Source organism: Rhizobium acaciae (genome assembly GCF_025941625.1).
In the GTDB taxonomy this organism is placed as follows: Bacteria; Pseudomonadota; Alphaproteobacteria; order Rhizobiales; family Rhizobiaceae; genus Rhizobium; species Rhizobium acaciae.
The window spans coordinates 57121-113591 of record NZ_JAPCZO010000002.1; the positions used below are offsets into that span (position 1 = coordinate 57121).

Here is a 56471-nt window from a genome sequence, read left to right on the forward strand (position 1 = left end):
GTTCGCGTTCGTGCATGGGGCTCCTCCTTCGATCGTTTATTTCGCACATATGACAATGTGTCAATCAAAAACGATCATAAATTTTCATATTGCGCTGCACAATAATCGAATTTGATCGTTTTCGATTGACAACCTCGGTTTTGATGAGCGATACCGTCTGCGAAAAGGCGCGCGAACTTTGCGCTCCGATGATGATTTCATATGGGAGGATGACATGGCGGCGAACGTCCGGCTTCTGGAAAACCGGTGGGATGATGCTTATGCGGCAGGCCTCGATGAGCCTGGCAAGCTGCTCTATCGCTCCAACCTGCTCGGCGCCGACAAGCGCATCACCAATTATGGCGGCGGCAACACTTCGGCGAAGGTGATGGAAATCGATCCGCTGACCGGCGGCAAGGTGAAGGTGCTTTGGGTCAAGGGCTCGGGCGGCGATGTCGGCACGATCAAGCTCGACGGTTTCGCGACGCTCTACCAGGACAAGCTGGAATCGCTGAAGGGCATCTACAAGGGTGTCGAGGACGAGGACCGCATGGTCGGCTTCCTGCCGCACTGCACCTTCAACCTGAATGCCCGTGCCGCCTCGATCGACACGCCGCTGCACGGTTTCGTGCCTTTTACTCATGTCGACCACATGCATCCTGACGCGATCATCGCCATTGCCGCGTCGAAGAATTCGAAGGAATTGACGCAGCAGATCTTCGGCGACGCGATCGGCTGGCTGCCCTGGCGCCGTCCGGGCTTCCAGCTCGGCCTCGATCTCGGCGCTTTCGTTGCCGCAAACCCGAATGCCAAGGGCGTCGTGCTCGAAAGCCACGGCCTCTTCACCTGGGCGAACGATGCCAAGGCCTGCTACGAACTGACGCTCGATATCATCAACAAGGCGATTGTCTGGTTTGCCGAAAAGACCGAGGGAAAGACGATTTTCGGCGGCGCGGTCACGCAGAGCTTGGCCGTTGCCGAACGCCGCGCCATCGCCGCCCGGCTGATGCCGGAGATCCGCGGTCGCATCGGCAAGCAGGAGCGCAAGCTCGGACATTTCGACGATCAGGACGCCGTGCTCGAATTCGTCAATTCCAGCGATTTGCGTCCGCTCGGCGCGCTCGGCACCAGCTGCCCTGATCATTTCCTGCGCACGAAGATCCGCCCGCTGATCGTCGATTTCGACCCGGCCAAGCCGGATGTCGACGCGATCGTCGCCGGTCTCGACAAGGCGCTGGTGGACTACCGCGCCGACTACGCCCGCTATTATAACGACTGCAAGCATGACAATTCGCCTGCCATGCGCGACGCCAATCCCGTCATTTTCCTGGTGCCCGGCGTCGGCATGCTGTCCTTTGCCCGCGACAAGGCGACGGCCCGCATCGCCAGCGAATTCTACGTCAACGCCATCAACGTCATGCGCGGCGCCTCGACGGTCTCCGAATATCAGGGCCTGCCGGAGCAGGAAGCCTTCGATATCGAATATTGGCTGCTCGAAGAGGCCAAGCTGCAGCGCATGCCGAAGCCGAAGAGCCTTGCCGGCCGCGTCGCCTTCGTCACCGGCGGCGCCGGCGGCATCGGCCGGGCGACGGCCGCACGCCTCGTCGGCGAAGGCGCCTGTGTGGTGCTTGCCGATATCGACCAGGCAGCACTCGAGGGCACCGAAGCCGATTTCGTCAAGAAGTTCGGCGCTGACGCCGTGCGCAGCGTCCGGCTCGACGTCACCAAGGAAGATGCGGTGATCGCCTCCTTCGCGGAAGCCTGCGTCGAATTCGGCGGCATCGATATCCTCGTCTCGAATGCCGGCATTGCCTCCTCCGCGCCGATCGAATTGACCGAGCTGGCGACGTGGAACCGCAATATCGATATTCTCGCGACCGGCTATTTCCTCGTCTCGCGTGAAGCTTTCCGCCTGTTCCGCCGTCAGGCGCTCGGCGGCAACGTCATCTTCGTCGCGTCGAAAAACGGTCTGGCCGCCTCGCCGAATGCATCTGCCTATTGCACCGCAAAGGCTGCCGAAATCCATCTTGCCCGCTGCCTGGCGCTGGAAGGCGCGGATGCCGGCATCCGCGTCAATACCGTCAATCCGGATGCTGTCCTGCGCGGTTCGAAGATCTGGAGCGGCGAATGGCGCGAGCAGCGCGCCGCCTCTTCCAAGATCGAGGTGGACGATCTCGAGGAACATTACCGCAAGCGTTCGATGCTGAAACTCAACGTGTTTCCGGAAGACATCGCCGAGGCGATCTATTTCCTCGCATCGGACCTTTCGGCAAAATCGACCGGCAACATCATCAACGTCGATGCCGGCAACGTGCAGAGTTTTACGCGCTAGCGCAATTCCAGCAACAGTGTGCAGCGGTTTTGCATCCGGAACGCGTAAAGCAAACGGATAGAGCTATTTCCGGAGGATCACCCATATTGCGTGGATGATCCCCGGCACATAGCCGCAGAGTGTCAGCAATATATTGAGCCAGAAATGCAGGCCGATCCCGACCTGCAAGAATACGCCGAGGGGCGGCAGGATGATCGCAAGAAGAATGCGGACAACGTCCATCGTAGCTCCTTCGTTTGAAGACATGTAAGCGTTTGAACGCGAACCGTGCCCTATGGTTCGTGACCAGGGAGGAATAGATGACAGATTCCAGGATTGCGCCAGATCTGGTCGCGACTGATAACGACAAGCGGGCAACCGCGTTGAAGGCCGATTACGAGGCACTGGGCGCGACGCTTGCCCGTCGCGGCGTCGATATCGAGGCGGTCACCCGGAAGGTTGCGGAATTCTTCGTTGCCGTTCCCTCCTGGGGCGTCGGCACCGGCGGCACGCGTTTTGCCCGTTTCCCCGGCACCGGCGAACCGCGCGGCATCTTCGACAAGCTCGACGATTGCGCCGTCATCAACCAGCTGACGCAGGCGACCCCGAACGTCTCGCTGCATATTCCCTGGGACAAGGCGGATGCCAGCGAATTGAAAGCCAAGGGCGACGCGCTCGGCCTCGGCTTCGATGCGATGAATTCGAACACCTTTTCCGATGCGCCCGGCCAGGCCCATTCCTACAAATACGGCTCGCTCAGCCACACCGATGCGGCGACGCGGGCGCAGGCGGTCGAGCACAATCTCGAATGCATCGAGATCGGCAAGGCGCTCGGCTCCAAGGCGCTGACGGTCTGGATCGGCGACGGCTCGAACTTCCCCGGCCAGAGCCATTTCACCAAGGCTTTCGAGCGTTACCTTGCCTCGATGGCGGATATTTACAAAGCGCTGCCCGACGATTGGAAGCTGTTTTCCGAGCACAAGATGTACGAGCCGGCCTTCTATTCGACCATCGTGCAGGATTGGGGCACCAACTATCTGATCGCCCAGACGCTCGGCCCCAAGGCCTATTGCCTCGTCGATCTCGGCCACCACGCGCCGAACACCAATATCGAGATGATCGTCGCTCGGCTCATCCAGTTCGGCAAGCTTGGCGGTTTCCACTTCAACGATTCGAAATATGGCGATGACGATCTCGACGCTGGCGCGATCGATCCCTACCGGCTGTTCCTCGTCTTCAACGAACTGGTTGACGCCGAGCAGCGCGGCGTCAACGATTTCAACCCGGCCCATATGATCGACCAGTCGCACAATGTCACCGACCCGATCGAAAGCCTGATCAACAGCGCCAACGAAATCCGCCGCGCCTATGCGCAGGCACTGCTCGTCGACCGCAAGGCGCTCTCCGGCTACCAGGACGACAACGACGCGTTGATGGCGTCGGAAACGCTGAAGCGCGCCTATCGTGCCGATGTCGAGCCGATTCTGGCTGAAGCCCGCCGCAGGGCCGGCGGCGCGATCGACCCGATCGCCGTCTACCGCGCCAGCGGTTATCGCAGACAAGTGGCGGCCGAGCGTCCGGCCTCCGCAGCCGGTGGCGGCGGCATCATCTGAACGAGCGATTGTTTCGCGTGGCCTGAAGCCATGCTGATGAGGGATGAGGGTTGCCGGCAGCGCAGGGGTGACGCGCTGCCGGCAACCTCGCCGTTTACGGCTTCCAGGCCCCGGCGATCTGGCGGGTGGCGATGTTCAGCCGGTTCCAGACATTGATATTGGCGATGGCGATGACGAGTGCCGCAAGGCTCCTGCCGTCATAGTGCCGGGTCGCTTCGTCCCAGATATCATCCGGCACCGGATCGGCGCGGTCGCTGACGCGGGTAACCGCCTCGGTCAGCGCAAGGGCTGCCCGCTCGGCATCGCTGAAATAGGGCGAGTCGCGCCAGGCGCCGATGGCGAAGAGCCGTTCGTCGGTTTCGCCGAGCTTCTTTGCGATGCGGGGATGCCCGTCGACACAGACGCTGCAGCCGTTGATCTGGCTGGCGCGCAGATTGACGAGTTCGAGCAGCTTGGGCGAAAGGCCGGTTTCGGCCGGCACCTTGCTGAGATCAGCCAGCGCCTGCATGGCCGCGGGAAGGACGAGGGCGGGATTTCCCATTCTCTCCTGCATGATATGTCTCCTTATACGTTTCGTGTTCGACGCTCCGCCGGCGCTGTCACATCGGCCGGGTTTCATGCGTCATGGCCTTGACGGAACGCAGCGGAGGAATGTGACAAATGGACGAGAAGAAATGGCTGACTGAAGAATTCGAGGCGAACAGAGCGCATCTGCGGGCCGCGGCCTATCGCATGCTCGGCTCGCGCAGCGAGGCGGAGGACGCCGTTCAGGAGGCCTGGCTGCGGCTGAGCCGCACCGATACGACAGGGGTCGGCAATCTCGGCGGCTGGCTGACGACGGTTGTGGCGCGCATCTGCCTCGACATGCTGCGCGCCCGCAAGACCCGGCGCGAGGAGCCGCTGGAGGCGCCCATCCATGCCGGGATCGCCGATCCGGCGAACGATCCCGAGCGCGAAGCCGCCTTTGCCGATTCGGTCGGTCTGGCGCTGCTGGTCGTGCTGCAGACGCTGGCGCCCGCTGAACGTGTCGCCTTCGTGCTGCACGATATGTTCGACCTGCCCTTCGACGAGATCGCGCCGATCATCGGTCGTTCGTCCGGCGCCACCCGCCAGCTCGCAAGCCGCGCCCGCCGCCGGGTGCAGGGGGTGGACGAAGCGCCTGATGTCGATTTCGGCCGCAAGCGGACGATCGCCGAGGCCTTTCTGACCGCCTCGCGCAACGGCGATCTGGAGGGATTGATCGCGGTGCTTGCTCCTGACGTCGTCTTCCGGCCGGATGCGACGGCCGCCCGCTTCGGCACAATAGGCGAAATGCGCGGCGCAGCTTACGTGGCCGAAGCCTTCAAGGGTCGGGCGCAGGCAGCCGAAATCGCCATCGTCGGCGGTGAGCTCGGATTCGTCGTGGAGATCCAGGGCCAGCTCCGCGTCGTCGTGGCGCTGACGATCGCCGATGGCAGGATCGCCGCGATCGATGCCATCGCCGATCCGGATCACCTGGAACAGCTCGACTATTCGATCCTTCGGGATTGAAAATAAACGCGAATTTATCGGATCTTCGAGATAGGCGCGCTTCGCAAGGAGCGCGCCGCTGCCATTTTCTGAGCGGTGTCGGCCGCGTCATTTTTCTTGACAGCGGCATCCTCGGCCTTATTCTATTATAAAGATTTATATAGCATAACTATGGAATTTCAGACGGATGACCGAGGAGCGATCCCGGTCCGAGACTTCGAAAGGAATGCATGTCATGTCCGGCGACCAGGCGAAGAAGCCGCTTCTCCTCACCAATGTCAAACCGATGGCTTTCGGTTCTGGTCCATCTGAGGGGGCAACCGACATTCTCGTCAATGCCGACGGCAGGATCGCCGAGATCGGTCCGTCGCTTTCCGTTTCGCAGGATGTGACGCGCGTCGACGGCAAGGGCGCCTTCATTTCGCCGGGCTGGGTCGATCTGCACGTGCATATCTGGCACGGCGGCACCGATATTTCCATCCGCCCGTCCGAATGCGGCCTCGAGCGCGGCGTCACCACGCTGGTCGATGCCGGCTCGGCCGGTGAGGCGAATTTCCATGGCTTCCGGGAATATATCATCGAGCCCTCGCGCGAACGCATCAAGGCCTTCCTCAATCTCGGCTCGATCGGCCTCGTCGCCTGCAACCGCGTCGCGGAATTGCGGGATATCCGCGATATCGATCTCGACCGCATTCTCGAAGTCTATGCCGCAAACAGCGAACACATCGTCGGCATCAAGGTGCGCGCCAGCCATGTCATCACCGGATCCTGGGGCGTCACCCCGGTCAAGCTCGGCAAGAAGATCGCCAAGATCTTGAACGTGCCGATGATGGTGCATGTCGGCGAGCCGCCGGCGCTCTATGACGAGGTGCTGGAGATCCTAGGCCCCGGCGACGTCGTCACGCACTGCTTCAACGGCAAGGCCGGGTCGAGCATCATGGAAGACGAGGACCTCTTCAACCTGGCCGAGCGCTGCGCCTCCGAGGGCATCCGTCTCGACATCGGCCATGGCGGCGCCTCCTTCTCCTTCAAGGTCGCCGAGGCGGCAATCGCACGCGGGCTTCTGCCGTTCTCGATCTCGACCGATCTCCACGGCCATTCGATGAACTTCCCGGTCTGGGACCTGGCGACGACGATGTCGAAACTTCTCAGCGTCGGCATGCCTTTCGACAAGGTGGTGGAAGCCGTCACCCACGCGCCGGCATCCGTCATCAAGCTGTCGATGGAGAACCGGCTTTCGGTCGGTTCGCAAGCGGAGTTCACTATTTTCGACCTGGTCGATTCCGATCTCGAGGCGACGGATTCCAACGGCGACGTTTCGGTCCTTAGCAAGCTGTTCGAGCCGCGCTATGCGGTAATGGGCGCCGATGCTTTCGCCGCCAGCCGCTATGTGCCGCGGGCGCGCAAGCTGGTGCGCCACAGCCACGGCTATTCCTACAGGTAGGATCCGCTGAAGGGCGCAATGCTCAGCGGTTGCGCCAGCCCATCAGCTTTTCGATCCGTTCCGCTGAACTGCGCACGTGGGCCGTATAGTGGTTCTCGTCGGAAAACGCCTTCTGTTCCGGCAGCACGATGGAAATGGTGGCGATGCACTGGCCGTCGCGATCGCAGATCGGCGAGGCGATGCAGGCGACCGCATAATCCGATTCTCCTGCCTGGATCGACAGCCGCGCTTCGAAGGCCTTGCCGGCGGCTTCCGACAGCGTGCCCGGATCGATCTCGGCGCGGCCGGTCGGCGATGAGCGGGCACAGCGCTTGAACAGTTCGATGCGCTCCTCCTCGGCAAGGTGGCCGACGAGCAGGCGGCCGGAGGCCGTCCAGTTCAGCGGCACCCTTGTGCCGACGCGGGACGCCACCTGAAAATGGCTCGGGCCGTCGGCCATGGCCAGTACCAGCATATAGTCGCCATCGCGGCCGCAGACTTGCACGGTTTCGCCGGCTTGGCGGCAGAGATCGTGCATTTCGTGGGTGGCGATGCTCATGAAATCCAGCGACCTGGCATAGGCAAGGCCGTAATGGTAGAGCCGCGCGCCGAGCCAGATCGAGCCGTCGGCCTGGCGCGTCAGCATGTTCTTCTCGACGAGATCGTCGACGATGACGTAAACGGTCGACAGCGGCGCCTTCACCGCCTTGGCGATCGCATAGACGCCGGCGGGCGATCCGGTCTCGTAAAGATGATCGATCACCTGAAGGGCCCGGTCGATGCCACTGACACGCGCGCGGCGTGCCCCCTTGCCACCGGCCTCGCCGGCAACGCCCTCATCTTCGGAGTAAACTGCAGATGATGTCTTTCCGTCCAATTGCACGCACCCCATGAAAAACTGCGATCGTGTTACATTACTATGGCATAGCCGTCGCCGTGGCAAATCGCAACATCTTGTAGGTTGATCGTGGGCGGATGCGACGGCGGGCATCGTGGTCAGGGGGCGACTGCTCGGCAAGAACTCCATCATGAACTTGGAACAACAAGCCTTAGTCTGAGTTTGGCCCCCTGAAACCCAGGAGGTCACGATGCCAAATTATCCCACACCGCCTTTCCCATCCCAGAAACAACCAATGCCAGGTTTTACCGCGCAGATGGACCCCGTTCCCGACCATGGCGAAAAGAGCTATCGCGGTTCCGAGAGGCTGAAGGGCAAGCGGGCGATCATCACCGGCGGCGATAGCGGCATTGGCCGAGCGGTGGCAATCGCCTATGCCAGGGAAGGTGCCGATCTGGTGCTTTCCTATCTAGACGAGGACGAGGATGCCGATGAGACGAAACGGCTGGTCGAGCAGGCCGGACGCAAGGCTATCCTTGTCAGCGGTGACATCCAGGATCCCGCCCACTGCAGGCAGATCGTCGAGACGGCGGTCAAGGAGCTCGGTGGTATCGACATTCTCGTCAACAACGCCGCGCATCAGGCGAGCTTCAAGAGCATCGACGAGATCAGCGACGAGGAGTGGGAACTGACCTTCAAGGTCAATATCCATTCGATGTTCTACCTGAGCAAGGCAGCCGTCGCCCACATGAAGCCCGGCAGCGCCATCATCAACACGGCCTCGATCAATTCGGACAATCCGAACCCGACGCTGCTTGCCTATGCGACGACCAAGGGCGCGATCCAGAATTTCACCGCCGGCCTTGCCCAGCTTCTGGCCGAGAAAGGCATTCGCGCCAATGCGGTGGCGCCTGGGCCAATCTGGACGCCGCTCATCCCATCGACACTGCCTGAAGAAAGCGTCAGCAATTTCGGCAAGCAGGTGCCGATGAAACGGCCGGGCCAGCCGGCGGAGCTTGCGACAGCCTACGTGATGCTGGCCGATCCCTTGTCGAGCTATGTCTCCGGCACGACAATCGCGGTGACCGGCGGCAAACCGATCCTCTAAAGCGCTTAATTCCGTTGGACGCTTTTGCGCGACATGCTTTAAAGCGGCAAGGGCCGCCGTCTGGTTGTGACGGCAGCCCTTGACGGGGGCAGGGAGAGATCCCCAAGCTGTTTAGGCGGCTTCTTCAGCCGAAGCAGGGCATTGCCGGCAGATTGGCGCGGCTTGCGAGTGCTCCGATCATATTGCCCACCGATGTCGAGCGCGGTTCGCGTTTGCGGGCGGCCGTCTCCAGGAGTTGCTTGAAGTCTTCAAGCTTTACGCCGTCGGCGCGCAACACCATGGCGATCAGGGGGTCGCGAAGGGCTTCGGATATCGTCAGGTCATCTCTGGTCTTTGTCATGGTTGTCCTCCTTTCGTGGGCGGTCGCCCGTGTTCCACTTTCCGCTGCCATGCCCTCGGCATTGACTTTCGCGTTTTGTGGTGTTACCGGTAAGTAACAATGCATTTGTTACCGATCGGTCACATTGATGTCAAGGACTACGTCCGCAAAAAAATCAGAAACTTCGAATGAAATCCCCGCTGCCGTCCCAGAAGATCGTATCCCGCCGCGGGAGCGTATCGTCTCGACCGCCTCGGAGCTTTTCCGCGAGCGCGGCATTCGCGGCATCGGCGTCGATGCCATTGCCGACGCGGCTCTGACCAACAAGATGACGCTCTACCGGCATTTCGGCTCGAAGGACGAGCTCGTCTGCGAGACGCTTCGCCGCGCCTCCGAAAAGGCGGGTGCCATCTGGCGTGATCTGGAATCGGCCTATCCCGACAATCCGCGCGCCCAGCTGGACGCCTGGGTGGAGATGCGGGCGCAATGTCTGAACGGCGAGCCCGCCGGCTGCGATCTCGCCAATGCCGCCATCGAGCTGAAGGGCGAGGGCCATCCCGCCCACGAAATGATCGAGCGGCACAAGGCCGAACAGCGTGATCGCCTGGCCGCGCTCTGTTCGGCGGCCGGCGCGCGCGAACCCCAGCTTCTTGCCGATACGTTAACGCTGCTGCTCGAAGGCGCGCGCGTCAGCCGCCAGGCCATGGGCGCTGCCGGCTGCTGCGGTCATTTCGCCAAGGCCTGCCACGCGGCGATCGCTTCTTTCGCCTGAGCACCGCAAGTGTGCGGGAGGGGAACCTTACCGCTTCCATGCCGTTTTCACACTAACCCGAGGGCGATGTGGAGGCAGGGAGATGAACTACGTCTATCTCAAACGCCTATATGCCAAACGCGCCGAGCTCGAAGCCAAGCTGGAGCTCCATGATGCGCGCTATTGTTTCGGCGAGGAAGAGGTCGATGACGGCACCGACAGCGATTTGCGTCAGCGGCTGAGCGAAATTTCCGAGGAAATTGCTACGCTGGAGAGCAGGCCGGGCCGATAATGATCTAATTTGCAACAGCATTCGGATTTTAAGCCGACCGGCATGAAATCAGTCCGTGCTGGCGCTGAGGATTTTCATCGTCCGACCGTCGAATTTTCCCTGATAGAAATGCTCGATCACCTGGTGGAAGGGCGAACCATGATCGCTGATCGCGGCAAACAAGGTCATCGACGAGCGCAGCTTGAGGTCGTCGGGTGAACCCAGGATTTCGTGCGCCGATCGGCCGTCCACCGACAGGATCGCCTCGACGCAACGCAGCAGCCGGCTTGAGAGAATGGGATGGGCGAGATAGGCGGCGGCTTCCTCCGCCGAGCGGATCGCATATTTTTCGGCCATCGCCGACGTGCCGAGACCGGCGATCTGTGGGAAGATGAACCACATCCAGTGGGAGGTCTTGCGTCCGGCTTTCAGCTCTAGGAGCGCTTGTTCGTAGATGCCGTTCTGGGCGTCGATGAAGCGGTGAAGCTTATAGTCGATGTCGCCGGCCATGGTCCTTTTCCCTTTTCCTGCTGTCGATGCAGCCTGGGCCAAGGTTGCCACGCCCGGCAATGTGTTCTGCTATCAGCAGACCCTCTCAGCGTAGGGGCTGCTGTCGCGGCAATGGCCATAAGCCGGATGCGGCGGCGTGTTATCCCCAGCGGGGGCGGCAATGGCCGATGTCGTCATCGGGTCCGTATTGCCGGAAGAATATGCGGCAAAACCCGCAAAGCTCAAGAGAACCAGCGCTCCGACCACGACGATGCGTTCGAAGGCCGAAAGTTTCTGGGCGCTGACATGTTCCACATAATCGCGCTCGCCTAAACCGGCGGTTTCGTCCTCTTTTACATGAAGGGTCACCATATCCTGGCGACGGCTTAAAGTTTCACAATCTGTCATTTCAATTACTCCTGCAACACATGCGGCGCCGGTCTCTTAAGAGCAAACTCTCACCCTCGTGCCGAACCGCTTCCGCATGCGTGCAGCATGTGTGTCTTCGATCGTGGCAATTGAAGGGGCGATCTTCAAACGCAGTGTTCAAAAAATCGTACCAATAAATGCAAAATATCGTGAAGCTCTGGTTCACCGGAATGATCCAGGATAGTCCAGACAGGAACATCTTTCTTTTGGATAGTCCCATGAGCAAATCCTTCCGCGCGATGTCGGTCGCGCAACTTTCCATCCTCATTCAAGGTGGCGCGGCCGATCCGGTCGAGGTCGCCGAGGCGGTTTTCGATTCCATCGCGAATTATGCCGACAAGGCGGTTTTCACCACACTGCTCGAAAACCGGGGGATGGAGGAGGCGCGCGCCTCTTCGCGACGTCTGCGGGAAGGGCGCTCGCTTGGATTGCTGGACGGCATTCCGATAGCCTGGAAGGATCTTTTCGACATCGAAGGCTTGCCAACGACGGCGGGCTCCGTCGTTCTGGCAAAGGAGATGCCGGCCAAGTGCGATGCGGCTGTCGTCGCTTTGCTCAGGCAGGCGGGCATGGTCGCCGTCGGGCGCACCAATATGAGCGAATTCGCCTTTTCCGGCCTCGGCATCAATCCGCATTACGGCACGCCGGTAAATCCGCGCGGCACCGATCTGCCGCGCATTCCGGGCGGCTCGTCCTCGGGCGCCGGTGTCGTCGTCGCGGCCGGGTTGGTGCCGGTTGCGATGGGCACCGATACCGGCGGCTCGGTGCGTATTCCCGCCGCTTTCAACGGTATCGTCGGCTATAAAGCAACACGCGGCCGCCACGCGATGGCAGGGGTCTATCCGCTGGCAAAGAGCCTGGATTCGCTGGGACCGCTCTGCCGCAGCGTCAGGGACGCGGTCTGGATCGACTCGGCAATGCGCGGCCTGACGGCGCCCGATGTCGCCACGCATCCCCTGCAAGGGCTGGAAGTCATCGTGCCTGAAAATATCGTCTTCGATGGCGCTGAAGCCGGCGTCGTCGCCGCGTTCGAGGCAGCTCTGGGACGTCTTCAAAGGGCCGGCGCCAAGGTTACCCGCACCGTCATCCTCGCCTTCAACGAGATATTCGATCTGATGACGAGATATGGTCCGCTGGTCACGGCGGAGGCTTTCGCACTTCACCGCGAACGCTTGGCAGGACCGGACGCGGACAGCATGGACCACCGTGTCGTCATGCGCACCCGTCTCGGAAGCAAGACGACGCTGCCCGATTACCTGGCGATCCTCGAGGCGCGCAGCCGCCTGATTGCCGATGTCGAGCGCCTCGTCGGCAATCGGCTGATCGCCTTTCCGACTGTTGCCCATGTCGCTCCGCCCATCGGGCCGCTGGAGCAGGATGACGAGCTGTTCTTCGCGACGAATAACAAGACGTTGCGCAACACCGCGCTCGGCAATTTCCTCGACTGGTGCGGCGTTTCCATTCCCTGCGGTACGGGCGAGGCTGGCATGCCTGTTGGGTTGCTGCTTTCGGCCACCACCCATCGCGATGAGGCGCTGCTGGGGATTGCCCTTGCCGCCGAGCCGATCATCCGCGACGATTTTGCCGGAATTGGCAATTGAACCGCCGGGATTTAGTTGCCATTGATGGCATGAGGAGATGCTGGAGGAAGACACGTGCAGGTTTTGCAAAACGGACGTTTCGCGGTTTCGACATGGTCGCTGCATCGGCTGCTTGGCGCCGTTCATGCCTATAGCCCCGATCCCGACAAAAGTGCCGCGCCGAAAGAGCCCTATGGCCCCGGTGCCGCGGCGCTGATCGACGTGCCGGCGGCGCTTGCGGCACGCGGCGTCAACCGGCTGGAGGTCTGTTCCTTCCATCTGCCGAGCCTCGACGCCGCCTATATAAGCGAATTTCGCGATGCGATGGCGACCTCGAACGTGCTGTTCCAGACGCTGCTCGTCGAGGACGGCGATCCGAGCCATCCCGAGACCGCCGAACGCGACGTCGAATGGATGGCGGGGTGGATCGACATCGCCGCAGCCCTCGGGGCTGAGAGGATGCGCGTCATTGCCGGCAAGCAGAAGCCGACGGAGGAAAACCTTACCCGTGCCGCCCGCCATCTGAGCTGGCTGGCCGGAAAGGCGGAAGGCAGCGGCGTGCGTGTCGTCGTCGAGAACTGGTTCGACCTGCTGCCGTCGCCGGTCGAAATGAACTGGCTGCTGGACCGGCTGGACGGCAAGGTCGGGCTCAACGGCGACCTCGGCAACTGGGCGGCGCCAGCGAAATATCAGGGCCTTGCCGATATCATGGGCCGGGCGGAAATCTGCCATGCCAAGGCCGATTACGGCGTTACCGGCCTCGATGCCGAGGATTACCGCAGGTGCCTGGAGATGTGCGAGAAGGCCGGTTATGCCGGCCCCTTCACGCTGATCTACGATTCGCCCTTCTTCCCCGATGAATGGGACGGCATCCTGCTGCAAAAGACGTTCATCGAGGATTTCCTGCGCGAGGCGCCGGCGCGCAAGACGGCTTAAACCAGAAGCACTTCTTTCTCATTCCCAGAGCATGATGGCGAAAAGTGTGAGCGGTTTTCGGACGCCATCATGCTCTAACTAGATAATGTAGAACAGGATTCAGATTTTGGGCCGACCAGGCCTAAAATCATCCTGTTCTAGCGCGGGAACCTTTGGTTTTCCTCCAGCACGTTCAGATCCATGTGGTTGCGCATGTAGCGCTCCGAGGCTTTCTGCAGCGGCTGATAGTCCCATGGATAATAGGCTCCATTGCGCAGCGCCGCATAGACTACCCAGCGGCGTGCCTGGCTTTCGCGCACGGCTGCGTCGAAATCGGAAAGGTTCCAGCGCCGGCCGGCCTGTTCGACAAGCCTTGCCAAGATCTCGGCATGGGCCGGGTCGGCCGCCAGATTGTCGAGTTCTTGGGGATCGGCCTCGAGATTAAACAGCATCGGCGGGTCCTTATCGCAGAGCGAGAGCTTGTATCGTCCGTCCCGGATGCAGACGAGCGGCGCCTCGGAACCCTCCGCGGCATATTCCATCGGCACAGGGCTGCGGCTGCCGGTGCCTTCGGCAAGCGCTGCGAGATCCTCGCCCTCGGTCCATGGCTTCAGCGAGGCGATATCGATCCCGGCAAGACCGGCGAGCGTCGGCGTCACGTCGAGCGTGGAGACAGGCTGGTCGATCCGTTTGGGCTGCCAACCGGGTGCCGCGATCATCAGCGGAACGCGGGCCGATCCTTCGAAAAAGTTCATCTTGAACCAGAGGCCGCGATCGCCGAGCATGTCGCCATGGTCGGACGCAAAGAGGATGATCGTATTTTCGGCCATGCGGGTCTGTTCGACGACGCCGAGAATGTCACCGATCTTGTCGTCGACATAGGAGATATTGGCGAAATAGCCGCGCCTTGCCCGCCTGATCTGCTCATCGCTGATGTCGAAAGCGTCGTGGTCGCAGGCTTTCATCAGACGCTGCGAGTGCGGGTCCTGCCGCTCGAAGGCAATCGGAACAACCGTCGGGTCCAGTGCCGGGCAGTCCTCATAGAGGTCCCAGAATTTGCGGCGCGCGACATAGGGGTCGTGCGGATGGGTGAAGCTGACGGTCAGACACCAGGGGCGCTCGTCATGGCCGCGCGCGAGATCGTACAGCTTGCGGGCGGCGTGATAGGCGACCTCGTCGTCATACTCCATCTGGTTGGTGATCTCGGCAACGCCGGCGCCGGTGACCGAGCCCAGATTGTGATACCACCAGTCTATGCGCTCGCCGGGCTTGCTATAATCGGGCGTCCAGCCGAAGTCGGCCGGGTAGATATCCGTCGTTAGGCGCTCCTCGAAGCCGTGCAACTGGTCGGGGCCGACGAAGTGCATCTTGCCGGAAAGTGCGGTCTGGTATCCGGCAGCGCGCAGATGATGCGCATAGGTCGGAATGTCGGAGGCAAATTCCGCCGCATTGTCATAGACGCGGGTTCGGCTCGGCAATTGTCCGGACATGAAGGAGGCCCGCGCCGGTGCGCAGAGCGGGCTTGCCGTGTAGGTGTTGGTGAAACGTACGGAGCGCTCCGCCAATGATTTCAGATGCGGCGCATGCAGAAAATCGGCAGGGCCATCTGGAAAGAACGTGCCATTCAACTGATCGACCATCAGGATGAGGATATTCGGACGCGCCATGTGAAATTGTCTCCTGTGGTCTCAAAGGCCGGGACGGTCTTGCTGGAAGGGGACGTCCCTTGCTATTTGCAGATCTTATCAAAACCACTATCATCCCGCTTGTAAAGCTGGCTTTTTTTGATGTTTGCCAAAAGGATTTTTTATGTCAGACCGCCTGCTGCCTGAGCTGGGATGGATGCGCATCTTCGCGGAGGTCGCAAGGCTCGGCAGCTTTTCGGCTGCGGCGGCAGGTCTCGGCCTTACGCAGCCTGCCGTCAGCTATCAGATTCGGCGGCTGGAAGAGCAGTTCGGCGTCGCCCTGCTGCGCCGCCAGCACCGCGGCGTCGAGTTGACCGCGGAGGGCGAACGGCTTTTCCAGATCGCCGCGAAGACGGTTGGTGACATCGATGCCCTGGCGCGCAGTCTCCGCACCGAGGCTCAAAGGCCGGTCGTCAGACTGAGAACCGACTATGCCTTTTCGGCGCTTTGGCTGATCCCGCGCATGCACGGCTTTCGCCTGCTTCACCCGGAAACGGATATACAGATCGTCGCAACCCAGAGGCTTGAGCCCGGCTTTCGTGACGACGCAGATGTGGCGGTGGTTTTCGGCACAAAGGCGGAATTCGGCGCTATCGGATCGCTTCTGCTGCGGGAAAAGGTCGTGCCCGTCTGCACGCGAGGCTTTCTCGATCGCAACGGCCCGTTCGACGATCCGCAGCAGCTTGCCAAGGCGATCCTCATCCATCTCGACTCGACGATGCCATCGCCCTGGTTCGACTGGCGAAGTTATTTTGCCGAATTCTCCGTCATTCGCGATCTCCATGCCGGCCGCGGGGATGTCAGCTTCAACACCTACTCGCTGGTCGTCCAGGCCGCTCTCAGCGAACAGGGCGTGGCGATCGGCTGGATGGGGCTGGTCGATACGCTTCTCTCCACACATATGCTGGTGGAAGCCGGGCCGCCGCTCGAGGCACGCGACCGCGGTTATTGGCTGATACCGCCGCGATCGGCAAATGTTGATAGCGAGAGGCTCAGCACCTGGCTGGTGGATGAAGTCGGCAGGACCTGACATTCGGACCTAGGCTGGCGCGTCATGGCATCCGGAATATGTTCGCGCTCAGGAGAGAAGCCTTGTCATGACCGACGCCGATCGACATTGTGGCATCGATTCATAGGGAAGGGCGAAGCATGTCGCAAACCGTCGGATACGTCGTTGGACTGCTCATGATCTTCCTGGGGCTGATCTGGATCGCCCAGGGAAGCGGCTATTTTCCCTATCCCGCATCCAGTTTCATGATCAACCAAAGCATCTGGGTTCTCTGGGGAGGCATCATGGCTGCAGCGGGGATCGCCGTGACGGTCATTATTTCACGGCTGCGCCGGAGAGGATGAACCGGCAACCCGTGCATGGCTTTGAGGGAATTCGACATCGAAGAGTTCCCCGAGGTGAAATATCTGGCCGCAGGCGGCCTGTCGAACTGAGGAGAATGGCATGAGCGCAGCTGAAATCGACGGCTTTGCGGACCGGATCAGGCAACACCGGGGCGGCATGATCTCCGCCTGGATCGGTATTCCCGACGCCACGCTCGCCAATCACCTGGCGCAGGAGGCTTTCGACACCATCGTGCTGGATATGCAGCACGGCATGTGGGACATGCCCTCGGCCGCGAACGCCGTCGCCCAGGTTCGGCTTGCTGGCAAGCCGGCGCTGGCACGCATACCGGTCGGCGATTTCGCGTCCGCCTCGCGCCTGCTCGATGCCGGCGCCTCCGGCATCATCGCGCCGATGATCAATGCGGCCGAAGACGCGCAAGCCTTCGTCAAGGCCACCAAATACCCGCCTCTCGGCGAACGCAGCTGGGGACCCTCGCTGGCGCTCAACCATACCGGCCTGTCGGCCGATGATTATCTGAAGAACGCCAACGCGCTTACCGTCGCCATTGCCATGATCGAGACCCGGGCGGCACTCGAGGCGATCGACGGCATCCTCGGCGTTGCCGGTATCGATGGCATTTTCATCGGTCCTTCCGACCTTTCGATCGCACTCTCGAACGGCGATCAGGTGGCGCCGAACGCCGCCGAGATCGACAGCGCAATGCAGCATGCGGTTTCGCGCTGCCGCGCCCATGGCAAATTCGCCTGCGCCTTCGCCGGCGACGGCGAGCGGGCCGGTGAACTGCTGAAGTTCGGTTTCGATCTGGTCATTGCCGGTGCCGAGACAGCGCAGCTGCGCTCCGGCGCCCGCCGCGCCATCAATGCCGCCCGCCGGATCGCTTCTGCTTGAGCGTCATTTCACCGGTTTGAAGGCCAGCCAGATGACGTGGCGGGCGCCGCCGCGTTTGCCGTTGGCGCGTGTGTTGACCGCATCGACGGAAAAACCGCTGTCCTTGAGACGTCGCGTGAAATCGGGGTCCGGACCGGACGACCAGACGGCGAGCACGCCGCCGGGGCGCAGCGCGTCGCTGGCGGCGCGAAGGCCGGCGAAGTCGTAGAGCCGGTCGTTGGATTTGCGGGTCAGGCCATCAGGGCCGTTATCGACATCGAGCAGAATGGCGTCATAGGCAGCCTTGCCGGCGCGGATCGCCTCGCCGACATCGCCCTGATGGATGCCGACGCGCGGATCGTCGAGACAGCCCTGGAAGACCTCGTCCATCGGCCCGCGCGCCCAGGCGACAACGGCTGGCACCAGTTCGGCGACGGTGACGCCGGCATCTTCCGGGAGGACGGCGAGAGCGGCGCGCAGGGTGAAACCCATGCCGAGCCCGCCGATCAGCATCCTTGGCTTGGCGTGCGACTTGATCCGATCCCAGGAAAGGGTCGCCAGCGCTTCTTCCGAGCCGCTGAGACGGCTGTTCATCAGCTCGTTGGCGCCAAGCATGATCGAGAACTCGCTGCCGCGCTGCTTTAGCCGCAATTCGCCGTTTTCACCGGGAATGGTCGCGGAATCGAGCTGGATCCAGGGCAGCATGACGGCTTCGCCTCGCATGAAAGGAACCGTCCCCTAGCATAGGGCGCCAGATGAGGCCAGCAAGCCGGCCTCAGATCATCCGCATGAAATGATCCTGCTCGAATTCGATGACATCGTCCTGCGGCACGGCCGAACGGCGGCGGATGTCCTCCACCTCGTCGGGCCTCAGCCGGGCCTTCGGGTCCTCGAACCGGACCTCTGGATCGGGCACGGCCGAGAGCAGCAGCCTTGTATAGGGATGCAGCGGATTGTCGATTACCTTGGCGACGCTGCCCCATTCGACGATCTGGCCGGCATACATCACGGCGATGTCCTCGGCGACGTAACGGGCGGTGGCGATATCATGGGTGATGTAGAGCAGGCCAAGATTCATCTCCTGCTTCATCTCGTTCAGCAGGTTCAGCACGCCGAGGCGCACGGAGACGTCGAGCATCGAGGTCGGTTCGTCGGCAACGATCACCTCCGGCTTGACGGCCAAGGCGCGCGCGATGTTGACGCGTTGGCGCTGGCCGCCGGAGAGCTCGTGCGGATATTTCGGCGCGATGAGATCGGGATCAAGCCTGACGCGCTGCAGCAGTTCGCGGACCGCGGCGTCGATCTCGGCCCCCTTGATCTCCGGGCGATGCAGTTTCAGTGGCCGCCGGAGATGATGGGCGATGGTGTGGGCCGGGTTGAGGGAAGCGAAGGGGTCCTGGAAGATCATCTGCACCGAACGGCGGTAACGGGCGATCTCGGCGGATTTCGCGGCTTCGACAGGCCGGCCCTTATAGAGAATCCGGCCCGATGTCGGCAGATATTCGCGCATCGCCATGCGGGCGCAGGTGGTCTTGCCGCTGCCGGATTCACCGACGAGCGCCAGCGCCCGGCCGGCATCCAGCGAAAACGAGATGGCGCGCGCCGCATGGACGGCCGCGGAACCATGGCCGAAAGTCTTGGTCACCTGGTCGAGTGCGAGAATGGCGTCCGTCATAACAGCACTCCTCCATGCAGCGAGGGGAAGGAGGCCCAAAGCTTCTTCGTGTAGTCGTGCTTGGGCGTCCTGTAGATCGCCTCGGCCGTGTTCTGCTCCACCAGCTGGCCTGCGAGCATGATGCCGATGCGGTCGCAGAATTGTACCATCAGCCCGAGATCATGGGTGATGAACAGCACGGAAAAGCCGAAGCTGCGGCGCAGTTCGTTGATGCGCTGCAGGATTTCGCGCTGGACGACGACGTCGAGCGCCGTCGTCGGTTCGTCCATGACGACGAGCTTCGGATCGAGCGCCATGCAGATGGCGATGACGATTCGCTGGCGCATGCCGCCGGAGAACTGGTGCGGATAGTCGCGCATGCGATCCGGGGCGATATCGACGAGCGTCAGCATTTCGGCGGTGCGCTCGCGGGCTGCAGCACGGCTCATGCCCTTGTGGGTGCGCAGCATGTCGTAGAATTGCGTCTCGATGCGCAGCACCGGGTTCAGCGAGTTCATCGCGCTCTGGAAGACCATCGCAACCTCGCGCCAGCGGAACGCGCTGAGCGCCTGCCGGTCGAGGCCGAGCACGTCGCGGCCGTCGAGCAGGATGCGGCTCTCCTTGCGGATAAGCGCTGGCGGCTTGTGCAGGCGGCTGATGGCAAACGCGATGGTGCTCTTGCCGCAGCCGGATTCGCCGGCAAGGCCGAAGACCTCGCCGGGCGCGACATCGAAGCTGACATCGTTGACGGCGCGGAAATCCTTCTCCTCGCCGATATAGTCGATGGTGAGGTTCCTCACCGAAAGCAGCGGCTGGGTCACAGGCGACCCTCCCCTGTTCGAACGAGCAGGGACCAGCGCTTCAGGTGATTGCCGGTGCGCAGCCGCGGATTGGCGATCTCGTCGACGGCGAAGTTCAAGAGCGACATGCCGATGCCGAGGAAGGCGAGGGCGAAGCAGGGGGTGAGGATATCCCACCAGGCGCCGACAGAAAGTGCCGAGGCCTTCTGCGCATTGTAAAGCATCGTGCCCCAGGAGATGGCTCGGGGATCGCCGAGGCCGAGGAATTCCAGCGTCGCCTCGGTAATGATCGCGAAGATGACGCTGCCGATGAAATTGATGCCGACGATTGAAATCACGTTGGGAAAGATCTCGAATGTCATGATGCGCCAAGGCGGCTCACCCATCATCTCGGCCGATTTGACGAAATCCTTCTGCTTGACGGAGAGCGTTTCGGCGCGGGTGACGCGTGCGCCCCAGGCCCAGGAGGTGGCGCCGAGGATAAGGGCGATGACGAGGGGGCTTGCCTGGCCGATGAAGGCGGCAAGCACGAGCAGTAGCGGCAGGTTCGGAACGACCAGCACCATATTGGTGAAGAAGCTGATGATCTCGTCGGTCTTGCCGCCGCGATAGCCGGAGATGATACCGAGCGCGGTGCCGACCAGCGTGATCAGCAGGCCGGCGCCGAAGCCGACGGCAAGCGAAGTACGGGCGCCGTAGATCAGCCGGGCAAAGACATCCTGGCCGATGCGGGTCGTGCCGAGGATATGATCGAGCGATGGCGACTGGTGCGGCCGTCCGGTGCGGGCGGCGGGATCGTATTGCGTCAGCAGCGGCGCTGCGATCGCGACGAGGACGATGAAGGCGATGATGACGAGACCGACGAGCGCCTTGCGGTTTCGAAGCAGGGTCTTCATCTCACGCTCCCTTCAGCCTGGGATCGAGCAGCACATAGCTGACGTCGACGATAAAATTGGCGATCAGCATGGTCGCGGTCATGATGAGGAGCTGGCCCTGGATGACGGGGTAATCGCGGGCGAGGATCGCCTGGTAGAGAATATTGCCGAGGCCGGGATAGTTATAGACGACCTCCGTCACCAGCGAGCCGCCGAGGATGGTGCCGATGGCGATGGCAAGGCTGGAGACGGTCGGCAACAGGGCGTTGCGCGCCGCGTACCAGAGCATCACATGCCGATCCGAAAGGCCCTTGGCGCGGGCCATGACGATATAGTCCTCGCCGAGCAGGTTGATCATGTTGTTGCGCATGGTGACGGTGAAGCCGCCGATCAGCACGGTGCAGAGCGTCACCATCGGCAGTATGCCGTGATAGGCGAGGCTGCTGATATATTGCAGGCTGAAGGCCGGATCGAGCGATGGGTCGGCGGCATAACCGTTCGGAAACCAGCCGAGCGTGAAGCCGAAAATGAAGAGCACGATCAGCGAGGTGACGACGGCCGGCACCGAGGTCGCGAAGATCGCGCCGACGGAGACGATAACATCGAACTTGCTGCCGCGGCGCCAGGCGGCGACGATGCCGAGGAAGGTGCCGAGCGCGAAGCTGACGATCGTCGCCGTGCCCATCAGGCCGACGGTCCAGACGAGCGCATGGCCGAGCACCGAGGTGACGGGCAGCGGGAAATACTTGATCGAGCGGCCGAGATCGCCGGTGAAGATGCTGCCGAGATAGGTGAGGTATTGCTGCCAGAGCGGACCGTCGACGAAGCCGAAGGTGAGCTTCAGCGCCTGCAGGCTTTCCGGCGGCAATTCGGTGCCGGCGCTGGAAAACATGATCTGCACGGGATCGCCGGGCATCAGACGCGGCAGGAAGAAATTGATCGTCGCTGCCGCGATGAAGGCTGCCATGTAGAAGACGAGGCGGCGAAGCAGGAAAGCCATGGGAACTCCGTCGTGACGGAGCGGCGCTTTACGCCGCTCCCGAGGATTGCGATGCTTACTTCACCGGCTCGAGGGCCAGGAGGTTCAGCAGGCGTGCCGGATTGGTCCGCGAGATCGACGGATTGACGAAGGGGTTTTCTTTGGTCGACCAGCCGGTGAAGCGCTTGGTGTTGTACTGATACCAGTTCGGATTGTTGAACACCGGAATGACAGGCATGTTTTCGGCTACGATGCGCTGCGCCTTGTTCATCGCGTCCTTCTGCTTGGCAAGGTCGGCGGTATGGGTGAACTCGGTGACGAGTTTCTCGACCTCCGGATTGAACCAGCGCTGCGCGGTGAAGCGGGTCTTGCCCTTGTCCGAAGCGCTGAAGGCGCGCTTGTAGGGATAGTAGGGCGAAGCCGATGCCGGCAGGCTGTTGATCGCCGCATCGAAGGTGCCGTTGATGAGGTTGCCGGTCCAGACGGCTTCCTCCGGCGTTTCGATCTTGGCGTCGATGCCGACCGCCTGCATGCCCTCGACGGCGAGGTTGACGGTGTCGATCCAGTCCGTCCAGGCGCTGGGGACGATAATCGAGAAGGAGATCTTGGTGCCGTCGGGATTGTCGCGGAAGCCGTCGCCGTCCTTGTCCTTGTAGCCCGCCTCGTCCAGCAGGGCCTTGGCGGCATCGGCATCATAGGTTGCGAATTTGCCGAAGTCGGCCTTGACGGACGGGTCCGCCCAGCTCTTGTAAAGCTCGCCCATCAGGCCGGGGTCTTCGTTCAGCGTCGGATAGCCGTAGCCGGCGACGTCGATCATCGTCTTGCGGTCGAGCGCCATCGAGACGGCACGGCGGAACTTCAGGTCGTTGAAGGCCTTCTTGTTGTTCGCGTTCGCCGTTTCCAGGTTGAACAGAAAGGCGACCATGCTGCTCGGCGAATACCAGTAGTGGAAGTGCGCCGGGTCCTTGGAAACATAGACATTGTCGATATCGGGGATGAAGGAGACGCCCCAGTCGAGCGTGCCGTCGGCCGTAGCGGTCAGCATCTGGTTGTTGTCGGCAAGCTGCGGGAAGCGCATGCAATCGACCTTCAGGTGCTCGTTGTCCCAGTAGTTCGGGTTGCGGCACTGGTCGTACGTCTGGCCGGTGAAGCGCGGCACTTCCGTCAGCGGGCCGCTGCCAACAGGGGTCTCGTTGGCGAAGGTGACCGGATCGGTGACATCCTTCCAGACATGTTCCGGAACGATCGGCAATTGCGAGATCTGCTCGGCGGCAAGCGAGCTCGGATTGGCGAGCGTGAAGCGCACCGTCTGGCCGTCGACGGCCTTGATATCGGTGATGAAGGTCCAGATGCTGACGAAATCGAGCGCCGGGAACTTCTTCAGGTAGTCATAGGTGAATTTGACGTCGGCTGCGGTCAGCGGCTTACCATCAGACCATTTCAGGTTCGGGCGCAGCTTGAAATCGATGCTCTTCAGGTCGTCGGAAAGTTTGAAGCTTTCGGCCAGGCGATAGACCGGCTTGTTGCTGTCGAAGCGGTTGAAGACGACCAGCGGCTCGTAGATGAAGTCGAGTGTCGACTGGCGCGACGAGGTCTGGTTGAACGGGTTGAAGTTGCGAACCCAGGTCGTCGCCGGTTCGATATTCACGGTGAGGACCGTCTGCGCCATGGCGGAACCCGAAAGCACTGTTAGTGCGGCGGCGGCAAGAAGATATTTTTTCATGTTTTATTCCCCTTTTCTTATGCGGTGAGAGATGAGGTGCCGGTCAGGAGACCAACGCGCTTTCAAACATGTCTTCGACTTCAGCATGGGCGGCGCGGACATCGATCTTGAGATTGCCGAGGCGGGCCTTGCCGGCAGCGATCCGCTGCAGGGCGCCTTCCGTCAGCGGGCGGGCGGCCTTGGCGGCGGCTTCGCTTTCCGGGATGTCGCCGTGGCTGTGGAGCGCGATATCGAAACCTGCGTCGAGCACCTGTTTGACGCGTTCCGGCAGGGTGCCGGAGAGCGATTCCATGAAGATGCAGTCGGAAATCAGCACGCCGTCATAACCCATGTCCTTGCGGATCACGTCGTGCATAACAGGCGAGACGGACGCCGGCAGCTCGGCGTCATAGGCCGAATAGACGACATGGGCGACCATCGCCCAGGGCGTATCCTTCAGCGCCACGAAGGGCTTGAAGTCGGTCGCGGTGAGCGTCTCGCGGCTGGCGTCGACGACCGGACGCTCCTTATGAGAATCGAGCGTTGCGCGGCCATGGCCGGGAATATGCTTGATGACGGGCATGCTGCCGGTCTCGAGCAGGCCATCGACGACCTCGCGGCCGAGGGCAGCGATAATGTCGGGATCAGAGCCGAAGGAGCGGGCGCCGATGACCGCGCTCGTCGTCTCGAAGACGAGGTCGAGAACGGGAGAGCAGCCGCTGGAAAGGCCGAGTTCCGTCATCATCGCGCCCATGGCCTGGGAGGAAAGGCGCAGTGCTTTTTTGCCGAGATCGAAATCGCGGCGCGCAAGTTCGGCAAACTGGCCGAAACTGCGGAAGAGCGGCCAGGGGCCGGCATCGAGATGCTGAACGCGACCGCCTTCCTGGTCGGTGAAGACAGGCGCGTCGTCGCGGCCGACGGCTTCGCGGAAGCGCTCGATCAGGCGCCTCGTCTGCTCCGGCTCGCGCTGATTGCGCCGGCCGACGAAGAGGCCGAGCGGATTGGTTTCGCGAAAGAGGGCGAATTCATCATCCGAAATAGTGGGATTCGGAAGGCCGACGAAAAGGGCGAGCGGGGTCGAGGACAATTCTGTAACTCCGGGATCAGATGGTCATTTCGGCGCGCTTCTCAGCATGCCTTCGTAGATGCCCTTATCGGGGGCGGGGATGATGGTTGCGCCTGCGGTCCTGGCGTAGAAGTCGACCGGGCCGGCATCGCCGATGAAGGCATAGGCGTGGCCGAGCGTCTTCATGGTCTGAAGACAGGCGGAAAAGAGGGCGAGCCCGATGCCCTTGCCGCGGGCATCGGGATCGACGCCGGTCGGGCCGAAGAAGCCGCGCGCCGTCGTGTCATAGCAGGCAAAGCCCAGGAGCTTGCTGGCGTCGACTGATATCAGGCAGGCAACGGGCTGGCGGGAGAAGGCGACCGCGACTTCGCTTGCCCAGTTCTCGCTGAACCGTTCGCGAACCCAGCTGACGATAAGATGCAGTTCCGGGGGGAGGGCCGGACGGATGGAGACGCCGACTTCGTCGGCTTTATGTTTCAGGTCGGCGAGCTCAGTGGAATATAGGCTCACAAGCAGGTCTGGCACCCGTCACTCCTCCAGTTATTCCGTTATTGCGGAACATATCCCCTTTTAGTGTCATAGACTTGGCCATCTGGCCGGGCTTGTCAACAAGGTTTTTCAAACGGCCAAAGGCGCGAGCCGCCGCTGTCCCCAGGGTTTCAACGCAAAGTAGGTGCCGAACGCAAAACGGCCCGGGAAGGCCAAGCCGTTTTCGATTGGCGGAATATTGGCTGAGCGGACGCCTATTCGGCGTCTTTCCAGAGCGCATGAAAATGCTGCACCGGGCCGTGGCCGGAGCCGACGGTGAGGCTTCCGGCAGCCGCGACCGCGCCGGCGAGGTAGACCTTCGCGATGGCGACCGCCTCCTGCGCCGAAGCGCCCTTGGCGAGCTCGGCCGCCAGCGCGCTGGACAGCGTGCAGCCGGTGCCGTGGGTGTTCTTGGTCGGCACGCGCCTGGCTTCGAACCAGTGCAGGCCGGCAGCGGTGGCAAGCACGTCAGGGCTCTCGTCGCTGTCGAGATGGCCGCCCTTGACCAGCACCGCGACCGGGCCAAGCGCCCGCAGGCGCTCGGCCTGCGCCGCCATGTCAGCGCGGTTTGTCGCAACCGGCTGGTGCAGCAGGGCGGCGGCTTCGGGCAGGTTCGGGGTCAGCAGTGTGGCAAGCGGCAGCAGCCGGCGGGTCAGCACATCGACCGCTTCAGGCGCAAGCAGGGCGGCTCCACCCTTGGCGATCATGACCGGGTCGATGACGATCGGAATGTCGCGGTGGTCAGACAGCGCTCCGGCAACGGCATCGGCGATGCCGGCATTGGCAATCATGCCGATCTTGACGGCATCGACGCGGACATCGGCAAAGACGGCATTGATCTGGTCGGCGACGAATTGCGGCGGCACCAGATGCACGCCGCTGACACCTTGCGTGTTCTGCGCCGTCAGCGCGGTCAGCACCGCCATGCCGTAGACGCCGCGGGCGGAAAAGGCCTTGAGATCGGCCTGGATGCCGGCGCCGCCGGAGGGATCGGAGCCGGCGATCGAGAGAACGTTGCGGATCATGCGCTGACCTTTCGAATTTCTGCGGCGATGCGGCGCGTGGCCGCTTCGGGGTCGGGCGTGCCGCAGATGGCGGAAACGACGGCAAGGCCCTTGGCGCCGGCGGCGAACACTTGGGCGACATGATCCGCCTTGAGCCCGCCGATCGCCACCGACGGCACCGGCGAGGCCTTCACCAGCCTTGCAAGACCGTCAAAGCCGATCGGCTGCTTGTGGTCGGCCTTGGTCGGTGTCGCAAACACTGGCCCGACGCCGGTGTAATCGATGAGATCAGGATCGACGGCACCGGCGAGCGCCTCGTTCTCGACCGACAGGCCAAGGATCACGTCGGGGCCGACCATCGCCCGCGCTCTCATCGCATCCATGTCTTCCTGGCCGATATGCAGGCCGTCGGCGCCGATGGCGATTGCCGCCTCGACGTCATCGTTGACGATGAGGAGGGCGCCGGTCCCAACAAGTGCCTGTTTCAAGGCACGGCCGGTCTCGATCATCCCGATGGTGCCGGCATGCTTGTCGCGCAGTTGCACCATGGTGGCGCCGCCGGCAATGGCAAGGCGCGCGGTTTCGACCATGCCGATCCCGGCGCAGAGATCGGGGTCGAGGACGAGGTAGAGCGAAAGGTCGAAAGCCTTCATGCGGCCGATATCCTTGCCCTGGCGTCAAGCGTTTCGGCGTCGAGCGCGGCCAGCGCATCGAGGAAGCGCCAGGAGAAGGAGCCGGGGCCGGCCGCTCCAAGTGCTGCCTCCTCGCCGGCGATGGCGAAGGTTGCAAGTGCCGCAACCGTCGCGCCGAAGATATCCTCAGGTGCCGTCGCGGCAAAGGCGCCGACGAGGCAGGTGAGCGAGCAGCCGAGTGCTGTGACTTGCGGCATCAAGGCCGATCCGCCTTCGATGCGCACGGCCCGCTCGCCGTCGGTGACGAAATCGACGGCGCCGGTAACGGCGACGACCGCCCGCTGACGCTCAGCGAGCCATCGCGCCGAACCTTCCGCCTGTTCGACCGGGTCGCGGCTGTCGACCCCCTGGCCGCGGCTCTCTCCGCCGGCAAGCGCGATGATTTCGGAAGCGTTGCCGCGGATGATGGTCGGACGCAGTGCCAGGAGGTCGGCGACGGCGTTGCGGCGGAAAGCCGTCGCATAATGGGCGACCGGATCGAGCACCCAGGGTTTGCCGGCTAATGTCGCCGCCTTCGCCGCCGCCTGCATGCCGTCGATCCATTGCGTCGACAGCGTGCCGATATTGATGGTCAGCGCACTGGCGATCCCGGCGAATTCGCCGGCTTCTTCCGCCGCATGCACCATGGCGGGCGAGGCGCCAGCGGCGAGCAGAACATTCGCGGCGATATTCATGGCGACATAATTGGTGATGCACTGAACGAGCGGCGGCTTTTCGCGCATCGCCTTCAGCATCGCTCCTGGTGTGGTCATGGTCTGCATGTGGCCCCTTTCAGGCGGGGGCGGGCACGGGGCGGTTCGTGCGGACGGTGCCGCGGCCCCGAGCGACTCCCTCCGCCGGCATTATCCGGTTCAGGTTCGAAGGGTGCTTCTCAGCCCGTCTGTCGACGGGCGCCCCTGTCTCTCATCGCGCTCTTTTTCGCAGAGAACAGGACTGATGTCATCCTGAAAATGACAATTCCACGACTGACAGCGCCGCGCGTTTTTTTATGAAAGGCCATCAGCCGACGATCTTTGCCAGCAGCCGTCCGACATCCTCGTTGGCGACATTGTTATGGGCATCCGACGCCCTCGTCTTGATGATGTACTTGTCCGCCAGGAAGGTATTGACCTTGCCGGCCTGCGGCGCGAAGACGGCATCCGTATCGTCCTCGACGGCCTGCCCCGCCTTCAGGTGCTGCGGACCGTTCGCCCCCATCGCCCCGAACTCGTCGTTGGCATCGCCGATGCTCTTGGCGATATCGCGCGACAGGCGCGACGCCAGCGCATAGGCGAGCGTGCAGGCGAGATCGTTGTGGGTGTGGGTGATGCAGATCGGGCCGGTCGGTTTGCCCACGACATCGGGAAAGGCGCCGGCAAGGCCCGGCTTGATCTCCTTCGCGAAGCCATTGTGCGAGAAGGCTCCTTGCAGCAGGGTGAGCGAGAAGAATTCCAGCTTCTGGACCGGGGCGAGCCCGTTGGCTGCTGCCGCGACCAGCCGGGCGCCGAAGCTGTGGCCGACGAGATGCAGGCGGATCGGCTGCTGCAGCACGAGCTTCGACAGCACGCTTTTCGTCAAAGCCTCGCCGACGATGCCGGCGCGTTTCTTCATTTCGTAATAGGTCAGCTGGTTCAAAAACCGCGCCACCGCCGCTCTCGGGCCGGAGATCAGGCCCGAGACGAAATCCCCGAGCCCTTGAGCCTTGCCGACGGAGCTTTCGAGGTTAAATGTCGGCGCCGCGATGAGAGCTTCCATCAGCATTTTGGCGCTGGTGGCATCGTCCGTGGCGAGCGCAATCGGCGCTGAATCCGCGTTGAGTTCGGAATCCGTTCCGGGAGAACCGAGTGCTTTATTGCCGTTCTTGACGAGGAAAAACGACGTCGTTTCATTGAGCGCTTCGGCTGCCGCCCGCGCCTTTTCGGCCGTTGCGGCGCCATCCGGCCCGAAGAGATCCTCGAAATCCTTCAACACGTCTTTGAAGGCCTGATCGTCGAGATCCTCAGGGCCTGCCGCCGTCCCATCTGCTGCCAGAGTTCCACCGCCGCCTGGCGTCACCAGTGTCTGCTCGTCGAAATCGGTGCGATAGGCCTTGGCGGGCCAGACGACACCGGCGACGACGGTGTGGTTCGCCTTGTCGGGGGCAAGTTTCTTGCGGGCGTTCGCCCACAGGGTTCCGTAGAGTTTGCGGGCATCGTCCTTGGTATTCTTCCAGCCATGCGACATGACCACCAGATCGGTCGTTCCGGGCTGGTTGAGCAACGCCGCGAGACTTGTCGTCGTCGCGGGATCGATCGCGCCATTCTTGTCGAATTCGAGCCATAGGAATGGCGAGGGGCCAAGCGTGTCCATATGTCCTCCTTACACAGCCTGTAGCGTTCGCATCAGATCGAGCAGGCCGGCGCCCTGAAACTCGGGTCGTCGCTTGAGATCGGTCGCGGCGCCGATGAAGATTTCCTTGACGCGTTCCGGCTGGCCGAGAAATTCACGCCGAACCGAGAGAAACGCGGCGATCGCGCCGGAGACATGCGGCGTCGCCATGCTCGTTCCGGTATCCTCCCGGAACGGCGCTTCACCTGACTTGGCGCCGTTGTAGAGCGCGCATGAGATGATGCGCTCGCCGGGGGCGACGAGATCGGGCTTCATTCGCCCATCCGCGGTCGGTCCCTTGGAGGAAAAATAGGAGACGCCGTAGGTATGCGGCATGTCGCGATGCGTCGAGCCGACAGTGATGGCGAGCGCTGCGTTGCCGGGATCCATGATCGTGCCGCTATGGGCCGCGCGCTCCGGCGCGCCTGAGAATTGCGTCACCGTACCGTAGCCGGCATTGCCGGCCGCGACCACGACGCAGACGCCCGAACGCACCAGCCTGTCGACCTCGACGCAGAGCGGGCTTTGCCCTGCCGCGAACCAGACCGGATCGAACGGATAGCCAAGGCTGAGATTGATGCCGTGGATCTTGATGTTGCGCCCGTAGTCGTTCGAGCGCTGAACATAGCCGATCGCAGCCAGCAGATTGCTGAGCTTGCCCTGCTTCTCATTGGCCAGCACTTTCAGGCTCAACAGCTTGCAGTGCGGTGCCATGCCGGTGATGACGCCGTCATGAGTATCCTTGACGGTTGATTTGGTCCCGTCCTCGTTGCGCACCTCCGCTTTCACGCAGATCTTCTTGACCGCGTCCGTCTTCGGTTCGTCCAGCACCGATGTGCGGCCGGCGATGATGCCGGCAACATGGGTTCCATGGCCGGCATTGTCGATCAGCGCCGCAGCCGACGCCACGGCCGGGTCCGGATTGTCGGCCGTGAAATCCCGATGAAAGAGGCCGTCCGGCAGATCGAGCGTTCTCAGTGTTTTGAAATGCGGATGTGTCCCGTCAATGCCGGTATCGGCCACTGCCCAGACAATGCCTTTTCCGCTGGCTGCGAAGGATGCATGCGCCGCATCGCATTTGATTGTCCTGACGGATTCGTAGACGCAGCGTTTGATCTTGTGATCGCACCAGATCTTGTAGACGAGTGGTGTCTTCTTATTCTTGCTGCCGCTTTTGGTTTCACCCTTATTCTCGTCGTCATCGTTTTTGGGCATTGTCCAGCTCGAAAGCCGGTCAATGGCTTCCCGGGTCAGGGTCGCGAAGGCGTAGCTGTCGGTCCAGAGGGATTTGGCGGTAATCCTGCTGCCATTCGAAAACATCTGCGAGAGGTCGAACTTTACCTCTTCGGGAACCGCAGGCATGCCGAGTGGCGCCGACATGCCGAAACGCCGCAGATTGTTGCTGTCATCCGTCGCGCCGATCCTGTCGAGGTGCAACAGATAGGCCTCGAACAAGAGCTGCCGCGCCGCCGTCACGCCGCCTGGAAAATCACGGTTGAATTCGATGATGACATCGAAGCTCTCCGGGCCTTTGGCGACCTTCTTGGGGTGGTCTGGGTCGCCCTTCATGAAGGACGAGAGGTCGCCTCCGATTCGTGTCTTGACCAGGTTTTCCCGAATGCTGTCCTCGGGCTCTGTCCCGGGCTGCCTTGGCCGTTGCCGTTTTGCCATGCGGCTATCCTCTCCTTTTCGAGAAGAATAACAGTAGCAACCGTGGGTGCAATGAATTTCTAAAATACATCTTTGTATTTGTGAGGAGCATTGGAAAAGGTACAGATCTTGGAGAGGTTCTCTTCTTTGAAGAAACAAAGCTCGTCTTCCCAAGACTTCGCTTCATTTCCGGATAGTTCGGAATTATTCATCCTATCCGTTCATTTGTCGAATTTTCAATGCAAGCGGGCACATGGACAGCTTCGCGTAAGTTGCGCGTCGTCTCATGGTCCTCGCCAATCGGTTTAATTCGTGTGTTGAAATCCGTTGGCGAATTCGTTGAGGGCGAGTCTCGGCCGAGGCAAGACTTAATCTCCCGGAACGCGAAGTAAATATCTAACGGAAACTTTACCGTGCTGACACGCTCAGGTTGACGAAATGATAGATTGTAGCGATACGGCTCTACACGTGAATAAAATCTTCCTGAAGTTGTATTTTAGATGAGCAAATTTTTGAAAATCGGCATGAAGCGAGGCCTCCGGACTATCGCCCCCGTTTTGATATTCATCGCTTGTGCCAACCCGGCTTTTTCGCAATCACCTGTTCCAGCCGAGCAAGGACTGGAACACGTGCAGGCGCCAGCTCAACCGGCGCCGGCCATGAAATCGCAGAAATTCGACGACTGGTATTATCGCTGCACCGGTTTGGCAGGCACTGAGACTTGCGAAGTCGCACAGGTTGCGCAGGTCGCCAAAGACGGCAAACCCGTCAATATCCTGACGCTGGCAATCGCCGCTTCGCCGGCCGGTTCCGCAGACAGGGGCAAGGGCGACAAGGGCAAGCCGCGGCTGATGCTGACGGCCCTTCTGCCGCTCAACGTCTTCCTGCCCTCCGGCCTGTCGATCAAGGCCGACGGCAAGCCGGTCGCCAAACTCGAATATCGCAACTGCAACCAGTCCGGATGCTGGGCGCAGCAGGCGCTGGATACGAAGACGGCCGCGGCGCTGAAGAAGGGCTCGAGCGCCGAAGGGCTGGTGCGGCTGATGAACGGCCAGGACGTCAATATCCGTTTCTCGCTGAAAGGGCTGAAGCCGGCCCTCGACGAACTCCAGCCCACTGCCGTGAAGTAACCGAATTTCAAAATGACGACAGACATTCGATCCTCCCTGGTCGCCGGCGCCGTCCTCATGATCGGTGTCGCTTCCGCCCACGCACAGTCGCCTGCCGACGATTTTAACCGCCGCCAGGAAGAGCAGACGCAGTCGCAGCGGCTGGATGCGCTTCGCCGTGCCACACCGGGCGGCAGCGCGAATGGTGAAAACGGGTCTTTGCCCGCAGGCTCCGGAAATGGCGCCTGTTTCGACATCATGCGCGTCGAGATCGATGGGGCAACCCTGCTATCGGCGCAGGATATCGGCAAAGTGACAGCACCTTACGGCAACCGATGCGTCGGTCTCGCCGAGATCAATGCGGTCCTCAGGGATGTCACGCACCTCTATATCGATCATGGCTATGTGACCTCGCGGGCCTACGTGCCGCCGCAGGATATCGCCAAGACCAGGATCCTCCGCCTGCTCGTCGTCGAAGGCACGCTCTCCGACATCTATCTCAATGGCCAGAAAGTCGCCGGCAGCGGTTCGCTGGCGACAGCCTTTCCGGGCCTGAGCGGCCGGGTCGTCAATATCCGCGATATCGAGCAGGGGCTCGACCAGATGAACCGGCTGCAGGCCAACGACGCCAAATCCGCCATGTTGCCCGGCCCCAAGGACGGAACGTCGATCCTGAATATCGAAAACCGCCCGGGCCGGCCCTGGCATGTCGCCTTCGGCAATAACAATATGGGGCAGGAAAGCACCGGCTTTTCCAGGAGTTCGGCATCGCTGACCTTCGACGATCTCATCGATATCAACGATCAGTGGAACTTTTCATACGAGCATAGCGGTCCGGACTATCCCTGGAGCAATGACGGACGGGGATATGGCAACAGCTATTCCGGCAGCGTCAGCGTCCCCTACGGTTACTCCACTGTTTCGCTGAACGGCTCCTGGTACCAGTATGAAAGTGCGGTCGAAGGCAACTTCAGCACCCTCGAGACCTCGGGCAATTCGGGGCAGGCGGGCCTTGGCATCGATCGCGTCGTCTTGCGCGACAAGGATTCGATCACGACTGTCCGCAGCAGCCTGACCTACAAGCAGACGAACAACTTCCTGCTCGGCAATCTGATCGAGGTCGGCAGCCGTCGATATACGGTCGGCGAGATCGGCGTTTCCCATTCCCGCCGCATGTTCGGCGGCATCTGGGTGTTCGATGGCAGCTACGACAAGGGGCTCGGTCTCTTCGATGCCGTGGAACCAGGGGATCCCGGCGCCGGCAACGCCGATCCGCGATTTTCAAAATTCAACGCCACGATCAGCGCGACGCAGCCGTTCAAGCTGGCCGGCCGGCAGTTCGAGCTGACCTCGCTCATCAGCGGCCAATATTCCCCCGACAATCTGCTTGGCGCGGAACAGATCTCGCTTGGCAGCTACAGCAATGTCCGCGGCACGCGCGAAAGCGTGCTCTTCGGCAATAATGGCATGTTCAGCCACAACGAGATCGTCTGGAGAACGAAATCCAACGAAAGCGGCGACGCAGTCGCGAAGGTCTTCGGTGAGCTGCGCCCCTATCTCGGCCTGGACTACGGCCACGTCTATTCGCAAAAACGCTTCGACATGACGGGTGGCGATCTCGCCAGCTGGACGGCCGGTATCCGGGCCGTCGGCGGCAATATCAGCGCCGACCTCGGCTATTCCGACATCGTTGCAAGCAGCCTCGACCATGTCGACGGCGGGCTCTTTTATTTCAGCGCATCCACTCATTGGTAACGGAAGCAAAAAATGACCACCAGCAATATTTCGACGAATGATCGCACTCAGACCTTTTCAAGATCGACAGCGCTGATCCTTGCCCTTTCCATCTCGCTTGCCGGCTGCGCCGGCCGGGAGGCCCGGCCGGTCGCTTCGACCAACCCGACCGACAGCGCGTTCGATTGCGCCGGCATCGCGCGTGAATTCGAGGCGAACGAACGGCAGATCTCCTCGACGGTGAAGGAACGGAGCGACGCGCAAGGCAAGAACATCGTCCTCGGCGCGACCGGCGTCCTTCTGTTTTTGCCGGCGCTCTTTTTCATGGATCCGAAATCGCCCGAAAAGGTCGAGATCGATGCGTTGCGCAACAGAAACAAGGTCCTCACCAGCATTGCCAAATCGAAGGGGTGCCCGGCGCCCAAGTCCCAGTTGACCGAGCTTTACAAACATCTCGACGCCAAGGCCAAGCCTGCGTCGTCATCGGACAACAGGAACTGAATTTCGCTGACATTTGAACCTTATGCCTGAATCCTGGAGCTCTGTATGCGTATCGTGCGTTTTCTAACCCTTCTGCTTCTGGCGGTGACGCTTGCGTCCTGCGTCACCACCGACCCTCGGCTTGCCGCCGCGCTCAAGCAGACCTCGGTCTCGCAGATCCGGGTCGAGACCGCTCCCGACGTCACGATGGGCGGCTTTTTCGATCGCACGAAGCCGGACCCGCAGCTGCCCGCCGTGGTGCGGACATTGCAGAGCACCATGGCGCGCGAGCTGACTGGTCTTCCCGGCGGACCCGTCAAAGGTCGTCTGGTCGTGACCCTGCATACGGTCGACGTGTCGAGCAAGCCAGGACGCGTCATCGCCGGGACCGATAGCTACATCCAGGGAACGGTGCGGCTCGAAGATGTCAAGACAGGCCAGTTGATCGCCGAAGCCCAAAGCATTCGCGGCGATGATAAAGGCGTAAAGGGAGGTGGCGAAATCGGCATCGTCATTGCGATGGCCATTAACGCTGCGCAGTCCCAGGGAGAGGACGCGCTCGCCCAAAGGCTCTCCAATTCTTTCACCCGCAATGTGAAGACCTGGCTCACCCAGAAATAGGCCTGCGATGAGGTGCCGCCGCAGTGACGGCGGCGCCGAGGGACGATTGATGTCGAGACACAAAACCAGTTGTGCGTTTGGAAAGACAAAACGATGAGTGTGAAAACCGGTCTTGGTTCGAATGGCAAGGGTCCTGGCTACCGACTGGGCAACTTCGCCCATCGCTCGCTTGCCATGGTGCTCAGCGCGCTGCTGGTGTTTCAGCCGATGTTCGCCAATGCCCAGTCGGTCTCGGTAAGCACCACGGCGCCGGCGGCCAACCAGCCGGGCGTCGGTACGGCCCCGAACGGCGTGCCGCTCATCGACATCGTCACGCCGAACAGCAAAGGTCTGTCGCACAACAAATACGACAATTTCAACGTCGGCACGCCCGGCCTCATCCTCAACAACTACAAGGGCGAGATCGGCAACTCCAATCTTGGCGGCGTCACGCCGGGCAATGCCAATCTCAACACGTCAGGCCCGGCATCGGTCATCCTCAACGAGGTCATCAGCGGCAACCGCTCGGCCTTGAACGGCCCGATCGAGGTGTTCGGCGGGCGAGCCGATGTCGTCATCGCCAACCCGAACGGCATCACCTGCGACGGATGCGGCTTCATCAACACCCCGCATGCGACGCTGACGACCGGTGTTCCCGATATCGGCGCCGATGGCGCGCTGAAGGGCTTCACCGTCAACGGCGGTGATGTCACCTTCGGCTCCAAGGGCGCTAACCTTGCCGCCGGCGCCGGCAGCGTCGACCTTTTCGATGTCGTCTCCCGTGCGGTCAAGATCGACGGCCCCATTTACGGCAACGATATTCGCGTGACCGCCGGGCGCAACAAATTCGACTACGCGACAGGCGATGCGACGGCGCTGTCCGCGACGTCAGGGACGCCACAATACGCCATCGATGGTTCGGCGCTCGGCGCGATGCAGGCCGGCCGCATCAAGATGGTCGTCACCGAAAACGGCGCCGGCGTGCGCATGAGCGGCAATCTTGCCGCCAACGCCAACGAGCTGTCTTTGTCTGCCGACGGCAAGATCTCGCTCGGCAACGTTTCCGGCGAGCAGGGCGTTTCGGTCTCCTCGAGGGCGAAGGTGACCGCCGCCAAGGTCACGTCGAAGGCAAAGGTCGCCGTTCAGGCGGATCAGGGCATCACTCTCGATACGGTCGCCGCCGATGGCGACATCGTGCTGTCAAGCGGCAGCGGATTGTTGAGTGTCGGCGGCGAGGTCAACAGCGCCGCCAACGTGATGATGTCGTCATCGAACGGCATTACGGCAGGCAGCGTCGTGGCCGGCAATGCGCTCACCCTATCCAGCACATCGGGCAACATCCAGATTGCCGGTGCGGCAAACAGTGCCGATGCGCTGACGATCACGGCGACATCGGGCTCGATCTCTGCCGCCTCGCTTGTCAGCGGCAACAATCTCACCCTATCCGCCGGCTCCGACATCGCCATATCGGGCGATATGCTCGCTGAGGGCAACGTCACGGCTTCAGGCCGCTCGATCGCAGCCGCGACCGTCGCCTCGGGCGTCGATCTCGCCGCCACCGCGCAATCGGCCAACGGCACGTTGATGCTGCAGCAGACAGGCAGCATGAGCCTTACCGCGACGAACGGCTCTATCACCGCCGGCAACGCGCTCATGAGCAGCGGCGCTCTTTCGGCCACGGCGACGCAGAATATCGCCTATATCAAGCTCCAGAGCCTTAGCAGCGCAGCACTCACGGCCTCCGGCCAGATCAGTTACGGCAACCCCACCAGCGCCACCGGCAACCTGACGCTCACCACCACCAATATCGATCTCTCCAATGGTGCCGCCAGCAACATCACTGCTGGCGGCACGCTGACGCTCAATGCCAATAGCGCCAATCTCAACAACAACAGCCTCACGCTCGGCGGCCTCGCCCTCAATCTCTCCGGCACGGCCGATCTCAGCGGCGCCACCATCAACGCCGTCACCAGTGCCGGCGGTTCCGGCGACATCGCCATCAACGCCGGCGGCCTCTCCACCTCGGTCAGCACCGCGCTGCTCGCCGCCGACGACCTGACGCTGACGCTGCCGTCTCTCACCAATGCCGGACAATTGGCCGCCGGCGACGATCTGACGCTCAACATTTCCGGCAATTTCACCAACAGCGCCACGGGCCTTGCCTATGCCGGCCACGACGCCGGCCTGTTCATCGGCGGGGTGCTCACCAACGATCAAGGCGCCATACTCGCCGGCAACGATCTTGAGATCGCCGGGACGACATCAGGACAAAGGAACACTGAAGTCACCAATATTTCCGGTCTGATCCAGGCTGGAAACGACATGTCCATCCTCACCAGCAATCTGACCAACGAGCGGGCTACTGCGCCGCAATGGACGACCGGGACGCTGGTTTCCTCGGGCGTCGTCAGCGGCTTTACGCTGAATCCCGTCGCCGCCGGCCTGCCTTTCGGCTACCTCGAAACCGCAGATCAGAACATGTACCAGCTCTATGCCGGCGTCGATCCGGGCTTGTGGCAGGATTATCAGCCGCTGCTCTGGTCGAAGGCGACGCTTGCCGACGGCACGACCTATCGTGCATGGACTTGGATTTCGGCTGATGGACCCGAGAAGGTCGAGCCGATCATCGACTGGATCAGGGCCCGCGTGCCGAGGGACGCGAACGGCAATCCCGTTGTCGATCCCAACAACCCGTCGCGCTATTTCATCGTCGACGAGGTGAATTTCAGCGGCTCGGACGAAAGCACCACCTATAGCTGGGATTGGTCGTCCCACCTCAGCCAGTCGGTCTACGAAGATCGGTTGGTCGGCACGCTCAGCCCGGAAGCGACGATCCGGGCGAGCCGCAACCTCACGATCGACGCCACGAATTTCAGCAATTCCTACAGTTCGATCGAGGCTGGCGGCGACGCGACGCTGCAGGGCTCGGCGCTGACCAATACCGGCGTCACCCTCTTCCGCACGACGACGACGACCTGCAACGCCCAGGGCGCCTGCACCGCCTATGATGCCAACGGCAACGCCAATCCCTCGAAGAACATCGCCAACGGCACAACGATCGTCAGCTCGGTGCAGGCAATCGGCGGCGTATCGGCCAACATCAAGGCCGGCGGCGCGCTCTCTGTCAATTACAGCAGCGTCAACAATACTTCCGCGGCCGGCTCGATGGCCGGCGGAGCCAGCGTGGCCGCCGCAAGCAACCCCGGCGATCCGTTGTCGGCGCTTTCCGGCCTGACCGCCGGCGGCGCATTGTTCAACGTCAACGCAGACCTCGTGCCTCCCGCCAACCTGCAATCCGGCGGCGTCGGCGGCAACATACCCGGACAGACCTTCCTGTTCGAAACCCGCGCGGCCTACCTCGATGTCGGCACCTTCTATGGCTCCGGCTATTTCATGGACAAAATCGGCTATCAGCCGGACACCACCATTCCCTTCCTGGGCGATGCCTATTTCGAGAACCAGCTGATTGAAAAGCAGATTCAGCAGCTTGCCGGCCAGGGTCTGGGACCGGGCTCCTTCATCCCCGGCAGCGATGCCACCGAGCAGGTCAAGACGCTGCTCGACAATGGCATCACGTACGCCAACGACCACAATCTGCAGGTCGGCCAGGCGCTCACCCCCGAAGCGGTCGCCGCGCTGACGAAGCCGGTCGTCCTCTATCAGAAACAGGTGGTCAATGGCATCGAGGTGTTGGCGCCGGTCGTCTATCTCCCGAGCACGGCGACGGCGCAGCTGACCGCCTCCGGCGCGCTGATGTCAGGCGCATCGGTCTCCGTTGCGGGCGGCGAGATCAAGAACTCCGGCGCCATGGTCGCCTCCAACGATCTTTCCGTTTCCGGCTCCTCGATTGCTTCGAACGGCGGCACCTTCAAGGCCGGCAACGACGTCTCGCTGTCCTCCTCCGGTGCGCTGACGCTGACGGCACAGTCCATGGATCTCGGCGGCCAGGCGATGGTCAATCCGAACGCCGCGGTCACCGCCGGCGGCGATGCGACGCTTGCCGCCGCAGCCGACCTGACGCTGAACGGCGCTCTGGTCAGTGCCACAGGCAACGCCTCGCTCACCGGCAAGAATGTGACGCTGGATGCAGCCAAGGTCGACAATGGCGGCCAACAAAATGCCACCGGCAGCCAGGTCGCCAGCGGTAAGGCTCTGACGATCAAGGCAACCGACAATGTCAACGTCATCGGCAGTTCCGCCAAGGCGGGCACGACACTCGATGTAACGGCCGACAATGGCTCGGTGGCCGTGGTGTCGACCGATGTCGCCCGCAACAACCAGTCCGGCTACACCAAGACCCTCTCCACCGATCAGCAGCAATCGCAGCTTGCCGCCGGCACGAATGCGACGATCAAATCAGGCGGCGACATCCTGCTCTCCGGCTCCTCCGTCAAGGCCGGCGGCAATGCCGCGCTCAGCGCCGGCGACGATATCAACATCACCGCCGCGCAGGAGCATTCCGAATCCACCTTCGGCAAGAAGTCCGCCTCGTCGATCACCCATGTCGGCTCGGAGATATCGGCCGGCGGCGATCTCTCGGTGACGGCCGGCAACGGCAGCGGCGATCACGACGTCAACATCGTCGGCAGCAAGCTCGCCGCCGACGGCAAGGTCGGTCTCAAGGCCGATGGCGACCTAACGATCGCCGAAGCCACCGACACCGCAACCCTCGACACCAAGCTCAGCATCAAGGGCGGTTTCCTCGGCAGCAGCGAGAAGACGACCACGCATCTGGAAACGACGACGGCCGTCGGTTCCGCCATCACAGGCGGTGGCGGCGTCGATATTGATTCCGGCAAGGACACGGTCATCTCGGCCTCGAGGATCGAGGCCGGCAATGAGGCCGGCGCCGCAGACCTGAACATCACCACCAAGGGCGACCTCATCATCGCCTCCGGTATGGATACCAGCGCCAAGGATGACAAGGGCTCGCGCAGCGGCTTCCTGTCCAAAGGCTCGTCCAGCTACAAGAGCTACGACGAGACGACGGTCGGCTCGCAGCTGAGCGCCACCGGTGACATCAATCTTGACGCAGGCAAGGCAGCAGTCATTGCCGGTTCAAACGTCGATGCCGACGGCTCGATTAATGTGGCGGCCAACAGTGTCTCGATCATCGGGGCTCAGGAGACGCACGAGCTCGAGGAGCAGCGCAAGAAATCCGGCTTCGGCGTCGGTTCCGGCGGCGGGTTTATTTCGATCTACGGCAGCCAGCAGAACAAGGGCGCACAGGCCTCGACGCTGAATGTCGGCTCGGCGCTTTCCGCCGGCGAGGACGTCAACCTCACGGCCCGTAAAACCGATCTCAACATTATGGGCTCGTCGGTCAATGCCGAGCGCGACATCAATCTGTCGGCGACTCGCGACGTCAACGTGACGCCGGGCGCGGAGAGCTTCTCGCAGTCCGAAGAGGAGAAGAAGTCTGGCTTTGGCCTGTCCTTCTCGGCCGGCAATGGCGGCTTCTCCGTCGGCATCGGCGCGCAGACCAGCAAGGACAACTCGACGCAGCAGGCCGACACCAACGCGGCGTCGATGCTGTCCGCCGGTCGCGACCTCAACATCTCCGCCGGCAACAATGTCAACCTGCAGGCCGCCCAGGCCTCGGCCGAGCGCGACGTCAACCTGTTCGCCACCAAAGACATCAATCTTCTGTCGGCCAACGACGTCACCAATTATCAGGAGGTGCATGAAAAGACGTTCGCTGGCGTGACGCTCACCGTCTCCAGCCAGGTCGGCCAGGCGGCCGAAAGCATCATGAACTCGGCGGAGCGCCTGACCGGCGACAGTCGGGTCAATGCGCTCACCAACACCGCCATCGCCGCCCTGGGCTTCTATCAGGGCTACACCGGCCTGAAGAGCGCCTATGAGCAGTATCAGAAGGATGGCAGTATCGGCGTCAATGTCGCGCTGACGGTTGGCGCCAGCCATCAGGAAAGCGGTTCCTCCTCGTCGTCCTCGACACCTGTTGTCACCGACATCCGGGCCGGCCACTCGGTCACCATGAATTCTGAGAACGGTTCAATTACCAGCGATGGCACGCAGATGCTGGCTGGCTACGACAAGGAAGGTTTGCCGACCATTTCCGGCGATCCGCTGGCTGGCGACATCATCCTGTCGGCGAAAAACGGCAACATCAACCTGAACGCTGCCACTGGCGCCTCGAATACCTCCAGCGAGAATAACTCCTGGAGTGCGGCTGTTGGCGTTGGCGTGCAGTACGGTGCAAAATCGAAGAGTGCCGATGTGGGACTCGTCGCCAATGCCAGCTATGGCGAGGGCAGCGCCGGCACCACAGGTGTCAATCACTTCAACACCCATATCAACGGCATCGGCGATGTCACCATCCTTACCAACGACCTGGCGCTCAAGGGAGCGACCGTCACGGGTGGCTCTATCACGGCCGCTGTCCGGAACCTGACAATCGAAAGCCTGGTCGATACGGCAACCGCCAAGGCCAATCAGTTCAACGTCAACGCCTCCACAGGCTTCGGTTCCACCAGCGTGTCGGGCGTGGTTCAAAAGGGCGCGGGCGATGCCGCCGTCGTCTCCGAACAATCCGGCATTCATGCCGGTACCGGCGGTCTTTACCTTGATGTCGCCAAGCAGACGACCCTCCTCGGCGGCCTGATCACCAGCAATGCGGCGGCGGCCCTCAATATCTTCTCCACCGGCACGCTGACCGTTACCGATATCGATATGCATTCGGCCTGGAAGGCCAACACCTTTGGCGCGTCGATCGGCACCGGTGGTCTCACTCTTGCGACGGTCAAGGATGGCGAGAACAAGACCGGCCAGGCTTTGTCTGCAATCGGCGCCAACATCCCGATCACAATCACCGATCCAACTCACCAGATCCAGGACATTGGCGCGATCCGCCGCGACACCGAAAACACCAATACATCGCTGCCTGGTTTGCCCGACCTCGAGAACATCCTGCGCGACCAATACAAGACCCAAGCCGATCTGCAGGCAGCACAGAAGACGATGGCAACATTGGTTGGCGATATCGCGGATGGGCTTCGCAATCATGCGTTGACGCAGGCCGAACATGATTTTTGGGACGAAGGCGGTCAAGGCCGCGCGCTGCTGCACGCGATCGGCGGCGGGATCCTTGGTGGCGTCAATGGTTGGGAGGGAGCGATAAAGGGCGCCTTGGGTGCTGGTGCAGCGACGTTAATGGCGCCGGCCATCGCCAGTCTCGTCAAGGGCATGCTGAAAGACAGTACCTTGTCGGCTGAAGACAAGCAGACGCTTGCCACCCTCATCGGCGCAACCCTTAGCGCTGCTGTGGGTGGTGCGATCGGCGGCGGCGAGGGAGCCGGCTACGGAGCGGCAGAATATCAGTACAACTATCTTTATCACCATGAGAAACTGGCTCGTGAAAAGGCCAAACAACAGCTCGATCGATGCATCGAAGGTGGTGCGACGTGCACAAACGAGCAGGTGGCGACGCTCCAACAGCAGATTGGCTACTGGGATCAACTCGACACGCAGCGCGATACGGCTTTGACCGGCGCCTGCGATGCTAATCCAACTGGCCCTGCTTGCGTTGCCGCAATCACCGATGCGTTAAGAGCGGTCGAATATCTCCGCGACCCGGCAGACCCGATGATGAACCCGTCATCTGTTCTACCCGGCGGTTATACGGACTTGGAGATGCGGCTGGTCGATGGCCGGTATGGGGGTCTTTCGAACCAGGAGCTTGCCGCAGCCGTATACGCCGAGCGCATTCAGACGATCGAATTGTTGAGTGAGTACGCCGATTCTGTTCAGGCGGCGCTGCATGCTAACGTCAACCAATCTCTCCTCAATGCGGCTCTGGCCGTCTTCTCATTCGCGCTCACCGAGAAGCTCGGACAAGTCAGAGGCCGAACCAACGAGGAGACTGTATCCGGTTGCTCGTTCGACGGTTCGACTCTGGTCAAGACGATAGACGGATTTACTGCCATTAGCCAAATCCGGCCCGGCAAGACACTGGTCTGGTCACGCGACGAGCAAGGGCGTGAAGGCTACAAGCTTGCTCTTGCTAAGATCCAAGAGAGGCATGAACAAACGCTCTATTTGACCGTCAAGTCCGATACGAGCGGGTATCAACAGACAATCATAACCACAACAAACCATCCCTTCTTCGCCGTTCTGTCGGAAGAGAGAGCGATCCCGGTCGCGTTGCCGGAAGGCCATCGCTATCAGGGACCGATCAAAAATGGTGCCTGGGTTGCCGCACGCGATCTTCGTCCCGGCGAAAGGCTGTCCGATGCCGATGGGAGCTGGAGTTCAGTCGTCAATATCCGCGTCGTAGACAGGTCGCTCGATGCCTACAATCTAACGATTGCGAATTTCCATACCTACTTTGTGAAACAGGCTACAGGTGATTACGCAGAACCAGTATGGGTACACAATGAATGCCGAGTTCCTGTAAGTTCATTCGAGCAGGCGCGGAACGAAGCGTTGGATCTAGTAGGTACAATTGATCCAGCCACCAGAACGCCTTTCGTTGCGAAAAATGTTGGCGGCAACAATGCACTTGCTGGTAAAGTTGTAGGATTTGAAGGCTATAGGCCGGACGGAACCTGGGTAAGGATGAGGATGGATTGGGACCCCGTTAAAGGCGCTCATATTAATACCCAGGTCGGCAAAGGGGTGAACGCCGTGAAGACTTCAATAGAGTTTCCTGGAACAATAGACGATGTTGTTCGGTATGTTAACGGGAATTTTAGCCAGTGACATCAAAAAGTATAGAATTGTTTGGGTTTAAGTTACCTCCTGGCGAATTCACGATCGTCGTGGGGGATAATTCTCTTGATATCTTCAATAAGTTCATAAATGAGCGGTTTGTCTGGTCGATTTCTGGAATAGACTGGACGAAATCAAATTATGCCGCCCAGTGTAAAATTGGAAACGAAAATAACATAATTGCTTGCTTGACAGAATTAAGGATTTCGCATCGTTTACATGGAATATATTCTCTATGGTTTGATCATGGCGATACTATGTTAATTACGGGAGATCTGAATGTTCTATGTGATATGGTATCTTTTTTTGACGAACACCCAACGCTGCCATGCACAGATTTTTGGATTTTCTCAGAATCCACAGGGAAGTGTATCGAAGTGTATCATGAGGACATAATTACACTTGGGGTCTCCTGAGAAATTATCGCGATTTATTTGAAGGCCGAGATGAAATTTTATCTGCCTCTGTCTCGACGTAGCTAGTTTACCGAAACGCTTTTGGATCATACCAATAAGGCGGACATAATTCCTTTAGATATGCGTTTCTTGAGTGAAGGAAATCAAGCGATACTAATGAATGTCGTTAGAAGTCTATCGGCATCGCAACAAGCAAAACTCATCCTTGTGAGGTAAAAACATGGCAGGGTCAATTATTGTATCGCGTGGAGTGCTAATTTCTCTGAACACGATGGGGCTCTACTATTTAATTGAGAGAATTAGAGTCGAGTTCGGCGATGAGGATAATGTATATCGGACACGCATATACGAAAGGTTGGACGAGCAGGGAATGCCCTTTATCGCGTTAGATGAGCAAGATTCCCAGGGGTTTAATGCGTTCGTAACCGCGACCAAGCGAGCCTATGACAAAGAACGCAAACAGGCATCATTCTGTGAGCCGTTGTGGAGCGACCTCAGAAATAAACTTGTATCCGACCCCCGATACGCGGGTGATATCTTCTAGCAGATCGATTACCGAGGAGACGAGCAGATAAAGATGGACAAAAAGGCACGAAGGTTCGACAGTTATTGATGATATTGTTGATGTATTTGAGAGGGCAAGCCGATCGACGGTAATATTTATACCGTTGATTTGCCACTTCATTAGTCCGAGTTATCCGGCTGAATCAACCAGTGAATGACCTAGAAGAGGCAATGAAAAGGGTCATATCGGATTCCCGATACGACAAAACCGCACCAACTGTAACGATTTACACGGCGCAGGGTAAACTTGTGTACTCCTGTCCAAAATAGAGGTCGAAATGTCGGTTGATTACATGCTTTTGAATCTCGACACTGGGGACATGATCGCTGTCGGCAAGCAAAGAACCCACCCTGCTGTTCCGGAGATCGGATTATTGGAGGAGCACACGTTTTTTGACGGAATTCCTCACGTAGATCATTCTGAGGGCTGGGAGGAATTGTATAGGCGATCCGGACATATTCTAAATTTTTTCCTAGCACATTCGCGAGGGTGTCGGATAGTTGTTATGGAAACGGAAGATATCGCCGACATAATGGGTGAAATTGAAGAGGAAACAGGCGAAATCATCATGCTTCGTGGATCTATGCATATTCAGAATGAGAAAATTGGAAGGCCATATTTTCAAAGACGGCTTCAGCATACCAAATCCCAATCTCCGAAGTCGGACGCGGAAAAAGAAGCGCGGGAGAAAAGAGCTCTGCAATATCGTGATGAAATCAAGCGGCTTATCAGGGCGAATGTAGTGAAGATTCCGAACAAGATCGGCGAGCTTGTCCCGACCTTCCAAGCTGGTGATATGGATCCCGATCCCGTTTTCGTGCCTTGGGATGATCGTCGTAGATCGCGTTGATTCATTGTAGGCCATGACCTGCCACTGCGAATCTCCTCCAGAATGAATTAGCCCGCTTTTGTCACAGCGTCTCTGTTATTGATTGAGCGCTGTCGGCTGGCGTGGCGTCCACAGCGAAGACGCGCGCGGCGGTCGCCGCGATGTGGGCGTTTTGTCTGGGCCGGTGATGTATCCTGTGTCGTCGGCAGGAAAGTGCCGCAGCCGTTTCGCAGCTTCTGAACATGGCGATTGGAGAGATTTCCCAGAAGCTTGGCTTTGCGGAGGGAAGTCCTGAGAAGATCGCCCTGCACGCGGCCGCCGGCGCTGACGGCGGTGGTTTCGGGAGGAAACATAGGTCTCGGTGCCGTCGCAGGCGGCACACAGGAACTGATTGGCGCGGTCATCGGCAAGGCGCTGATGGATAATCCGAACCTGACGCAGGAGGAGCGTAACGCACTCGGCCAATGGGCGGCGGTTCTCGTCGGCGCGGCAGTCGGCGGAAACCAGGGGGCGGCCACCGCACTCGACTCTGAGAGCTTCAACCGGCAGCTTCACATTGATGAAGCCAGGCTCATTGCCGCCAACGCCGCCCGCTATGCGGTGCAGCAGGGCTACTGCACAAGTGTTAACGATTGCTCAGACGCGGCGATCAAGCTTGCTACCGGCGAACTGATCAACCAGGCACTCAAGCAAGTAGATATTTCGCAAGCCAACCTGCCGCAGAACGATGCAGCATCCGCCTTCCTCGATAGCATCGCGCCAAAGGCCTTTTATTGCAACCCTGGCTCTACCGCCTGCCTTCAGTATTTCCACGCAAGCGGCGACGAGTACCGCGATACATCGATCGACGCGGAGTTTTTCCCCAAGATCGTCGAGTTTTATAATCTCGCTTCGGACTTTTATAACCGAGAGCATCTAACGCAGATCGATATCGCCGATAGCCTTTTCAGGCAGGCCGAGATTATTGGCGGTATACGCTACGCAAACGCTCGCGTAGATCAAGCGATGCTGCCATGGTTGATCTTCAACGGGGTCTTTGCCGGCATAGGCGGCCCTTTCGCAGTCAAGCAGAAGGCGGCTGAACGTGAGGTGCTAGCAACGGAGGCTGCACGGGACGTAGGGTTGGTTTTGAAACATCCAATCTTAAAAGCAAGTTATATGATTATCTATTGAACGCAACGCATCCGCAAAACCAAAGTAAAGCTACCTGGTTTAAGCAAGCTTTGGGCTTCGACCAAAGCAATTGGAAGGATCTATCGTCGCAGTTGTATTTTGATATAGGAGCGGCTACGGCGACAAAAACTACCGAGTATAGGAAAACGTATGAACAAGTCATTCCAATTTTAGGCGCTAACGGAAAGACGATTAACACAAAGTTTGTGTTCATGCAGGACAATTTCGGAACGGTCCGACTAGTGACGGGGATTCCTACGAACAAATGAGCACAATGAAGGAAAATGATGTCTTCGCATTGCCGAGAGAGGTTAACGCAGTAGTGATCGGCGAACACATTGATATAGTTTTGCCTGCGGGAACAGTAGTTACTGTTGTCGTGGTTTTCGGGGACCCAGATTCACCAACTGCCTATGAGGTTGAGGCGTTTTTACCTGACAGTAGTAACTATGCGCTGGCAACGGTCGAGGCAGCGGACATTCGGTGACTGTTTGCGGGTGGCCTATAGAGCTCATGATTGTCCAATCGGAAGCATTGTTCTGGTCGATAACTCTGAATTTCTTAAGTGGTTTCATTCAAAGAGTTGCGGGATTTACTCTGATGACGATATTTTCCATGTGGCTGTCTTGACGCAGAACGAATAGCTTGAGGTTGTTTGTGACCAACTTCCTAAATTCAGATGGGTCGTGTCCCAGCACGCGGTGTGGGTGACAGAAGGTAGCAAAGGCGGTGGATCGCACTTTCGCGCGGCTTGGCAGATGTCGGCGACTGGCCAAGGATTGGGAAAAATCAATCGGCCAGATGGAACAAAAATATCGATCCACTATCAATATAATTCTGTAGCCGGAAGAGCATATGACATGAAGTTAACGAACTAAGCGGCAACATGAAGATCATAGAAAGAGATGGATTCAATAGAGTCGTTGACGTTTATGCAATATATTGGGTGGACGGTCTGCGGCATCATCTAGTTATTCCGCATGAGGGGTATAACGGGTTCACCGTTGTTCCTGAAAACAAGTGTGACGTCGTGGACCCATCGATTGATGGATTCATTCTTCGCGAATCCGGTGGAGGAGACGACATTTTGGTTCATTGGGCCGCGGAAAGAGATGACCTGCTGTATAGGTTGATTGACCCTCCCGATGCCGAGGCTGTAGCGGAATTAGAGCGACGGCTAAGAGAAGACCGGCCTCCTGAACTTGCTTCATTGCGCTAGCGCTCGTTTGAGGTTTAAGCGCCAGTGGGTAAAGGTTCAATGATTGATCACCAGATATTGCGAAGCACATGATGCCGCTTCGCTAGGCACAGTATTGAGGTGGGGATGGAGGTTGAGAAGCGACTAATCAAACTGATCCATGATTTCAACGGGCGGTTACCCGACGAGTATATTGGGGAGTACATATCCCTTGCTGAGCACAATGAGTGCGCGGTTGCATTAGAAAATCTATGCACACAATTGTACGAGTATGATGTTGTGCCGGTCCCAGAGGAACTGACAGCCATTCTGGAGCTGGCTAATACAATGAATTTGAAAGGGGATACGTGGGATTTTCTCAGGTAGTCGAGCTCTTGACGCTCATGGTTTGTGCTCCGGCTTGGCCCCACGGAAGCCGCTGAAACTCTGAGCTATTTGGGTGGTCGCCGCCGCTTTAATCGCAGCCGGGTGAAACGTCGGTGGCAGGTGACTGCGCTACGAGAGACCTGAAGTCCGATTAAAACGTGGTAGGTAAAGAGAGTGGAAGAAAAAAAGAAATTTCATATTGACGGAAAGAAAATCCGGGACTTGGATAGTTTTTTTCGCGAACTTGCGCGGCAGCTTTTTCCGGATATCCCCGACTGGAACTATAATTTCGATGGCCTTGATGACATGCTGGGAGGCGGCTTCGGAACTCCGGAAAACGGATGTGTTCTGTTTTGGGATAACCATCAGTTATCACGTGCTCGTCTTGGACATGAAGAAACAGCCCGTGTTCTAGAAAAACGCCTGAAGAGGAGCCATTCATCCGCTCGAAACGAGATCATGAAGCAAATAAGGATGGCAAAAAGGCGCGAAGGTCCGACAATTTTTGATGATATTGTTGAGATATTTGAGAGGCACAAGCCGATCGAAGGTAATATTTATACCGTTGAATTGCGACTTCGCTAAGTTGCGCTGCAGGCTAATCTCGGCTGGGCGGTCGCCAGTATTTAAGGGCGGCGACTCGGTTGAAGATCGTCTATTGGCATCATGATGAGACTGACGCCGCTGGAGCGATCTTCAAGGCTTTGACCTGCCACTGCGAATCTCCTCCAGAATGAATTAGTGTCCGACCCATTGATGAACCGCTCCCCGTCTCCGGTCCGCGCTGGTCAATTCCCGCAAGGCGCTCCTCGTTTACATTTTAGTCATGTCTGACCCTCAATCACGCATGCGCTTCCCTACCGCGATAGACCTCCGGATCGGGGATCGGAACCGCGGCGATCAGCGCGCGGGTGTAGTCATTCCTCGGGTTCTCGAAGATGTCCCGCCGTGTGCCGGTTTCGATGATGCGGCCGGCGCGCATGACGGCGACGTTGTGCGACATGCGCTCGACCACCGCCATGTCGTGGGAGATGAAGAGATAGGCGAGCCCCATCGTCTCCTGCAGTTCGAGCAGCAGGTCGAGCACCCGGGCGCGTACAGAGACGTCAAGCGCTGCGACGCTCTCGTCGGCGACGATCAGCTTGGGCTCCAGTGCCAGCGCCCGTGCGATGCAGATGCGCTGGCGCTGGCCGCCTGAAAATTCGTGCGGATAGCGCGTCGCCGCATCAGGCGTCAGGCCGACCCGGCGCAGCAGTTCGGCGACGCGGTCCTGCCGTTCGCTGTGGTTGCCGATGCCGTGGATGAGCATCGGTTCGCCGATCGCCTTGCCGACGGCCATGCGCGGGTCGAGCGAGGCATAGGGATCCTGGAAGATCATCTGCGCCGAGCGGCGCACGGGCCGCATCTCGCGCTGGCTGAGGCCGGCGATATTGCGGCCGTCGATCAGGACGTTGCCCTTGAAGGGGATGAGACCGAGCACGGCCTTGCCCGTCGTCGATTTGCCGGAGCCGCTTTCGCCGACGAGGCCGAGCGTTTCACCCGGCAGGATATCGAAGGAAACGCCATCGACGGCTGCGACCGGCGGCTTGCCCTTGAAAAACCGGCTTGCGGCATTGCCATAGGTGACGGTGAGGTCGCGCACGTTCAGGACCGGCGTGCGGTCCGGATGCAGCGTCTCGACGGCGCGCTGGGTGATGCGCGGCGGACGGTCGGTGCCGGCAAGCGCGCCGAGCCGCGGGACGGCGGCGAGCAGTTGCTGCGTATAGGCCTCCTTCGGCCGCTGGAAGATGGCGAGCGCCGTTCCCTGCTCGACGATCCTGCCATTTTGCATGATGACGACGCGATCGGCCATTTCGGCGACGACGCCCATGTCGTGGGTGATCAGGATGATCGAGGCGCCGAATTCGCGCTTCAACTCGCGCATCAGCCTGAGGATCTGCGCCTGTACGGTGACGTCGAGTGCGGTCGTCGGTTCGTCGGCGATCAGCACCTTCGGCCGGCAGGAGAGCGCCATGGCGATCATCACCCGTTGCCTCATGCCGCCGGAAAGCTCATGCGGATATTGCTTCAGCCGCCGGGCCGGGTCGGTGATCTGCACGGCGTCGAGCATCTTCAGCGCCACCGCCTCGGCATTCTCGCTGCCCTGGTGCGCGCGGATTGCTTCGGTCAGCTGGTTGCCGACCGACATGACCGGGTTGAGCGAGGTCATCGGCTCCTGGAACACCATGGCGATATCGCCGCCGCGCACGCTGCGCATCCCCCGGTCGGAAAGCTTAAGCAGGTCGCGCTCGCCAAGCAGCACGCTGCCGGAGGCGACCCGCAGCGAGGCTTTCGGCAGGAGCCCCATGATCGACAGCGAGGTGACCGACTTACCGGAGCCGGATTCGCCGGCGATGCAGAGCGTTTCGCCGCTTGCAAGCTCGAAGCTGACATCCTGGAGCACCGGCTTGCGGCCTTCGGGTGTGCGGGCATCGACGCTCAGATTGCGAAGGCTGAGCACCGGTGCTGCGGCGGGCAAGGCTTCGTTCACGCGAACACGATCCTCGGGAAGTAGAAGGAAACCACCCAGTTCGGCTGGTCGACGATCTCGCTGATCCGGAGATCGCCGCAGACCGAGCAGAGCAGATAGGCGTCGACGGCGCTCATGCCGTGTTCGGCGCCGAGAAGATCGATCATACGCATGACGCTTTCACGCGCCCCGGTCATCAGGTCAGGGCCGATGCCTGTCGTCACCTCGTAGCCGGCGCCGTCGAGATGGCGGGTCACCGGTTCGGTCGTGGTGAAGCGCGGCGTCTGCAGCTTGGCGTCCTTGACGAGCTCGATCGTCGCTTCGACGTTCATCTGGCTTTCGATCGCCGTGCCGCAGACTTCGCCATCGCCCTGGGCGGCATGGGTATCCCCGATCGAAAACAGTGCGCCGTCGACCTCGACGGGCAGATAGAGCGTCACGCCTGCCGTCAGGTCGCGGATGTCCATGTTGCCGCCGACGCGACGCGGGGGAACGACGGAATGGGTGCCGGGCTCGGCGGGTGCGACGCCGATCGTGCCGGCGAAGGGCTTCAGCGGCACGCGGCCGCCCGGACCGTAAAGGGCGGGCACCATGCTGTTGGCGTCATAAGACCAGACGTGCAGCGCCGGATCCTTGAATTGGTCGGCAAGCAGGCCGAAGCCTGGAATATTGGCCGTCCAGCCGACGCCCGACGGAATGAACTTGCGCAGCGTCACCTTCAGTGCATCGCCGGGTTTGGCGCCTTCGATATAGACCGGGCCGGAGACCGGGTTGATCTTGCCGAAATCGAGCGTGTTCAGCGTTTCCAGGGTCGCGTCGCTTCCGAGCTGGCCACCCGATGAATCCATGCATTCGAAGTGGATCGTCTCGCCGGGCTTGGCGACGACGGCGGGGGGGAAATCCTTGTTCCAGCCGAAATTATGCTGGGCGCGGTGGATGGTGTGGGTGCAGGCGATGCACATGGCATATCTCCCTCGATTTTATGATGCCTTCCCGGCGTGGACCGGGAAGGCTTTGTTTCTTCAGGGCCTATTGCTTGACGTAGATCGCGTCGTAATTGATGACGCGGGTCGGATCGATGTAGATGTTGTCAGCACCGCCCATGCGCAGCGACTTGGCGACGACGCGGCGTTCGTTGATAACAGGGATCCACGGCGCATCGGTCATGATGTCGGTGAAGATCTTGCCCCAGGCGGCGGTGCGCTCGGCGGCCTTTGCCGGATCGGACATCGAGTCGGCGGCAACGGCGCGCTTGTCGAGATCGGCGTTGCAGTACCACGACCAGTTCCAGCCGCCCGGAACCGCGCCGGCGCAACCAAGGATCGGGCCGTAGAAGTTGGACGGGTCCGGGAAGTCGGCGATCCAGGCCATGCCGCCCGACCAGATCATCGGCGCTTCGCCTTCCGTGCCGCCGGCCGCGATGACGTTTGCCTGGGCGAGCGCGCGGACTTCGGCCTTGACGCCAACGGCGGCCAGATCCTGCTGGATCGCCTGGGCGATACGCGGCTGCGGATCGGTGTTGGTGGAGTAGAGCACGGTCTCGAAGCCGTCGGGATAGCCGGCTTCGGCAAGCAGCGCCTTGGCCTTCGCCGCGTCATAGGCGTATCCGGCGAAGGATTTGTCGTAGCCGGGCATCAGCGGCGGCAGCGGCTGGTTGGCAGGCGTTGCGCGGCCGTTGAGGATGCGGGTGATGCGGTCCTTATTGATCGCCATGTTCAGCGCCTGGCGAACCTTGACGTTGTCGAAGGGTTTCACTTTGGTGTTCAGCGTGATGTAGCCGGTGTGCAGCTGTTCGCCGTCGACGATCATCTGCGCGCCGTCGGCCGAATTCTTGATTTCGAGGAATTTCGCCGGCGGAATGCCGTCGCCGGCAATGTCGACCTCGCCCTTCTGCAAGCGCAAGAGCGCCACCAGCGGCTCCTGGCCGACCTCGACCTTGAAGCTGTCGATATAGGGAACGCCCTTGACGAAGTAATCCTTGTTGCGCTCGAAAACGAGCTGCTGGCCGATCGTCCAGTCCTTCAGGATGAAGGTGCCGGAGCCGACCGGCTTCTTGCCGAAGTCGCCGGCGGCCGCCTCGACGGCTTCCTTCGGCACGACCGAGGCGAAGTTGATCGCAAGCACGTGCAGGAAGGTGGCGTCGGGGCGCGAGAGGTTGAAGATGACGGTGCCGTCATCCGGCGTCTCGATGCCGGAAAGCGTCGTCGTCTTGCCGCCGGTTTCATCCTCGAAGCCCTTGATGGCGCCAAAGAAGCCGGCGCCGGGCCCCTGCGTCTTCGGGTCGACGGCGCGTTCGATCGAATATTTCACGTCGGAGGCGACGACCTCGCGGCCGTTTGAGAACTTCACGCCCTTGTGTAGCTTGAAGGTATAGGTCAGGCCGTCGGGCGAAACGCTGAAGCTTTCGGCAAGCGAGGGCACCGGGTTCGGCGTACCGGGCGCATAGTCCATCAGGCGGGAGTAGAGGCTCTTGATCATCGACCAGTTGACCCAGTCGTAGCCAATTGCCGGGTCGAGCGTGGTGATATCGTCCTTGTAGGTCACGACGATATCGCCGCCCTGCTTGGGCGTTTCCTGAGCCATGACGGATAATGGGGCGAGCGCCACCATCGTTGCCATGGTCGTCTGTTGCAGCCAGCGTTTGAACATCTTGGTTCCCCTTCTTTGGTTGCTGTCAGCGTGTGCGGATGCGCGGATCGATGACCGGCGCGACGAGGTCGGCAAGCAGATTGCCGATGATGATGGCGAGTGCCGAGGTCAGGGTGACACCCATGATGATCGGGATGTCGACCTGCTGGATCGCCTGCCAGGCGAGCTGGCCGATGCCGGGCCAGCCATAGACCGCTTCAACCACGACCACGCCGCCCATGAACTGGCCGATATCGATGCCGATCATCGCGATGATCGGCAGCACGGCATTGGGCAGTGCATGCCGCAGGATGACGCGCTTCGAGGAAAGGCCCTTGGCGCGCGCCGTGCGGACATAATCCTGGTTCAGCACGTCGATCATCGACGAGCGCACCATGCGGGCGTACCAACCGGCGCCGCAGATGCCGAGCGTCACGGCCGGCAGGACGAGATGCGAGAAGCTGCCGTAGCCGCTCATCGGAAACCAGCCGAGCGTTGCCGCCAGCAGGTAGAGCAGCAGCAGGGCGACGAGGAACTGCGGCGCCGAGGTGCCGACAAAGGAGGCCATCATCACCAGACGGTCGACGAAGCCGCCGCGGCGCACGGCAGCGATGGTGCCGAGCGTCAGGCCGAGCACCACCTCGACGAAGATGCCGGCAAGCATCAGCGTCAGTGTTGCCGGCAGGCGGGCGGCGATCAGCGTCCAGACATCGGTCTTCTGCGCATAGGAGCGGCCGAGATTGCCATGCAGCAGATTGCCGAGATAGGTGCCGAACTGGACCAGCAGCGGTTGGTCGAGGCCGAGCTCATGGCGGATGTTGGCGACCGTCAGGGCGGTAGCGCTGCGGCCGGCGATCATGCGGGCCGGGTCGGCCGGAAGGGCGTAGAGCAGCACGAAGGTGATTGCCGCGACGCCGAGCAGGATGAGCGCCGCCTGCACCAGCCTGCGGAGCATGAGTGACGCCATTAGCCCCTCCCGCGCTGGGTCGGGTCGAGAATGTCGCGCAGCGCGTCGCCCACCAGATTGAAGGAAAGCGCCGTCAGAAGGATGATCGCGCCCGGAATGAAGACCAGCCAGGGGGCGGCCTGGAAATAGCTTTGGCTCTCGAAGATGATGTTGCCCCAGGAGGGCTGCGGCGGCTGGACGCCGACGCCGAGAAAGGAAAGTGTCGCCTCGAGCAGCACGGTGGTGGCGATGCCGAGCGTTCCCCAGACGATTGCCGTCGGCATGAGGTGGGGCAGGATATGCATGAAGAGCACCCGCATATGGCCGGCGCCGAGCGAGCGCTCCGCCATGATGAAATCGCGCTCCACCAGCCCGCGGGTTTCGGTATAGACGATGCGGGCGACCTGCACCCAGTTGACCAGCGCGATCACCATGGCGACGATCCAGAGGCTCGGCTTCAGCAATGCGGCGAGCACGATGGCGAGCAACAGCGCCGGAAAGGCCATCATCAGATCGGTGAAGCGCATCAGGATATTGCCCGCCAGCCCGCGGAGATAACCGGCAACGATGCCGACGAAGAGGCCGATCGTCACCGCGATGCCGTTGGCGACAAGGCCGATGATCAGCGAGGTGCGGGCGCCGAAGAGCAGGCGGGAAAAGAGGTCGCGGCCGAGCGTGTCGGTGCCCAGCAGATAGGGACCGCCCGGCGGCAGCGGCGCGCCTTCGAGCGAGAGGCCGTCAAACATCTGTTCGTCGGGACTGAACGGCGCGATCCACGGCGCTGCGATGGCGAGCGCGATGACGAGTGTGACGACGATCAGGCCGAAAAGGGCCGTCGGCTGGCGGATCATCTGTTTCAGTACGTGCATCAGCCGGCCTCCGGCAGGGGTTCGGCGCCCGCCAGGATGAAGGCCGATATCTGCTCCATCGGCAGGCGGCGGCGCATGGCGCAATTGCGCAGGATTGCGTAAGCGCTCTCCTCGTCGATGCCGTGTGCGGCCTGAAGCTTTTCGACGGCGGCGTGAACGAGTGGCCGCAGCCGAACGCGCTCTTCGAGATATTGCAGCTTTTCCGCGGTCGCCTTGCGCTCCCGATGAATGGAGACGGCCATGACAAGTGCCGGATAGACGGCCGATGTGGCGATCGGCTTGGCGATGATCGCGCCGGCCCCCTGTCCGAGCGCCCAGGCGATGCGGCCGGGCGCTTCCGAACCAAGCAAGGCAACGACGGGGCAGGCAGGCGTTTCGCCGTTCCAGGGCAGTAGATCGTCCCAGCCCTGGTCGGCATCGACGATGACGAGATCGGGCAGTGCCGTAGCCGAAAGCGGCGCCCATTGCAGCGTTGCGTGGATGCCGAGCAGGCGAAGCTGGCGGATCAGCTTTTCGGTGTTGCCGTCCTCGCGATGCAGGACCATCGCCTGCCAGCCGGTGAAATTGGGCGTCTCTCTCATGACACCACCCTCAGCCGTGGAAAGGCCTGTCGGTTGCGGCCGGTCAGATAGGGGTCGGCGGCGAGCGGCGGCCGCGAGGCGACGACATCAAAGCCGTTGTCGGCGTTGATCCGGCCGAGATGGAAGGGCAGGGCGGCATGATTGGTGTCGCGGTCGATCGAAAGCGTGCCGAACGGGGTCGGCCAGGATCGATTGTAGAGCTCGCGCCGGACGGCGTCGGGCTCGTCACTACCGGCAGCGACGATCGCGTCGACGCAGAGCCGGACGGCCGTATAGGCGCTGGCAAAGACGCTGGAGACACGCCGCTCCGTGCCGTGACGCTCGGTGACACGGGCCTTGAAGGCGGCATTCTCGGGGGTCGCGATACTGTCGAAATAGGAAGCGGCGCAAAGCTGGCCGGCAGCAGCTCCGGCGGCGATATCGTCGAGTTCGCATTCCATCAGGTCGCAGCTGACCACCGGGCAGTTTTCCGCGCGGAAGGCCGGATCGCAACCACCAAGGGCCTTGATCGCCTCCAGGAAGGCGTAGCTCGAGGGGCCGATCAGATTGTTGAGGATGAAGCTCGGACGGCGCTGCGCGATCTCGGCGACGATGCGTTCGACGGCGGTCTCTTCAAGCGGAAGATAGCGTTCGCCAAGTACTTCGCCGCCGGCATTGGTAATCAGTTCGCGGGCGAGCCGGTTCATCTCCCAGCCCCAGACATAGTTGGCGCCGACGAGATAGGGCCTTGCGCCGTAACGCGGGATCAGGTGCTCGAAAAGCGGCAGCAGATGCTGGTTGGGGCAGCCGCCGACATAGATGACGTTCTCGTTGGCCTCGAAACCTTCATAGGGGCACATGTACCAGAGCAGGCCGTCATGTTTCTCGACGAGCGGAATGACTTCCTTGCGTGCTGCCGACGTGATCGTGCCGACGATATGGCGGCAGCCGGCCCGCAGAAGATGGCGCGCGCCGTCGAGATAGGCGGCAAGATCGGCATGCGGATCGAAGAAGATGGG

53 protein-coding genes and 1 riboswitch (2 of these 54 only partly in view) are annotated in these 56471 nt (G+C 60.9%); of the genes, 25 read left to right on the forward strand and 28 right to left on the reverse strand.

The window, feature by feature from the left end:
- A protein-coding gene (locus OLZ32_RS04060) for a DeoR/GlpR family DNA-binding transcription regulator (RefSeq protein WP_003547829.1) crosses the window boundary here: on the reverse strand, positions 1-16 show its beginning. 797 nt of this gene lie to the left of the window's left edge; 16 of the gene's 813 nt are visible here — the first part of the coding sequence; the start codon lies at positions 14-16; the stop codon falls past the left edge of the window.
- A gap of 198 nt (positions 17-214) precedes the next feature.
- On the opposite strand from OLZ32_RS04060, the gene OLZ32_RS04065 reads away from it, so the two are divergent.
- On the forward strand, positions 215-2311 hold the full coding sequence (locus tag OLZ32_RS04065) for a bifunctional rhamnulose-1-phosphate aldolase/short-chain dehydrogenase (RefSeq protein ID WP_264399231.1): 2097 nt from the start codon (positions 215-217) through the stop codon (positions 2309-2311).
- A 63-nt stretch (positions 2312-2374) separates the two neighbouring features.
- On the opposite strand, the gene OLZ32_RS04070 is transcribed toward OLZ32_RS04065, so the two are convergent.
- A complete protein-coding gene (locus OLZ32_RS04070; protein ID WP_003547831.1) occupies positions 2375-2533 on the reverse strand; it encodes a YqaE/Pmp3 family membrane protein in 159 nt (52 codons plus the stop codon).
- Positions 2534-2610: 77 nt separating this feature from the next.
- On the opposite strand from OLZ32_RS04070, the gene rhaI reads away from it, so the two are divergent.
- Positions 2611-3903: an L-rhamnose catabolism isomerase gene (gene rhaI / locus OLZ32_RS04075; protein WP_003547834.1), complete on the forward strand. Its 1293-nt coding sequence runs from the start codon at positions 2611-2613 to the stop codon at positions 3901-3903.
- A 94-nt stretch (positions 3904-3997) separates the two neighbouring features.
- Here rhaI and OLZ32_RS04080 read toward each other — a convergent pair whose 3' ends face one another.
- Positions 3998-4456, reverse strand: a complete 459-nt coding sequence (locus OLZ32_RS04080; RefSeq protein WP_264399232.1) for a carboxymuconolactone decarboxylase family protein — start codon at positions 4454-4456, stop codon at positions 3998-4000.
- A gap of 107 nt (positions 4457-4563) precedes the next feature.
- Between OLZ32_RS04080 and OLZ32_RS04085 the strand changes: the two genes are divergently transcribed.
- Positions 4564-5433: a sigma-70 family RNA polymerase sigma factor gene (locus tag OLZ32_RS04085; RefSeq protein ID WP_003547838.1), complete on the forward strand. Its 870-nt coding sequence runs from the start codon at positions 4564-4566 to the stop codon at positions 5431-5433.
- Positions 5434-5647: 214 nt separating this feature from the next.
- On the forward strand, positions 5648-6856 hold the full coding sequence (locus OLZ32_RS04090; protein ID WP_003547841.1) for an amidohydrolase/deacetylase family metallohydrolase: 1209 nt from the start codon (positions 5648-5650) through the stop codon (positions 6854-6856).
- 22 nt (positions 6857-6878) lie between these two features.
- Here the strand turns inward: OLZ32_RS04090 and OLZ32_RS04095 are convergent, their stop codons facing one another.
- Positions 6879-7727 carry an IclR family transcriptional regulator gene (locus OLZ32_RS04095; RefSeq protein WP_003547844.1) on the reverse strand — a complete coding sequence of 283 codons (849 nt, stop codon included), beginning with the start codon at positions 7725-7727 and terminating at the stop codon, positions 6879-6881.
- A 196-nt stretch (positions 7728-7923) separates the two neighbouring features.
- Between OLZ32_RS04095 and OLZ32_RS04100 the strand changes: the two genes are divergently transcribed.
- The gene (locus tag OLZ32_RS04100) at positions 7924-8781 is read left to right on the forward strand and encodes an SDR family oxidoreductase (protein WP_264399233.1); all 858 of its coding nucleotides are present in this window, start codon (positions 7924-7926) and stop codon (positions 8779-8781) included.
- A 124-nt stretch (positions 8782-8905) separates the two neighbouring features.
- Here OLZ32_RS04100 and OLZ32_RS04105 read toward each other — a convergent pair whose 3' ends face one another.
- Positions 8906-9121: a hypothetical protein gene (locus OLZ32_RS04105; RefSeq protein ID WP_003547846.1), complete on the reverse strand. Its 216-nt coding sequence runs from the start codon at positions 9119-9121 to the stop codon at positions 8906-8908.
- Between the two features lie 127 nt (positions 9122-9248).
- Here OLZ32_RS04105 and OLZ32_RS04110 point away from each other — a divergent pair, with 127 nt between their 5' ends.
- Both OLZ32_RS04110 and OLZ32_RS04115 read left to right on the forward strand, forming a co-directional pair.
- Positions 9249-9872 (forward strand): TetR/AcrR family transcriptional regulator, encoded by a 624-nt coding sequence (locus OLZ32_RS04110; protein ID WP_003547850.1) that lies wholly within the window; start codon positions 9249-9251, stop codon positions 9870-9872.
- A gap of 82 nt (positions 9873-9954) precedes the next feature.
- Positions 9955-10143 carry a hypothetical protein gene (locus OLZ32_RS04115; protein WP_003547852.1) on the forward strand — a complete coding sequence of 63 codons (189 nt, stop codon included), beginning with the start codon at positions 9955-9957 and terminating at the stop codon, positions 10141-10143.
- 48 nt (positions 10144-10191) lie between these two features.
- Here OLZ32_RS04115 and OLZ32_RS04120 read toward each other — a convergent pair whose 3' ends face one another.
- Entirely contained in the window at positions 10192-10632 is a 441-nt protein-coding gene (locus tag OLZ32_RS04120) for a DUF1810 domain-containing protein (protein WP_264399234.1), read from the reverse strand.
- A 72-nt stretch (positions 10633-10704) separates the two neighbouring features.
- On the reverse strand, positions 10705-10983 hold the full coding sequence (locus OLZ32_RS04125; RefSeq protein ID WP_264399257.1) for a hypothetical protein: 279 nt from the start codon (positions 10981-10983) through the stop codon (positions 10705-10707).
- A gap of 275 nt (positions 10984-11258) precedes the next feature.
- Here OLZ32_RS04125 and OLZ32_RS04130 point away from each other — a divergent pair, with 275 nt between their 5' ends.
- Together OLZ32_RS04130 and OLZ32_RS04135 are read left to right on the forward strand one after the other, a co-directional pair.
- Entirely contained in the window at positions 11259-12641 is a 1383-nt protein-coding gene (locus tag OLZ32_RS04130; RefSeq protein WP_264399235.1) for an amidase, read from the forward strand.
- A 54-nt stretch (positions 12642-12695) separates the two neighbouring features.
- Entirely contained in the window at positions 12696-13556 is an 861-nt protein-coding gene (locus tag OLZ32_RS04135) for a sugar phosphate isomerase/epimerase family protein (protein WP_221961264.1), read from the forward strand.
- 137 nt (positions 13557-13693) lie between these two features.
- Here OLZ32_RS04135 and betC read toward each other — a convergent pair whose 3' ends face one another.
- Positions 13694-15202 carry a choline-sulfatase gene (gene betC, locus OLZ32_RS04140; protein ID WP_264399236.1) on the reverse strand — a complete coding sequence of 503 codons (1509 nt, stop codon included), beginning with the start codon at positions 15200-15202 and terminating at the stop codon, positions 13694-13696.
- A 142-nt stretch (positions 15203-15344) separates the two neighbouring features.
- Here betC and OLZ32_RS04145 point away from each other — a divergent pair, with 142 nt between their 5' ends.
- The 3 genes from OLZ32_RS04145 (at position 15345) to OLZ32_RS04155 (ending at position 17465) form a co-directional block, all read left to right on the forward strand.
- Positions 15345-16250, forward strand: coding sequence for a choline sulfate utilization transcriptional regulator (locus tag OLZ32_RS04145; RefSeq protein WP_264399237.1), 906 nt, complete (start codon positions 15345-15347; stop codon positions 16248-16250).
- A 119-nt stretch (positions 16251-16369) separates the two neighbouring features.
- A complete protein-coding gene (locus tag OLZ32_RS04150) occupies positions 16370-16573 on the forward strand; it encodes a hypothetical protein (protein ID WP_264399238.1) in 204 nt (67 codons plus the stop codon).
- A 100-nt stretch (positions 16574-16673) separates the two neighbouring features.
- Positions 16674-17465 (forward strand): HpcH/HpaI aldolase family protein, encoded by a 792-nt coding sequence (locus OLZ32_RS04155; RefSeq protein ID WP_264399239.1) that lies wholly within the window; start codon positions 16674-16676, stop codon positions 17463-17465.
- Between the two features lie 3 nt (positions 17466-17468).
- Here the strand turns inward: OLZ32_RS04155 and OLZ32_RS04160 are convergent, their stop codons facing one another.
- From OLZ32_RS04160 to OLZ32_RS04220, 13 genes are all read right to left on the reverse strand, one after another.
- Positions 17469-18149, reverse strand: a complete 681-nt coding sequence (locus OLZ32_RS04160; RefSeq protein ID WP_264399258.1) for a spermidine synthase — start codon at positions 18147-18149, stop codon at positions 17469-17471.
- Between the two features lie 70 nt (positions 18150-18219).
- Positions 18220-19119 (reverse strand): ABC transporter ATP-binding protein, encoded by a 900-nt coding sequence (locus OLZ32_RS04165; protein ID WP_264399240.1) that lies wholly within the window; start codon positions 19117-19119, stop codon positions 18220-18222.
- A complete protein-coding gene (locus tag OLZ32_RS04170) occupies positions 19116-19919 on the reverse strand; it encodes an ABC transporter ATP-binding protein (RefSeq protein ID WP_130788404.1) in 804 nt (267 codons plus the stop codon). The genes OLZ32_RS04165 and OLZ32_RS04170 overlap by 4 nt, the downstream gene beginning before the upstream one ends.
- The gene (locus OLZ32_RS04175; protein WP_264399241.1) at positions 19916-20794 is read right to left on the reverse strand and encodes an ABC transporter permease; all 879 of its coding nucleotides are present in this window, start codon (positions 20792-20794) and stop codon (positions 19916-19918) included. The genes OLZ32_RS04170 and OLZ32_RS04175 overlap by 4 nt, the downstream gene beginning before the upstream one ends.
- A gap of 1 nt (position 20795) precedes the next feature.
- Positions 20796-21773, reverse strand: a complete 978-nt coding sequence (locus OLZ32_RS04180) for an ABC transporter permease (protein WP_264399242.1) — start codon at positions 21771-21773, stop codon at positions 20796-20798.
- Positions 21774-21828: 55 nt separating this feature from the next.
- Positions 21829-23475: an ABC transporter substrate-binding protein gene (locus OLZ32_RS04185; protein WP_264399243.1), complete on the reverse strand. Its 1647-nt coding sequence runs from the start codon at positions 23473-23475 to the stop codon at positions 21829-21831.
- A gap of 43 nt (positions 23476-23518) precedes the next feature.
- Positions 23519-24541 (reverse strand): glycoside hydrolase family 3 N-terminal domain-containing protein, encoded by a 1023-nt coding sequence (locus OLZ32_RS04190; protein WP_264399244.1) that lies wholly within the window; start codon positions 24539-24541, stop codon positions 23519-23521.
- A 24-nt stretch (positions 24542-24565) separates the two neighbouring features.
- Positions 24566-25045: a GNAT family N-acetyltransferase gene (locus tag OLZ32_RS04195; RefSeq protein WP_264399245.1), complete on the reverse strand. Its 480-nt coding sequence runs from the start codon at positions 25043-25045 to the stop codon at positions 24566-24568.
- Positions 25046-25263: 218 nt separating this feature from the next.
- Complete coding sequence (gene thiD / locus OLZ32_RS04200; protein ID WP_264399246.1) at positions 25264-26073, reverse strand: bifunctional hydroxymethylpyrimidine kinase/phosphomethylpyrimidine kinase; 810 nt, start codon at positions 26071-26073, stop codon at positions 25264-25266.
- Entirely contained in the window at positions 26070-26705 is a 636-nt protein-coding gene (gene thiE / locus OLZ32_RS04205) for a thiamine phosphate synthase (protein WP_264399247.1), read from the reverse strand. The genes thiD and thiE overlap by 4 nt, the downstream gene beginning before the upstream one ends.
- Positions 26702-27505 carry a hydroxyethylthiazole kinase gene (gene thiM, locus OLZ32_RS04210; RefSeq protein WP_264399248.1) on the reverse strand — a complete coding sequence of 268 codons (804 nt, stop codon included), beginning with the start codon at positions 27503-27505 and terminating at the stop codon, positions 26702-26704. The genes thiE and thiM overlap by 4 nt, the downstream gene beginning before the upstream one ends.
- 50 nt (positions 27506-27555) lie before the next feature.
- Positions 27556-27652: riboswitch (TPP riboswitch) on the reverse strand.
- A 91-nt stretch (positions 27653-27743) separates the two neighbouring features.
- The gene (locus OLZ32_RS04215) at positions 27744-29072 is read right to left on the reverse strand and encodes a hypothetical protein (RefSeq protein WP_264399249.1); all 1329 of its coding nucleotides are present in this window, start codon (positions 29070-29072) and stop codon (positions 27744-27746) included.
- Positions 29073-29081: 9 nt separating this feature from the next.
- Positions 29082-30761, reverse strand: a complete 1680-nt coding sequence (locus OLZ32_RS04220; RefSeq protein WP_264399250.1) for a S8 family peptidase — start codon at positions 30759-30761, stop codon at positions 29082-29084.
- A gap of 479 nt (positions 30762-31240) precedes the next feature.
- Here OLZ32_RS04220 and OLZ32_RS04225 point away from each other — a divergent pair, with 479 nt between their 5' ends.
- The 13 genes from OLZ32_RS04225 to OLZ32_RS04275 all read left to right on the forward strand — a co-directional run bounded on the left by OLZ32_RS04225 (position 31241) and on the right by OLZ32_RS04275 (position 48525).
- The gene (locus OLZ32_RS04225) at positions 31241-31870 is read left to right on the forward strand and encodes an invasion associated locus B family protein (RefSeq protein ID WP_264419673.1); all 630 of its coding nucleotides are present in this window, start codon (positions 31241-31243) and stop codon (positions 31868-31870) included.
- A gap of 12 nt (positions 31871-31882) precedes the next feature.
- Positions 31883-33604 carry a ShlB/FhaC/HecB family hemolysin secretion/activation protein gene (locus OLZ32_RS04230; protein WP_264399252.1) on the forward strand — a complete coding sequence of 574 codons (1722 nt, stop codon included), beginning with the start codon at positions 31883-31885 and terminating at the stop codon, positions 33602-33604.
- 12 nt (positions 33605-33616) lie between these two features.
- A complete protein-coding gene (locus OLZ32_RS04235; RefSeq protein ID WP_264399253.1) occupies positions 33617-34084 on the forward strand; it encodes a hypothetical protein in 468 nt (155 codons plus the stop codon).
- Positions 34085-34129: 45 nt separating this feature from the next.
- Complete coding sequence (locus tag OLZ32_RS04240; RefSeq protein ID WP_003547904.1) at positions 34130-34684, forward strand: hypothetical protein; 555 nt, start codon at positions 34130-34132, stop codon at positions 34682-34684.
- A gap of 93 nt (positions 34685-34777) precedes the next feature.
- Positions 34778-43384: a hemagglutinin repeat-containing protein gene (locus OLZ32_RS04245; RefSeq protein WP_264419675.1), complete on the forward strand. Its 8607-nt coding sequence runs from the start codon at positions 34778-34780 to the stop codon at positions 43382-43384.
- Between the two features lie 506 nt (positions 43385-43890).
- Entirely contained in the window at positions 43891-44025 is a 135-nt protein-coding gene (locus tag OLZ32_RS39325; protein WP_406647452.1) for a hypothetical protein, read from the forward strand.
- Positions 44026-44651: 626 nt separating this feature from the next.
- On the forward strand, positions 44652-45224 hold the full coding sequence (locus tag OLZ32_RS04250; RefSeq protein WP_264399254.1) for a hypothetical protein: 573 nt from the start codon (positions 44652-44654) through the stop codon (positions 45222-45224).
- 255 nt (positions 45225-45479) lie between these two features.
- Positions 45480-46376 (forward strand): hypothetical protein, encoded by an 897-nt coding sequence (locus OLZ32_RS04255; RefSeq protein WP_264419677.1) that lies wholly within the window; start codon positions 45480-45482, stop codon positions 46374-46376.
- Entirely contained in the window at positions 46373-46645 is a 273-nt protein-coding gene (locus OLZ32_RS39330; RefSeq protein WP_406647449.1) for a DUF6883 domain-containing protein, read from the forward strand. The genes OLZ32_RS04255 and OLZ32_RS39330 overlap by 4 nt, the downstream gene beginning before the upstream one ends.
- Complete coding sequence (locus tag OLZ32_RS04260; RefSeq protein WP_264399352.1) at positions 46642-46863, forward strand: hypothetical protein; 222 nt, start codon at positions 46642-46644, stop codon at positions 46861-46863. The genes OLZ32_RS39330 and OLZ32_RS04260 overlap by 4 nt, the downstream gene beginning before the upstream one ends.
- A gap of 399 nt (positions 46864-47262) precedes the next feature.
- Positions 47263-47595 carry a hypothetical protein gene (locus OLZ32_RS04265; RefSeq protein WP_264399351.1) on the forward strand — a complete coding sequence of 111 codons (333 nt, stop codon included), beginning with the start codon at positions 47263-47265 and terminating at the stop codon, positions 47593-47595.
- A 105-nt stretch (positions 47596-47700) separates the two neighbouring features.
- A complete protein-coding gene (locus OLZ32_RS04270) occupies positions 47701-47940 on the forward strand; it encodes a MafI family immunity protein (protein ID WP_264399350.1) in 240 nt (79 codons plus the stop codon).
- Positions 47941-48114: 174 nt separating this feature from the next.
- On the forward strand, positions 48115-48525 hold the full coding sequence (locus OLZ32_RS04275; protein ID WP_131139670.1) for a barstar family protein: 411 nt from the start codon (positions 48115-48117) through the stop codon (positions 48523-48525).
- 256 nt (positions 48526-48781) lie between these two features.
- On the opposite strand, the gene OLZ32_RS04280 is transcribed toward OLZ32_RS04275, so the two are convergent.
- The 7 genes from OLZ32_RS04280 to OLZ32_RS04310 all read right to left on the reverse strand — a co-directional run.
- Entirely contained in the window at positions 48782-50470 is a 1689-nt protein-coding gene (locus OLZ32_RS04280; RefSeq protein WP_264399349.1) for an ABC transporter ATP-binding protein, read from the reverse strand.
- Positions 50467-51411: an acetamidase/formamidase family protein gene (locus OLZ32_RS04285; protein ID WP_011655183.1), complete on the reverse strand. Its 945-nt coding sequence runs from the start codon at positions 51409-51411 to the stop codon at positions 50467-50469. The genes OLZ32_RS04280 and OLZ32_RS04285 overlap by 4 nt, the downstream gene beginning before the upstream one ends.
- Before the next feature lie 67 nt (positions 51412-51478).
- Positions 51479-53098 (reverse strand): ABC transporter substrate-binding protein, encoded by a 1620-nt coding sequence (locus OLZ32_RS04290; protein ID WP_264399348.1) that lies wholly within the window; start codon positions 53096-53098, stop codon positions 51479-51481.
- Between the two features lie 25 nt (positions 53099-53123).
- Positions 53124-54044 (reverse strand): ABC transporter permease, encoded by a 921-nt coding sequence (locus tag OLZ32_RS04295; RefSeq protein WP_264399347.1) that lies wholly within the window; start codon positions 54042-54044, stop codon positions 53124-53126.
- Positions 54044-54892: an ABC transporter permease gene (locus tag OLZ32_RS04300; protein ID WP_222059068.1), complete on the reverse strand. Its 849-nt coding sequence runs from the start codon at positions 54890-54892 to the stop codon at positions 54044-54046. Before OLZ32_RS04300 ends, OLZ32_RS04295 begins: the two co-directional genes overlap by 1 nt.
- A complete protein-coding gene (locus OLZ32_RS04305) occupies positions 54892-55473 on the reverse strand; it encodes an ANTAR domain-containing response regulator (protein WP_264399346.1) in 582 nt (193 codons plus the stop codon). Before OLZ32_RS04305 ends, OLZ32_RS04300 begins: the two co-directional genes overlap by 1 nt.
- A protein-coding gene (locus tag OLZ32_RS04310) for a transporter substrate-binding protein (RefSeq protein ID WP_264399345.1) crosses the window boundary here: on the reverse strand, positions 55470-56471 show its 3' portion. Its footprint extends 132 nt past the window's final position; 1002 of the gene's 1134 nt are visible here — the last part of the coding sequence; the start codon falls outside the window, past its right edge — the gene reads right to left on this strand; its stop codon occupies positions 55470-55472. The genes OLZ32_RS04305 and OLZ32_RS04310 overlap by 4 nt, the downstream gene beginning before the upstream one ends.

Excerpts from the sequence above, each read along its gene's own strand:
- OLZ32_RS04150 (WP_264399238.1), top strand. The coding sequence starts at position 16,370 with ATGTCGCAAACCGTCGGATACGTCGTTGGACTGCTCATGATCTTCCTG.
- OLZ32_RS04120 (WP_264399234.1), bottom strand. The coding sequence starts at position 10,632 with ATGGCCGGCGACATCGACTATAAGCTTCACCGCTTCATCGACGCCCAG.
- OLZ32_RS04220 (WP_264399250.1), bottom strand. The coding sequence starts at position 30,761 with ATGGCAAAACGGCAACGGCCAAGGCAGCCCGGGACAGAGCCCGAGGAC.
- OLZ32_RS04235 (WP_264399253.1), top strand. The coding sequence starts at position 33,617 with ATGACCACCAGCAATATTTCGACGAATGATCGCACTCAGACCTTTTCA.
- betC (WP_264399236.1), bottom strand. The coding sequence starts at position 15,202 with ATGGCGCGTCCGAATATCCTCATCCTGATGGTCGATCAGTTGAATGGC.
- OLZ32_RS04180 (WP_264399242.1), bottom strand. The coding sequence starts at position 21,773 with ATGGCTTTCCTGCTTCGCCGCCTCGTCTTCTACATGGCAGCCTTCATC.
- OLZ32_RS04300 (WP_222059068.1), bottom strand. The coding sequence starts at position 54,892 with ATGCACGTACTGAAACAGATGATCCGCCAGCCGACGGCCCTTTTCGGC.
- OLZ32_RS04245 (WP_264419675.1), top strand. The coding sequence starts at position 34,778 with ATGAGTGTGAAAACCGGTCTTGGTTCGAATGGCAAGGGTCCTGGCTAC.
- OLZ32_RS04110 (WP_003547850.1), top strand. The coding sequence starts at position 9,249 with ATGTCAAGGACTACGTCCGCAAAAAAATCAGAAACTTCGAATGAAATC.
- thiM (WP_264399248.1), bottom strand. The coding sequence starts at position 27,505 with ATGCAGACCATGACCACACCAGGAGCGATGCTGAAGGCGATGCGCGAA.
- OLZ32_RS04250 (WP_264399254.1), top strand. The coding sequence starts at position 44,652 with ATGTCGGTTGATTACATGCTTTTGAATCTCGACACTGGGGACATGATC.
- OLZ32_RS04095 (WP_003547844.1), bottom strand. The coding sequence starts at position 7,727 with ATGGGGTGCGTGCAATTGGACGGAAAGACATCATCTGCAGTTTACTCC.
- OLZ32_RS04285 (WP_011655183.1), bottom strand. The coding sequence starts at position 51,411 with ATGTGCATCGCCTGCACCCACACCATCCACCGCGCCCAGCATAATTTC.
- OLZ32_RS04265 (WP_264399351.1), top strand. The coding sequence starts at position 47,263 with ATGAAGATCATAGAAAGAGATGGATTCAATAGAGTCGTTGACGTTTAT.
- OLZ32_RS04130 (WP_264399235.1), top strand. The coding sequence starts at position 11,259 with ATGAGCAAATCCTTCCGCGCGATGTCGGTCGCGCAACTTTCCATCCTC.
- OLZ32_RS04305 (WP_264399346.1), bottom strand. The coding sequence starts at position 55,473 with ATGAGAGAGACGCCCAATTTCACCGGCTGGCAGGCGATGGTCCTGCAT.
- OLZ32_RS04260 (WP_264399352.1), top strand. The coding sequence starts at position 46,642 with ATGAGCACAATGAAGGAAAATGATGTCTTCGCATTGCCGAGAGAGGTT.
- OLZ32_RS04215 (WP_264399249.1), bottom strand. The coding sequence starts at position 29,072 with ATGGACACGCTTGGCCCCTCGCCATTCCTATGGCTCGAATTCGACAAG.
- OLZ32_RS04065 (WP_264399231.1), top strand. The coding sequence starts at position 215 with ATGGCGGCGAACGTCCGGCTTCTGGAAAACCGGTGGGATGATGCTTAT.
- OLZ32_RS04090 (WP_003547841.1), top strand. The coding sequence starts at position 5,648 with ATGTCCGGCGACCAGGCGAAGAAGCCGCTTCTCCTCACCAATGTCAAA.
- OLZ32_RS04145 (WP_264399237.1), top strand. The coding sequence starts at position 15,345 with ATGTCAGACCGCCTGCTGCCTGAGCTGGGATGGATGCGCATCTTCGCG.
- OLZ32_RS04295 (WP_264399347.1), bottom strand. The coding sequence starts at position 54,044 with ATGGCGTCACTCATGCTCCGCAGGCTGGTGCAGGCGGCGCTCATCCTG.
- OLZ32_RS04100 (WP_264399233.1), top strand. The coding sequence starts at position 7,924 with ATGCCAAATTATCCCACACCGCCTTTCCCATCCCAGAAACAACCAATG.
- thiE (WP_264399247.1), bottom strand. The coding sequence starts at position 26,705 with ATGAAGGCTTTCGACCTTTCGCTCTACCTCGTCCTCGACCCCGATCTC.
- OLZ32_RS04270 (WP_264399350.1), top strand. The coding sequence starts at position 47,701 with ATGGAGGTTGAGAAGCGACTAATCAAACTGATCCATGATTTCAACGGG.
- OLZ32_RS04175 (WP_264399241.1), bottom strand. The coding sequence starts at position 20,794 with ATGAAGACCCTGCTTCGAAACCGCAAGGCGCTCGTCGGTCTCGTCATC.
- OLZ32_RS04230 (WP_264399252.1), top strand. The coding sequence starts at position 31,883 with ATGACGACAGACATTCGATCCTCCCTGGTCGCCGGCGCCGTCCTCATG.
- OLZ32_RS04155 (WP_264399239.1), top strand. The coding sequence starts at position 16,674 with ATGAGCGCAGCTGAAATCGACGGCTTTGCGGACCGGATCAGGCAACAC.
- OLZ32_RS04160 (WP_264399258.1), bottom strand. The coding sequence starts at position 18,149 with ATGCTGCCCTGGATCCAGCTCGATTCCGCGACCATTCCCGGTGAAAAC.
- OLZ32_RS04105 (WP_003547846.1), bottom strand. The coding sequence starts at position 9,121 with ATGACAAAGACCAGAGATGACCTGACGATATCCGAAGCCCTTCGCGAC.
- OLZ32_RS04070 (WP_003547831.1), bottom strand. The coding sequence starts at position 2,533 with ATGGACGTTGTCCGCATTCTTCTTGCGATCATCCTGCCGCCCCTCGGC.
- OLZ32_RS04115 (WP_003547852.1), top strand. The coding sequence starts at position 9,955 with ATGAACTACGTCTATCTCAAACGCCTATATGCCAAACGCGCCGAGCTC.
- OLZ32_RS04165 (WP_264399240.1), bottom strand. The coding sequence starts at position 19,119 with ATGACGGACGCCATTCTCGCACTCGACCAGGTGACCAAGACTTTCGGC.
- rhaI (WP_003547834.1), top strand. The coding sequence starts at position 2,611 with ATGACAGATTCCAGGATTGCGCCAGATCTGGTCGCGACTGATAACGAC.
- thiD (WP_264399246.1), bottom strand. The coding sequence starts at position 26,073 with ATGATCCGCAACGTTCTCTCGATCGCCGGCTCCGATCCCTCCGGCGGC.
- OLZ32_RS04240 (WP_003547904.1), top strand. The coding sequence starts at position 34,130 with ATGCGTATCGTGCGTTTTCTAACCCTTCTGCTTCTGGCGGTGACGCTT.
- OLZ32_RS04185 (WP_264399243.1), bottom strand. The coding sequence starts at position 23,475 with ATGAAAAAATATCTTCTTGCCGCCGCCGCACTAACAGTGCTTTCGGGT.
- OLZ32_RS04085 (WP_003547838.1), top strand. The coding sequence starts at position 4,564 with ATGGACGAGAAGAAATGGCTGACTGAAGAATTCGAGGCGAACAGAGCG.
- OLZ32_RS04225 (WP_264419673.1), top strand. The coding sequence starts at position 31,241 with ATGAGCAAATTTTTGAAAATCGGCATGAAGCGAGGCCTCCGGACTATC.
- OLZ32_RS04080 (WP_264399232.1), bottom strand. The coding sequence starts at position 4,456 with ATGCAGGAGAGAATGGGAAATCCCGCCCTCGTCCTTCCCGCGGCCATG.
- OLZ32_RS04290 (WP_264399348.1), bottom strand. The coding sequence starts at position 53,098 with ATGTTCAAACGCTGGCTGCAACAGACGACCATGGCAACGATGGTGGCG.
- OLZ32_RS04125 (WP_264399257.1), bottom strand. The coding sequence starts at position 10,983 with ATGGTGACCCTTCATGTAAAAGAGGACGAAACCGCCGGTTTAGGCGAG.